The sequence below is a fragment of the Paracoccus sp. (in: a-proteobacteria) genome, assembly GCF_030538655.1.
Lineage (GTDB): Bacteria > Pseudomonadota > Alphaproteobacteria > Rhodobacterales > Rhodobacteraceae > Paracoccus.
Genome location: NZ_JAUNTO010000014.1, coordinates 1 through 54725, shown reverse-complemented (window position 1 = coordinate 54725; position 54725 = coordinate 1). Strand labels below are relative to the sequence as shown.

Annotated in this window: 60 protein-coding genes and 1 tRNA gene (1 of these 61 running past the window's edge); 18 read left to right on the top strand and 43 right to left on the bottom strand. The window is 63.7% G+C overall.

Annotated elements, in window-relative coordinates; translation table 11 throughout:
* Together hisN and Q4G22_RS10700 are read right to left on the bottom strand one after the other, a co-directional pair.
* On the bottom strand, window positions 1-442 hold the 5' portion of the coding sequence (gene hisN / locus Q4G22_RS10705; protein ID WP_303385894.1) for a histidinol-phosphatase. The gene continues 353 nt to the left of window position 1, outside the view; 442 of the gene's 795 nt are visible here — the first part of the coding sequence; the start codon lies at window positions 440-442; its stop codon lies beyond the left edge, outside the window.
* Between the two features lie 209 nt (window positions 443-651).
* On the bottom strand, window positions 652-1011 hold the full coding sequence (locus Q4G22_RS10700) for a helix-turn-helix domain-containing protein (protein ID WP_303361113.1): 360 nt from the start codon (window positions 1009-1011) through the stop codon (window positions 652-654).
* Window positions 1012-1193: 182 nt separating this feature from the next.
* Here Q4G22_RS10700 and Q4G22_RS10695 point away from each other — a divergent pair, with 182 nt between their 5' ends.
* Together Q4G22_RS10695 and Q4G22_RS10690 are read left to right on the top strand one after the other, a co-directional pair.
* Window positions 1194-2153 carry an NADPH:quinone oxidoreductase family protein gene (locus Q4G22_RS10695; RefSeq protein WP_368661473.1) on the top strand — a complete coding sequence of 320 codons (960 nt, stop codon included), beginning with the start codon at window positions 1194-1196 and terminating at the stop codon, window positions 2151-2153.
* Between the two features lie 115 nt (window positions 2154-2268).
* The gene (locus Q4G22_RS10690) at window positions 2269-3015 is read left to right on the top strand and encodes a Bax inhibitor-1/YccA family protein (RefSeq protein WP_303385893.1); all 747 of its coding nucleotides are present in this window, start codon (window positions 2269-2271) and stop codon (window positions 3013-3015) included.
* Window positions 3016-3120: 105 nt separating this feature from the next.
* Here Q4G22_RS10690 and Q4G22_RS10685 read toward each other — a convergent pair.
* The 4 genes from Q4G22_RS10685 to Q4G22_RS10670 form a co-directional block, all read right to left on the bottom strand.
* Window positions 3121-3197: transfer RNA gene (locus Q4G22_RS10685), tRNA-Arg, on the bottom strand.
* A 34-nt stretch (window positions 3198-3231) separates the two neighbouring features.
* The gene (locus tag Q4G22_RS10680; RefSeq protein WP_303385892.1) at window positions 3232-3603 is read right to left on the bottom strand and encodes an MliC family protein; all 372 of its coding nucleotides are present in this window, start codon (window positions 3601-3603) and stop codon (window positions 3232-3234) included.
* A gap of 32 nt (window positions 3604-3635) precedes the next feature.
* Window positions 3636-4067 carry a GNAT family N-acetyltransferase gene (locus Q4G22_RS10675; protein WP_303385919.1) on the bottom strand — a complete coding sequence of 144 codons (432 nt, stop codon included), beginning with the start codon at window positions 4065-4067 and terminating at the stop codon, window positions 3636-3638.
* A gap of 20 nt (window positions 4068-4087) precedes the next feature.
* Window positions 4088-4399 (bottom strand): ETC complex I subunit, encoded by a 312-nt coding sequence (locus Q4G22_RS10670; RefSeq protein WP_303385891.1) that lies wholly within the window; start codon window positions 4397-4399, stop codon window positions 4088-4090.
* A gap of 139 nt (window positions 4400-4538) precedes the next feature.
* On the opposite strand from Q4G22_RS10670, the gene Q4G22_RS10665 reads away from it, so the two are divergent.
* The 3 genes from Q4G22_RS10665 to Q4G22_RS10655 all read left to right on the top strand — a co-directional run bounded on the left by Q4G22_RS10665 (window position 4539) and on the right by Q4G22_RS10655 (window position 5752).
* On the top strand, window positions 4539-5054 hold the full coding sequence (locus tag Q4G22_RS10665) for a superoxide dismutase family protein (RefSeq protein ID WP_303385890.1): 516 nt from the start codon (window positions 4539-4541) through the stop codon (window positions 5052-5054).
* Window positions 5055-5112: 58 nt separating this feature from the next.
* Window positions 5113-5412: an I78 family peptidase inhibitor gene (locus tag Q4G22_RS10660; protein WP_303385889.1), complete on the top strand. Its 300-nt coding sequence runs from the start codon at window positions 5113-5115 to the stop codon at window positions 5410-5412.
* Between the two features lie 61 nt (window positions 5413-5473).
* The gene (locus Q4G22_RS10655) at window positions 5474-5752 is read left to right on the top strand and encodes a hypothetical protein (RefSeq protein WP_303385888.1); all 279 of its coding nucleotides are present in this window, start codon (window positions 5474-5476) and stop codon (window positions 5750-5752) included.
* An 82-nt stretch (window positions 5753-5834) separates the two neighbouring features.
* Here the strand turns inward: Q4G22_RS10655 and uvrB are convergent, their stop codons facing one another.
* From uvrB to Q4G22_RS10630, 5 genes are all read right to left on the bottom strand, one after another.
* Window positions 5835-8021, bottom strand: coding sequence for an excinuclease ABC subunit UvrB (gene uvrB / locus Q4G22_RS10650; RefSeq protein WP_303385887.1), 2187 nt, complete (start codon window positions 8019-8021; stop codon window positions 5835-5837).
* Window positions 8022-8142: 121 nt separating this feature from the next.
* Complete coding sequence (locus Q4G22_RS10645; RefSeq protein ID WP_303385886.1) at window positions 8143-8796, bottom strand: alpha/beta hydrolase; 654 nt, start codon at window positions 8794-8796, stop codon at window positions 8143-8145.
* Entirely contained in the window at window positions 8793-9416 is a 624-nt protein-coding gene (locus Q4G22_RS10640; protein ID WP_303385885.1) for a DNA-3-methyladenine glycosylase, read from the bottom strand. Before Q4G22_RS10640 ends, Q4G22_RS10645 begins: the two co-directional genes overlap by 4 nt.
* Complete coding sequence (locus Q4G22_RS10635) at window positions 9413-9709, bottom strand: hypothetical protein (RefSeq protein WP_303385884.1); 297 nt, start codon at window positions 9707-9709, stop codon at window positions 9413-9415. The genes Q4G22_RS10640 and Q4G22_RS10635 overlap by 4 nt, the downstream gene beginning before the upstream one ends.
* Entirely contained in the window at window positions 9702-10328 is a 627-nt protein-coding gene (locus Q4G22_RS10630; protein WP_303385883.1) for a GntR family transcriptional regulator, read from the bottom strand. Before Q4G22_RS10630 ends, Q4G22_RS10635 begins: the two co-directional genes overlap by 8 nt.
* Before the next feature lie 64 nt (window positions 10329-10392).
* Here Q4G22_RS10630 and Q4G22_RS10625 point away from each other — a divergent pair, with 64 nt between their 5' ends.
* From Q4G22_RS10625 to Q4G22_RS10615, 3 genes are read left to right on the top strand one after another with little or no spacing between them, the layout of a single operon-like run.
* Window positions 10393-11115 (top strand): pyrimidine 5'-nucleotidase, encoded by a 723-nt coding sequence (locus Q4G22_RS10625; RefSeq protein ID WP_303385882.1) that lies wholly within the window; start codon window positions 10393-10395, stop codon window positions 11113-11115.
* Window positions 11112-11330: a hypothetical protein gene (locus Q4G22_RS10620; protein ID WP_303385881.1), complete on the top strand. Its 219-nt coding sequence runs from the start codon at window positions 11112-11114 to the stop codon at window positions 11328-11330. The genes Q4G22_RS10625 and Q4G22_RS10620 overlap by 4 nt, the downstream gene beginning before the upstream one ends.
* A gap of 53 nt (window positions 11331-11383) precedes the next feature.
* A complete protein-coding gene (locus tag Q4G22_RS10615) occupies window positions 11384-12577 on the top strand; it encodes a UbiH/UbiF family hydroxylase (RefSeq protein ID WP_303385880.1) in 1194 nt (397 codons plus the stop codon).
* A gap of 175 nt (window positions 12578-12752) precedes the next feature.
* Here Q4G22_RS10615 and Q4G22_RS10610 read toward each other — a convergent pair whose 3' ends face one another.
* From Q4G22_RS10610 to Q4G22_RS10595, 4 genes are read right to left on the bottom strand one after another with little or no spacing between them, the layout of a single operon-like run.
* Entirely contained in the window at window positions 12753-14225 is a 1473-nt protein-coding gene (locus tag Q4G22_RS10610; RefSeq protein WP_303385879.1) for an ABC transporter substrate-binding protein, read from the bottom strand.
* Window positions 14226-14273: 48 nt separating this feature from the next.
* A complete protein-coding gene (locus Q4G22_RS10605) occupies window positions 14274-14966 on the bottom strand; it encodes a phosphatidylcholine/phosphatidylserine synthase (RefSeq protein WP_303385878.1) in 693 nt (230 codons plus the stop codon).
* A 35-nt stretch (window positions 14967-15001) separates the two neighbouring features.
* Window positions 15002-15724, bottom strand: coding sequence for a hypothetical protein (locus tag Q4G22_RS10600; RefSeq protein ID WP_303385877.1), 723 nt, complete (start codon window positions 15722-15724; stop codon window positions 15002-15004).
* Window positions 15721-16299: a uracil-DNA glycosylase family protein gene (locus Q4G22_RS10595; RefSeq protein ID WP_303385876.1), complete on the bottom strand. Its 579-nt coding sequence runs from the start codon at window positions 16297-16299 to the stop codon at window positions 15721-15723. Before Q4G22_RS10595 ends, Q4G22_RS10600 begins: the two co-directional genes overlap by 4 nt.
* Window positions 16300-16408: 109 nt before the next feature.
* Here Q4G22_RS10595 and Q4G22_RS10590 point away from each other — a divergent pair, with 109 nt between their 5' ends.
* Genes Q4G22_RS10590 through kdsA form a run of 3 tightly spaced genes read left to right on the top strand, consistent with a single transcriptional unit; the run spans window position 16409 to window position 19672 of the window.
* Window positions 16409-17062 carry an ABC transporter ATP-binding protein gene (locus Q4G22_RS10590; RefSeq protein ID WP_303385875.1) on the top strand — a complete coding sequence of 218 codons (654 nt, stop codon included), beginning with the start codon at window positions 16409-16411 and terminating at the stop codon, window positions 17060-17062.
* A complete protein-coding gene (locus tag Q4G22_RS10585; RefSeq protein ID WP_303385874.1) occupies window positions 17046-18830 on the top strand; it encodes a capsule biosynthesis protein in 1785 nt (594 codons plus the stop codon). The genes Q4G22_RS10590 and Q4G22_RS10585 overlap by 17 nt, the downstream gene beginning before the upstream one ends.
* On the top strand, window positions 18827-19672 hold the full coding sequence (kdsA, locus tag Q4G22_RS10580; RefSeq protein WP_303385873.1) for a 3-deoxy-8-phosphooctulonate synthase: 846 nt from the start codon (window positions 18827-18829) through the stop codon (window positions 19670-19672). Before Q4G22_RS10585 ends, kdsA begins: the two co-directional genes overlap by 4 nt.
* 782 nt (window positions 19673-20454) lie before the next feature.
* Here kdsA and purD read toward each other — a convergent pair.
* Window positions 20455-21717: a phosphoribosylamine--glycine ligase gene (gene purD / locus Q4G22_RS10575; protein ID WP_303385872.1), complete on the bottom strand. Its 1263-nt coding sequence runs from the start codon at window positions 21715-21717 to the stop codon at window positions 20455-20457.
* 270 nt (window positions 21718-21987) lie between these two features.
* Between purD and Q4G22_RS10570 the strand changes: the two genes are divergently transcribed.
* Both Q4G22_RS10570 and xseA read left to right on the top strand, forming a co-directional pair.
* Window positions 21988-22551 (top strand): VPLPA-CTERM sorting domain-containing protein, encoded by a 564-nt coding sequence (locus Q4G22_RS10570; protein WP_303385871.1) that lies wholly within the window; start codon window positions 21988-21990, stop codon window positions 22549-22551.
* 31 nt (window positions 22552-22582) lie between these two features.
* Window positions 22583-24142 (top strand): exodeoxyribonuclease VII large subunit, encoded by a 1560-nt coding sequence (gene xseA, locus Q4G22_RS10565; protein WP_303385870.1) that lies wholly within the window; start codon window positions 22583-22585, stop codon window positions 24140-24142.
* Between the two features lie 9 nt (window positions 24143-24151).
* On the opposite strand, the gene Q4G22_RS10560 is transcribed toward xseA, so the two are convergent.
* The gene (locus Q4G22_RS10560; protein ID WP_303385869.1) at window positions 24152-25171 is read right to left on the bottom strand and encodes a ribose-phosphate pyrophosphokinase; all 1020 of its coding nucleotides are present in this window, start codon (window positions 25169-25171) and stop codon (window positions 24152-24154) included.
* Window positions 25172-25254: 83 nt separating this feature from the next.
* On the opposite strand from Q4G22_RS10560, the gene Q4G22_RS10555 reads away from it, so the two are divergent.
* Window positions 25255-25851 carry a 2-hydroxychromene-2-carboxylate isomerase gene (locus Q4G22_RS10555; RefSeq protein WP_303385868.1) on the top strand — a complete coding sequence of 199 codons (597 nt, stop codon included), beginning with the start codon at window positions 25255-25257 and terminating at the stop codon, window positions 25849-25851.
* Complete coding sequence (locus Q4G22_RS10550; RefSeq protein ID WP_303385867.1) at window positions 25848-26600, top strand: alpha/beta fold hydrolase; 753 nt, start codon at window positions 25848-25850, stop codon at window positions 26598-26600. Before Q4G22_RS10555 ends, Q4G22_RS10550 begins: the two co-directional genes overlap by 4 nt.
* Window positions 26601-26667: 67 nt before the next feature.
* On the opposite strand, the gene Q4G22_RS10545 is transcribed toward Q4G22_RS10550, so the two are convergent.
* The 21 genes from Q4G22_RS10545 to Q4G22_RS10445 all read right to left on the bottom strand — a co-directional run bounded on the left by Q4G22_RS10545 (window position 26668) and on the right by Q4G22_RS10445 (window position 47614).
* The gene (locus tag Q4G22_RS10545; protein WP_303385866.1) at window positions 26668-27015 is read right to left on the bottom strand and encodes an H-type lectin domain-containing protein; all 348 of its coding nucleotides are present in this window, start codon (window positions 27013-27015) and stop codon (window positions 26668-26670) included.
* A 101-nt stretch (window positions 27016-27116) separates the two neighbouring features.
* Window positions 27117-27566, bottom strand: coding sequence for an ATP synthase F1 subunit epsilon (atpC, locus tag Q4G22_RS10540; protein ID WP_303385865.1), 450 nt, complete (start codon window positions 27564-27566; stop codon window positions 27117-27119).
* Window positions 27567-27575: 9 nt separating this feature from the next.
* Complete coding sequence (atpD, locus tag Q4G22_RS10535; protein ID WP_303385864.1) at window positions 27576-29000, bottom strand: F0F1 ATP synthase subunit beta; 1425 nt, start codon at window positions 28998-29000, stop codon at window positions 27576-27578.
* Window positions 29001-29023: 23 nt separating this feature from the next.
* Entirely contained in the window at window positions 29024-29899 is an 876-nt protein-coding gene (locus Q4G22_RS10530) for a F0F1 ATP synthase subunit gamma (protein WP_303385863.1), read from the bottom strand.
* A 72-nt stretch (window positions 29900-29971) separates the two neighbouring features.
* On the bottom strand, window positions 29972-31507 hold the full coding sequence (atpA, locus tag Q4G22_RS10525) for a F0F1 ATP synthase subunit alpha (RefSeq protein WP_303385862.1): 1536 nt from the start codon (window positions 31505-31507) through the stop codon (window positions 29972-29974).
* Complete coding sequence (locus Q4G22_RS10520; protein WP_303361077.1) at window positions 31507-32073, bottom strand: F0F1 ATP synthase subunit delta; 567 nt, start codon at window positions 32071-32073, stop codon at window positions 31507-31509. Before Q4G22_RS10520 ends, atpA begins: the two co-directional genes overlap by 1 nt.
* A gap of 255 nt (window positions 32074-32328) precedes the next feature.
* Window positions 32329-33267: a UDP-N-acetylmuramate dehydrogenase gene (murB, locus tag Q4G22_RS10515; RefSeq protein ID WP_303385861.1), complete on the bottom strand. Its 939-nt coding sequence runs from the start codon at window positions 33265-33267 to the stop codon at window positions 32329-32331.
* A 168-nt stretch (window positions 33268-33435) separates the two neighbouring features.
* Window positions 33436-33885: a hypothetical protein gene (locus Q4G22_RS10510; protein WP_303385860.1), complete on the bottom strand. Its 450-nt coding sequence runs from the start codon at window positions 33883-33885 to the stop codon at window positions 33436-33438.
* Window positions 33878-34108 carry a DUF2484 family protein gene (locus tag Q4G22_RS10505; protein WP_303385859.1) on the bottom strand — a complete coding sequence of 77 codons (231 nt, stop codon included), beginning with the start codon at window positions 34106-34108 and terminating at the stop codon, window positions 33878-33880. The genes Q4G22_RS10510 and Q4G22_RS10505 overlap by 8 nt, the downstream gene beginning before the upstream one ends.
* Window positions 34108-35541, bottom strand: coding sequence for a UDP-N-acetylmuramate--L-alanine ligase (murC, locus tag Q4G22_RS10500; protein ID WP_303385858.1), 1434 nt, complete (start codon window positions 35539-35541; stop codon window positions 34108-34110). The genes Q4G22_RS10505 and murC overlap by 1 nt, the downstream gene beginning before the upstream one ends.
* Window positions 35538-36623, bottom strand: coding sequence for a UDP-N-acetylglucosamine--N-acetylmuramyl-(pentapeptide) pyrophosphoryl-undecaprenol N-acetylglucosamine transferase (locus Q4G22_RS10495; RefSeq protein ID WP_303385857.1), 1086 nt, complete (start codon window positions 36621-36623; stop codon window positions 35538-35540). Before Q4G22_RS10495 ends, murC begins: the two co-directional genes overlap by 4 nt.
* Window positions 36623-37783, bottom strand: coding sequence for a putative peptidoglycan glycosyltransferase FtsW (locus tag Q4G22_RS10490; protein ID WP_303385856.1), 1161 nt, complete (start codon window positions 37781-37783; stop codon window positions 36623-36625). Before Q4G22_RS10490 ends, Q4G22_RS10495 begins: the two co-directional genes overlap by 1 nt.
* Window positions 37784-37979: 196 nt before the next feature.
* Window positions 37980-39377 (bottom strand): UDP-N-acetylmuramoyl-L-alanine--D-glutamate ligase, encoded by a 1398-nt coding sequence (murD, locus tag Q4G22_RS10485; RefSeq protein WP_303385855.1) that lies wholly within the window; start codon window positions 39375-39377, stop codon window positions 37980-37982.
* Between the two features lie 4 nt (window positions 39378-39381).
* Window positions 39382-39792 (bottom strand): hypothetical protein, encoded by a 411-nt coding sequence (locus Q4G22_RS10480; RefSeq protein WP_303385854.1) that lies wholly within the window; start codon window positions 39790-39792, stop codon window positions 39382-39384.
* A gap of 6 nt (window positions 39793-39798) precedes the next feature.
* Complete coding sequence (mraY, locus tag Q4G22_RS10475; RefSeq protein WP_303385853.1) at window positions 39799-40881, bottom strand: phospho-N-acetylmuramoyl-pentapeptide-transferase; 1083 nt, start codon at window positions 40879-40881, stop codon at window positions 39799-39801.
* Window positions 40882-40883: 2 nt separating this feature from the next.
* Window positions 40884-42266: a UDP-N-acetylmuramoyl-tripeptide--D-alanyl-D-alanine ligase gene (gene murF, locus Q4G22_RS10470; RefSeq protein ID WP_303385852.1), complete on the bottom strand. Its 1383-nt coding sequence runs from the start codon at window positions 42264-42266 to the stop codon at window positions 40884-40886.
* On the bottom strand, window positions 42263-43747 hold the full coding sequence (locus tag Q4G22_RS10465; RefSeq protein ID WP_303385851.1) for a UDP-N-acetylmuramoyl-L-alanyl-D-glutamate--2,6-diaminopimelate ligase: 1485 nt from the start codon (window positions 43745-43747) through the stop codon (window positions 42263-42265). The genes murF and Q4G22_RS10465 overlap by 4 nt, the downstream gene beginning before the upstream one ends.
* 12 nt (window positions 43748-43759) lie before the next feature.
* Window positions 43760-45589 carry a penicillin-binding protein 2 gene (locus Q4G22_RS10460; RefSeq protein ID WP_303385850.1) on the bottom strand — a complete coding sequence of 610 codons (1830 nt, stop codon included), beginning with the start codon at window positions 45587-45589 and terminating at the stop codon, window positions 43760-43762.
* A 10-nt stretch (window positions 45590-45599) separates the two neighbouring features.
* A complete protein-coding gene (locus tag Q4G22_RS10455; protein ID WP_303385849.1) occupies window positions 45600-45974 on the bottom strand; it encodes a cell division protein FtsL in 375 nt (124 codons plus the stop codon).
* Window positions 45971-46939 (bottom strand): 16S rRNA (cytosine(1402)-N(4))-methyltransferase RsmH, encoded by a 969-nt coding sequence (gene rsmH, locus Q4G22_RS10450; RefSeq protein WP_303385848.1) that lies wholly within the window; start codon window positions 46937-46939, stop codon window positions 45971-45973. Before rsmH ends, Q4G22_RS10455 begins: the two co-directional genes overlap by 4 nt.
* 3 nt (window positions 46940-46942) lie before the next feature.
* A complete protein-coding gene (locus Q4G22_RS10445; protein WP_303385847.1) occupies window positions 46943-47614 on the bottom strand; it encodes a division/cell wall cluster transcriptional repressor MraZ in 672 nt (223 codons plus the stop codon).
* A 486-nt stretch (window positions 47615-48100) separates the two neighbouring features.
* On the opposite strand from Q4G22_RS10445, the gene Q4G22_RS10440 reads away from it, so the two are divergent.
* Window positions 48101-48790 (top strand): ceramidase domain-containing protein, encoded by a 690-nt coding sequence (locus tag Q4G22_RS10440; RefSeq protein WP_303385846.1) that lies wholly within the window; start codon window positions 48101-48103, stop codon window positions 48788-48790.
* A 51-nt stretch (window positions 48791-48841) separates the two neighbouring features.
* On the opposite strand, the gene Q4G22_RS10435 is transcribed toward Q4G22_RS10440, so the two are convergent.
* Complete coding sequence (locus Q4G22_RS10435) at window positions 48842-49936, bottom strand: Mrp/NBP35 family ATP-binding protein (RefSeq protein WP_303385845.1); 1095 nt, start codon at window positions 49934-49936, stop codon at window positions 48842-48844.
* Between the two features lie 366 nt (window positions 49937-50302).
* On the opposite strand from Q4G22_RS10435, the gene Q4G22_RS10430 reads away from it, so the two are divergent.
* A complete protein-coding gene (locus Q4G22_RS10430) occupies window positions 50303-50530 on the top strand; it encodes a DUF1127 domain-containing protein (RefSeq protein ID WP_303385844.1) in 228 nt (75 codons plus the stop codon).
* 596 nt (window positions 50531-51126) lie between these two features.
* Window positions 51127-51918, top strand: coding sequence for a 23S rRNA (adenine(2030)-N(6))-methyltransferase RlmJ (gene rlmJ / locus Q4G22_RS10425; RefSeq protein WP_303385843.1), 792 nt, complete (start codon window positions 51127-51129; stop codon window positions 51916-51918).
* Window positions 51919-52115: 197 nt separating this feature from the next.
* On the opposite strand, the gene ccoP is transcribed toward rlmJ, so the two are convergent.
* The 4 genes from ccoP to Q4G22_RS10405 form a co-directional block, all read right to left on the bottom strand.
* Window positions 52116-53156 (bottom strand): cytochrome-c oxidase, cbb3-type subunit III, encoded by a 1041-nt coding sequence (ccoP, locus tag Q4G22_RS10420; protein WP_303385842.1) that lies wholly within the window; start codon window positions 53154-53156, stop codon window positions 52116-52118.
* A complete protein-coding gene (locus tag Q4G22_RS10415) occupies window positions 53156-53344 on the bottom strand; it encodes a cbb3-type cytochrome c oxidase subunit 3 (RefSeq protein ID WP_303385841.1) in 189 nt (62 codons plus the stop codon). The genes ccoP and Q4G22_RS10415 overlap by 1 nt, the downstream gene beginning before the upstream one ends.
* Before the next feature lie 9 nt (window positions 53345-53353).
* Window positions 53354-54079: a cytochrome-c oxidase, cbb3-type subunit II gene (gene ccoO / locus Q4G22_RS10410; RefSeq protein WP_303361054.1), complete on the bottom strand. Its 726-nt coding sequence runs from the start codon at window positions 54077-54079 to the stop codon at window positions 53354-53356.
* A 17-nt stretch (window positions 54080-54096) separates the two neighbouring features.
* A partial coding sequence (locus Q4G22_RS10405) for a cbb3-type cytochrome c oxidase subunit I (RefSeq protein WP_303385840.1) occupies window positions 54097-54725 on the bottom strand: 629 nt, incomplete at its 5' end.

Here is a 54725-nt window from a genome sequence, read left to right as displayed (position 1 = left end):
GCAGCGCCGTTTCGCCATGCGGCCCCGTCAGCCGCGCCAGACCCAGCCCGCCCTCGAACCGTTCGCCGGTATAGGGCTGGTCGATCAGCCCATAGATCGGGCCAGTGTCGTCACGCACCCCGATCAGCACGCCCCATGTCGGCGCGCCGCAGATAAAGGCACGGGTGCCGTCGATGGGGTCCAGCACCCATGTCAGCCCCGATTGACCGGGTTGCGCACCGAATTCTTCGCCCAGAATCGCGTCATCAGGGCGGCGTTCGACCAGAATCGCCCGCATCGCCTGTTCCGATGCACGATCCGCCGCTGTTACCGGGTCAAAACCGTCGGCCAGCTTGTTTTCCGCCGCCAGCGGGCTGCGAAACAAGGGCAGGATGGCCTGCCCCGCCTGATCGGCCAGCGCGTGGGCCGTGTCGATAATGGCGCGGTGATCGTGCTGTGGCATGGCTGTGTCCCGGTATCTGCGCCGGGCACCGGGGCGCCCGCGTGAGTTTGGCAACCTTGTGCCAGCATGATGGACAAAGGGAAAGGGGCGCGGTTCGATCCGCGCCCCTCCTCCCCGTGTGTTTTTTGACAGGTGGATCTGCCGCCCACTCTGCATTATGTGCATTTACTCGCTTAAGGAGAGTAAAGCGGTATTTGATTAACGCCCCCTCAGGCGGCGTCAGACAGCACCCGCGCCAGTTCGAAAATCTGCCGACGCTGCGCGGCGGGCATGGCGTAATAGGCCCGGACCAGTTGCAGCGCCTCTTTGTCGGCGATGATGTCGCCTTCGATCTGCTCCATGATCTGGCCTTCGTTCAGGCCGTCGAAGAAAAAGCTGACCGGCACGTCAACCGCCCGAGAAATATCCCACAAACGCGAGGCAGAAACGCGGTTCATCCCGGTTTCATACTTTTGAATCTGCTGGAACTTGATGCCAACCTTTTCGGCCAGCTGTTGTTGTGTCATCCCGATCATCCACCGACGATGACGGATACGCTTACCAACATGAACATCGACACCGTGTTTCATGACAACCTCTTATGCAATCTATGATGGGCCTACCCCAGCAAATTGCAATTTTCGAGCACCAATATGGTTAATAAGCCGTATCCTACCTAAAAAGACAGGTTATGCACTGCACATAGTGCAAATTTGTTGCCGCACGCGAAGGCAGCTACTATCCATCTGGAAACAAAGGCAGGAAATAAACCATGATGAAAGCAGCCAAGATAGAATCACAGGGCGAGACTCCACGCCTGATTGAGATCGCCGCGCCGCTTCCCGGTCCCGGCGACGTTCTGGTGCAGATGAAAGCCGCCGCGCTCAACTTTGCCGATCTTCTCAAGGCGCAGGGCCGCTATCAAGAGGCCGAGCCGTTCCCCTTCACGCCGGGGCTGGAGGGCGCGGGCGTGGTCATCAGCGCGCCGGACGACAGCGGGCTGACGCCTGGGATGCGGGTCGCGGTGAACTATCCCGGCACGCTGGCGGGGCAGATCGTCGTGCCGCCGGGTGCCTGTGTGCCAATCCCTGACGGGATCAGTGACGAACAGGCCGCAGGGTTCCAGATCGCCTATGGCACCAGCCATCTGGCCCTGACCTTGCGCGGCGATCTGCGTGCGGGTGAAACGCTGGCGGTTTTAGGGGCTGCCGGAGGCGTGGGCCTGACGGCGGTGCAGATCGGCGCGGTCATGGGCGCGCGGGTCATCGGTATCGCCCGCGGGGACGACAGATTAGCGGCCGTGCGTCAGGCCGGCGCGCACGAGGTTATCGACAGTGCCACCACCGGGGATCTGAAGCAGGCACTGCGCGATCTGGGCGGGGTTGATGTCGTCTATGATCCGGTCGGCGATGCGCCGGGGCTGGAGGCCTTTGGCGCGCTGCGACCGGGTGGACGGCATCTGGTCATCGGGTTTGCCGGGGGCAAGCCGCCAGCCCTGCCGCTGAACCACGCGCTGGTCAAGAACATCGCCATCCACGGCTTTTACTGGGGCGGCTATCGCAAGCTGGATGGCGCCGCGCTGCGCACCAGCCTGACAGACCTGTTCGCAATGGCCGCCGACGGACGCCTGCCACCGCTGGCGCAGGAAACCCTGCCGCTTGACCGCGTGGCCGAAGGCTTTGCCCGGCTGCGGGACCGCGCCTCGACGGGAAAGGTGGTCATCACCCTGTGAGATGCGGCATTTTATACACTTGCGGCATTGAAAAAACGGCCCGGTCAGACAATATAGCCGTGTAACGAACGGGGGCCGTGCCCCCTACGCCGATACGGATTAACGGGAGAGTCAGATGGCAGAATACAACACCTTCCGCACGGCCCAGGGCGGTGTGGCACAGCAGGCCGCAATCGACGAGGGTCTGCGTTCCTACATGAACCGCGTCTATGGGCTGATGTCGGTGGGCATGGGCGTGACCGCAGTGGCCGCCTATGGCATTTCGCAGGCTGCGGTGTCGGCCAACGGCACGCTGTCGCCGCTGGGTGTGGCGCTGTATACCAGCCCGCTGAAATGGCTGGTGATGTTCGCACCGCTGATTATGGTCTTTGCCTTTGGCGCGGCGCTGAACCGGCTGTCGGTGCAGGGCGCGACTGTTCTGTTCTATGCCTTCGCCGCCATCATGGGCGTTTCGATCAGCTCGATCTTTCTGGTGTTCACCGGCACGTCCATCGTGCAAACCTTCCTTGTGACGGCCATCGCCTTTGCCGGGCTGTCGCTGTGGGGTTATACCACCAAGAAAGACATTTCGGGCTGGGGCAGCTTCCTGATTATGGGCGTGATCGGCCTGATCGTCGCCTCGATCGTGAACATCTTCCTGCAATCGTCGGGGATGCAGTTCGCCATCTCGATTTTGGGCGTGCTGATCTTTGCCGGTCTGACCGCCTATGACACCCAGAACATCAAAAACACCTATCTGCAAATGCGCGACAGCGGCGATGAATTCGTAGGCAAGACCGCGATCATGGGTGCGCTGAAACTGTATCTGGATTTCCTGAACCTGTTCATGTTCCTGCTGCAATTCATGGGCAACCGCGAATAATCGCCGCCCCATACAGACCAAAAGGCCGGGCCACATGCCCGGCCTTTTTCGTTGGTTAATGCAGGCTGCAAGCGCCCCGGCAAGCCTTTGATTAATAATGGAATATGGCGATCCCGGAAGGAATCGAACCCTCAACCTGCCGATTAGAAGTCGGCTGCTCTATCCAGTTGAGCTACGGGACCGCTGCGCCGCTTGTGCGCCAAGCAGGCGGCAGGATCAAGTCTCCGATACCCTGCATTCCGTCAGCAGATCGGCGGCATCGCCATCAGGCCCATAAAAGAACATCCCGTCATCGCCTTTGGCGTGCAGCTCATACGGGTGTGCCTCATCGACCGAGCGATAGCGGACGCCCGAGCCAGACACCACCTGAATCATGGCGATCTGCTGTCCATCTATATGGGCAACAGCAAAGGATTCGCCCGTGGGAATAAGGACATAGGCCACCGGCACCTGCGTCCCGCGTTCACAGGTGAACACCACCTGCGAGATGAAAGCCCCGTCCTCGGGGCGGTTGGTCTGCTCCTGCGCCAGCGCCAGCGCGGGCGAGGCCGCCAGCAGAGCAGCGAGTAGAGAAAATCGTGCAGTCATGATGAAACCCTTTGATTGGACGGCAATGACAATCACAGCGCCCGCGCCATGAATACGCTGTTCGGATCGGCCCGGTAATCGCCGAACGGATCACATTCCTGAAATCCGGCCCGCGCATACAAGGCCCGCGCCGCGTCAAAGCTGGGCTGCGACCCGGTTTCCAGTGACAGGCGCGACAGCCCGGCGGCCCGCGCCTCGGCGATCAGATGATCCAGCAGGCGGCGCGACAGCCCGCGTCCGCGCGCCTCGGCCAGAACATGCATGGATTTGATCTCGCCTTGCGCGGGGGCGATTTCTTTCACCGCCCCCATTGCGACCGGCGACCCGCCATCGCGCAGCACGAAAAAGGCAATGCCCGGCGCGTCCAGATCGCCGCGATCCATCATGTGAATTGATTCAGGCGGCGTATCGACGTGGCAGTGGTGATGATGCCGCGCGAACAGGATCGCCAGATCATCCGCCAGCGGGCTTTCCCGTGAGATCGTCAGTGCGTCCACGGTGCACGCCGGTCGGTGGCGAAGTTTTCGCCATAGCCGCGCGGACGGATGTTGGCCGCCCGCGGATGCGGATCGCGCAGCACATACTCCAGCCCGTGTTCGCGGGCGTAATCTTCGGCCTGCTTGCGGGTTTCGAATGTCAGCCGCACCTGGCTTTGGGTATCGTCGCTGCTGGTCCAGCCCATCAGCGGGTCGATGTCGCGCGCATCGGCATGGGGAAATTCCAGCACCCACCCTTTGGTGCGGGCAGTGCCCGATTGCATGGCATTGCGGGCGGGCTGATAGATGCGAACGCGCATGGCGATATTCCCTTGACTGGCGGACGCGTAATTTATCGCCAAAGCGGGCGCGCGGATCAAGCCCCCGGAACGATTTGCCGCGCCAGCCGTTGCCCTGTCACAACCCGACCACAACACACAGCCGAACCCCGAGGACAACATGAAACGCATACTTTTCGCCATCCCCACCGCCCTGATGCTGGCCACCCCTGCCCTTGCCCAGTCAGAACCGCAAGGACTGGTCGCGCAGATCGCCGGGCCAGATGGCGCCGATATGGGCAGCGTCGCCGCCGCGCCCACGCCATCGGGCACCTTGCTGCTGACCATCTTTCTGAAAGGGCTGGAACCGGGCATCCGCGCCATCCACATCCACGAAACCGGCGCCTGCGAAGGGCCTGATTTCACCTCGGCCGGGGGGCATCTGGCCAATGGTCACGATCATGGCGTCATGGCCGATGGTGGCCCGCATCCGGGCGACCTGCCCAATATCCACGTCCCCGACAGCGGCGAAGTGCGGCTGGAACTGTTCGCACCCGGCCTGACCACTGACATGCTGACCGATGCCGACGGGGCCGCCTTTGTCATCCACGCACAGGCCGATGACTACACAGGCCAGCCCACCGGCAATGCTGGCGACCGGATCGGCTGCGGCGTTTTCGCGCCCGCGCAAAATTGAACTCTATCGCTGCTGGCGCGTTAACCCGCCACCAGACATCTTGTCACGGGAGGAAAACATGAAATCCACCAAACTGCTGTCCCTCATCGCCGCCCCGGCCCTGCTGGCCGCCTGCACCGTGGTCCAGCCGGTCGAAACCGTGCCGGTTCCTGTCCCGGTCGTGCCTGCGGGCGATACCTGCAATGCCGCCGCCTATCAGGCCTTCGTGGGCCAACGCTCGCCCGAAATCAGCCTGCCCGCCGGGACCGAGTTCCGCCACTATCGCAGCGGTGATCCGGTGACGATGGATCACGTTCCCACGCGGCTGAATTTTGAATATGATCGCCGCGGCGTCCTGACCGTTGTGAAATGCGGCTGATAACCACAAAAGCGGGGCGGGCAGCAATCGCCCGCCCTGATCCCAAAACAAAGGAGCCCGAATGCCCCCGCTGTTGCGCGCCCTCCCCCTTGTCATGATCGCTGGTGCCTGCGCCGCCCCGTCGTCGGGGCCGCCGCGCATCACCTTGTCAGCCAACACCTGCGACACCGGCGCGCCCCCGGCCATTACCGGCATGAACGTGGGCGAGGTCTTTGCGGGCACCGGCCAGCGCATGGTCATCGTCCCGCCGGGTATAACCCCGCCCGCCGATTATCGGTCGGGTCGTCTGGTGGTGTTCGTTGATGACAAGGGCTGGATTCAGCGCGCCGAATGCCGCTGACACGGCTTTTTGTTTGCCCCAACACCCCGGCCCGAGGCATCTTGAGGCGTGCATCGCCACAGGATCAGCGGCAGATACCGCATCACCCGCGCCGCTTTGACCGCTTGTTTCCACCGCGCTGACCCGCGCGACCGGCGGTGCTGCGGCCACTGGCCTTCCTTGCATCTTCAGCCGCCTCCTCGATCACGGACTGCCGCGCCAGCGGATCATCCGCCACCGCCAGTTCCACCGCCTCAAGCCGCCTGACCTCATCGCGCAGCCGCGCAGCCTCTTCGAACTCCAGGTTCTCGGCGGCCTTGTGCATCTGCGCCCGCAGCGCATCCAGATGCGCGGCAAGGTTGGCGCCAACCATGGGCCGGTCCACCTTGGCCGTCACCCGCGCCTGATCGGTATCACCCTGCCACAGCCCGGCCAGAACATCATCCACGTTCTTACGCACGGTCTGCGGAGTGATGCCATGTTCCTCATTATAGGCGATCTGCTTGACCCGGCGACGCTCGGTCTCGGCCAGGGCGCGTTCCATGCTGCCGGTGATCTTGTCGGCATACATGATAACCCGGCCATCGGCATTCCGCGCCGCCCGGCCAATCGTCTGAATCAACGAGGTTTCCGACCGCAGGAACCCCTCCTTGTCGGCATCCAGAATGGCGACCAGCCCACATTCGGGAATGTCCAGCCCTTCGCGCAAAAGGTTGATCCCGATCAGCACGTCAAAGGCCCCCAGCCGCAGATCGCGCAGAATCTCGATCCGTTCGATGGTGTCGATGTCGCTGTGCATGTAACGCACACGAATGCCCTGCTCGTGCAGATATTCGGTCAGATCCTCGGCCATGCGCTTGGTCAGGGTCGTGACCAGCGTGCGCATCCCGGCGGCACTGACCTTGCGCACCTCGTCCAGCAGATCGTCCACCTGCATGTCAACCGGGCGGATTTCGATCACCGGATCCAGCAGGCCGGTGGGGCGGATGACCTGTTCCGTAAACACGCCGCCGCTCTGATCCAATTCCCACTTCTGCGGCGTTGCCGAAACAAACACCGACTGCGACCGCATCGCGTCCCATTCCTCGAACTTCAGTGGACGGTTATCCATGCAGGACGGCAGGCGGAAACCATGTTCCGCCAGCGTGGCCTTGCGGCGATAGTCACCGCGATACATCCCGCCGATCTGCGGCACAGAGACGTGCGATTCATCGGCAAACACAATGGCATTGTCGGGAATGAACTCGAACAAGGTCGGCGGCGGCTCGCCCGGCGCGCGCCCGGTCAGATAACGGCTGTAGTTCTCGATCCCGTTGCAGACGCCGGTCGCCTCCAGCATCTCAAGGTCGAAATTGGTCCGCTGCTCCAGCCGCTGCGCCTCCAGCAACTTGCCTTCGGCCTGAAACTGTTCCAACCGCTTGACCAGTTCCGCACGAATGCCTTTGATCGCCTGCTGCAAGGTCGGGCGCGGCGTCACATAATGGCTGTTGGCGTAAATCCTGATCTGCCGGAAAGTATCGGTTTTTTGCCCGGTCAGCGGGTCGAACTCGATGATCCCCTCCAACTCATTGCCAAAGAAATCGAACCGCCACGCCCGGTCCTCAAGGTGAGCGGGCCAGACCTCGATCACATCGCCACGCACCCGGAACCCGCCACGCTGAAACGACGCATCCAGCCGCCGATACTGCTGCGCCACCAGCTGGCCGATGAATTCGCGAATGTCATAGGACTGGCCCACAACCATATCCTGCGTCATCGCCGAATAGGTCTCGACCGAGCCGATACCATAGATGCACGATACCGAGGCCACGATGATGACATCATCACGTTCCAGCAAGGCCCGCGTCGCGGAATGGCGCATCCGGTCGATGGCCTCGTTGATCTGCGATTCCTTCTCGATATAGGTGTCCGACCGCGCCACATAGGCTTCGGGCTGATAATAGTCGTAATAGGATACGAAATATTCCACAGCGTTATCGGGGAAGAACCCCTTGAATTCGCCATATAACTGCGCGGCCAATGTCTTGTTCGGGGCCAGAATGATCGCTGGGCGCTGCGTTTCCTCGATCACCTTGGCCATGGTAAAGGTCTTGCCGGTGCCCGTGGCCCCCAGCAGAACCTGATCCCGCTCACCCGCCAGAACCCCCGCGGACAATTCGGCAATCGCCGTGGGCTGATCGCCCGCCGGCTGAAATTCGCTGTGCATGACAAAACGCCGCCCGCCTTCCAGCTTGGGGCGGGTGACTTCGGCGAAGCGGGCGACAGGCGCGTTGGTGTTGTTATGTCCCATAGCGCAAAGGTGTGTGCGCGCCACAAAAAGTCAACGCCCACCCCTGACAAAACCCGTCAGCATCTTCTGTCCGCAAATATCCCGGGGGTGAGCGCCGGAACGGCGCGAGGGGGCTGGCCCCCTATTTGCCCAGCACATCCTTTAAAAACGACAGCGCCACCGACAATCCGTCGGGCGCGATGCCATGGCCGGTGCCCTTCATCACATGGCCGTAAACGGTAAATCCGGCCCCGCTCAGCGCCTCGCCCGCCAACCCCATATCGGCAAAAGGCACCATCGGATCGGCATCGCCATGGACCAGCAGCACCGGCGGTTTCACCCGCACCTCGTTCAGCCGTTCCGGCGCCAGCAACCGCCCGGAAAAGCCGACGATCCCCGCCACCGCCTGATCGCGGCGTGGCAGCACATACAACGCCATCATTGTGCCCTGCGAAAAGCCGATGATCGCCATGCGATCTGCCGTCAGCCCCTCGTCCGTCAGCACCTTATCCAGAAAGTTGTTCAGATCGACAATGGATTGCTCCATCGACGCGCGCGCCTGATCCTCGGACGATCCGTCCAGCCAGGGGATCGGAAACCATTGATAGCCCATCGGATTGTTGGCGCAGGGTTCCGGGGCGTCGGGGGCGTAAAAGGCTACGCCCGGCAGATGCGGCGACAGCGGATCGGCCAGCCCCAGCAAATCAGCGCCATCCGCACCATAGCCATGCAGGAACACCACCACAGCATCGGCATCCGCCGGTCCTTTGCGGGCAAATTTCAGTTCACGGCTCATTTCACACCCTCGCGGCCCTTTGTCATTCGGTAATAGGCCCACAGCCCCCGCGCCGCAACCGCACGCCATGGCCGCCATGGCTCGGCCAGCGCCATCAGCGCCCTGGCGGAAGGCCGCGCGGGCAGATCATACATCAGCCGTGCCGACTCTTGCAGGGCCAGATCGCCCGAGGCCAGCACATCCGCCCGGCCAAGCGCGAATTTCAGGTAAATCTCGGCGGTCCAGTGGCCCACGCCGGGCAAGGCCACCAGCGCCGCCATCGCCTGATCGTCAGGCAGATCGCGCAGCCCCGGCCAATCGACGTCCGCCGCTGCAATGCCTTTCAGGTAACGCACCTTGGGCCGCGACAGCCCTGCCGCGCGCAGATCATCCTCGGACGCCGCCGCAACCGCCGCCTGATCCAACAGCCCCGCCGCCTGCATCCGCGAGGTAATAGCCGCCGCGGCGGCTACCGAAATCTGCTGGCCAATCACCGCATCGCAGATCGCCCCGAACCCGTCGGCCCTGCGGCGCAAGGGCAAAGGCCCAAGCTGCGGCAAAACCCGCGCCCAGACCGGGCAAACCGCTGCCAGATAATCACAGCCTTCATCCAGATCCGCCTGCGCGGCGATGATCCTCACCGGCCCAGTCGACCGGCACGCCCGCCCCGCCGTTGCGGGGGGGCCGCCTTTACTGCCACGCCTTCGGTCAGCACCGCGACCATCGGATGCGCCACACCGGCAGGCAGCGCCTTGGGGGCATAGCTGTCGATGACCAGCCGCATCGCCGCCGCAGCATCGACACCATCGGGCAGCGACAGCGCCCAATCGACAAAGATCGACCGGCATTCGGCGGCGGTGATCCCCTCGATACGAAAACTTTCGCGGATCAGCCCCTTGGGATCGGCGCGCGACAGATCAAGCGGATCAGACATGATATTCCGTCGCCTCCAGCCGCAGCCGCGTTTCCCATGCGTTCGAGATATGCGCTCGGATCGCCGCATCGGCCCCCGCCGCATCCCCCGCCGCAATCGCATCAATCACGGCCTGATGTTCGTCCAGCGCCGCATTCCCGCGCCCCTCTGCGGCCAGCGAGGTGCGCGCCATCAGCGCCATCGAGCGATGCACCAGATCAAGCTGCTGCACCAGATAACGGTTATGCGAGGCCAGATGAATCTGCCGGTGAAACCGCCGGTTGGCCCGCGCCAGCGCCTCGGGGTTATCGACCGCGGCGTGATCTTCGGCCACCATCTGCGCCAGCACCCGGACTTCTTCCGGGGTGGCGTGGCGGGCGGCCAGACGCGCGGCCAGCGCCTCTAATTCGGCGCGGACGGTATAAAGCTCGGCCAATTGGTTGTGATCCAGCGTCGCCACGATCAGGCTACGCCCGTCGCGCACCAGCATCGCCTGCGTTTCCAGCCGTTGCAGCGCCTCGCGCACCGGGGTGCGGGACACGCCGAACCGCTCGGCCAGTTCCGATTCGACCAGCCGGTCGCCGGGCCGGTAATACCCCGCATCAATCGCGGAAAGGATCAGGGTGTAAGCATCTTTCATCCCGGCACCTTCTGTCTGAACCGCCGTGATTGCAACCCGCCGCCCGCGCGCCTAATGACAAGACATGGATTTCGCCCGCGTCGAGTGCTGGATCTTTGATCTGGACAACACCCTGTATCACCCAAAGGTCCGCCTGTTCAGCCAGATCGAACAGCGCATGACGGCCTATGTCATGCGACTGCTGAATCTTCCCGAAGATCAGGCCAGCCAGTTGCGTCAGGATTACTGGCGCCACCACGGCACCACGCTGGCCGGGCTGATGGCCGAACATGGCATCGACCCGCACGCCTATCTGGACGAGGTGCATGACATCGACTTTTCCGGCCTGTCGCCCGATCCCGGCCTTGCCGCCGCCATCGCCGCGCTGCCAGGGCGCAAAATCGTGCATACCAACGCCGATGCCGCCTATGCCGGCCGCGTGCTGGCCCATCGCGACCTGCCGGTGTTCGAGGCGATCTACGGCGTCGTCGAAACCGGCTTTCACCCAAAACCCGACCCGCGCGCTTATGCCGCAGTTCTGGAAACGCACGGTATCGACCCGACTCGCGCCGCCTTTTTCGAAGACGACCCCCGAAATCTGATGATTCCGCATGAATTGGGCATGGCAACCGTGCTGGTCGGCAACGGTCGCCACGGCCCGGACGAGTTGACCCAAGACACGATCCACGGCAAACATGTGCAGCATCAGACACACGACCTGACCGCCTTTTTGCTGGCGATCGCCGCGACGATGCCGGAACAGGAACCGGGCGGCCCCCGCCATACAGACGAAAGGACCAAGGAATGAGCGATCACGAAACCACCATGACCCCCGAAGAGCTGGCCGCACAGAACCGCGCCGAAAACCGCCTTGCCGCAGCCATCTTTGCCTGTATCGCGGGCATCGTGGTGGTGCTGGCATTTCTGGTGATTGTCGTCGGCCCACAGATGCTGGGCTTTATCGGCCTGGCTGGCACGGTGCTGTTCTTTGTCATCATGCTGGCCTTTACCGCCGGGAAATAGGCGGACCACCGGGGCTGCCCAGCCATGGGCAGGTCTCACGAACAAGGTGCGCGATGCAGGCAGATCACCACGTTGACATTCTGGTTTCCGGCGGCGGCCCCGCAGGGCTGATCGCCGCGGCCGCCTTTGGGGCCGAAGGCTTTTCGGTGCTTTGCGTCGATCCCGCCCCGCCGATCACCGACGAAGATACCCAAGGATCGGACCTGCGCACCACCGCCTTTCTGACGCCCTCGGTCGATCTGCTGAACCGTATCGGGCTGTGGCCACGCCTTGCCCCCCACGCCATGCCGCTGCAAGTGATGCGGATCGTCGATGCGGGCGGCACGCATCCCGATCCCCGCCTGACCCGCGATTTCAACGCCGCCGAACTGGGTGACGCGCCGTTCGGCTGGAACCTGCCCAACTGGCTGATCCGGCGGGAAATCGTCGCACGGTTGGATCAGTTGCAAAACACCCGTTTTCTGCCCGGCACCGGCACCGCCGCGCTGACCGTTCGCGACGAAGCGGCCTTTGCCACCCTGACCGACGGCAGCCGCGTCCGCGCGCGTCTGGTCGTTGCCGCCGATGGTCGTAACTCACCCGTGCGTCAGGCCATGGGGATCGGCGTGCGCACAATCCGCTATGGCCAAAAGGCACTGGCCTTTGCCGTCACCCACGACATTCCGCACAACAACGTTTCGACCGAAATCCACCGCTGGGGCGGCCCCTTTACGCTGGTGCCCCTACCCGACCGCGACGACAAGCCCTGTTCCGCCGTGGTCTGGATGGAGCGTGGCACCGAAACCGCCCGCCTGCGCGCCCTGCCAACAGCCGATTTCGAGGCCGAACTGAACGCCCGTTCGGCCGGTGTGCTGGGCCATTTGCGTCAGGCCACGCGGCTGACCGAATGGCCGATCATCAGCCAGATCGCCGACCGCTTCAGCGCCCCACGCACCGCCCTGATCGCCGAAGCTGCGCATGTCGTGCCGCCCATCGGCGCACAGGGCCTGAACATGAGCCTGGCCGATCTGTCAGCCCTGATCGAGCTGTCACGTAACGACCCCGGCAGCCACGACAGCCTGACCCGCTATCACCGCAGCCGCCGACCCGAGGCACTGGCCCGGCTGGTCGGCATCGACGCGCTGAACCGCGCCAGCATGGTCAACCTGCGCCCGCTGCGCGACCTGCGGGCGGCGGCTTTGGGCGGGCTATATGGCATCGCCCCGGTGCGGCGGATGATGATGCGGGCCGGTCTGGGCGTGCGCTGACACGCCCTCTGCTGAAACCCGCGCAGCCCCGAATGCACGACGGCATGGCTTTCTGTTTGTCCCAATACGCGCCTTTGGGCAAAACATAAGCCGCCCCCACAACGCCGCCCGCACCGCAAAAAGCCCGGCGCGAACCGGGCTTTCCACACAGCGTCATATCCGGCAAAATCGCCGCTCACTCAGTCCAGCGCACCGCCGTCAGGTCGTTCGACTGGTTCGGGCTGTTCGCCCACAGCCCTTCGATCCGGGCATCGGCAACAGCGGTCTTGCCAAGCTGGAACAGGAACGCGTTGACATAATCATCCGCGATCATTTCCTGCGCCTGCCGCAACAGGGCGCTGCGCTGATCGGCATCCACGGTCTGCGACAACTGATGCATCAGCGCCACGAACTCGGGCCTAGCATAGCGGAAATAGTAATCCTCGCGGGCATAAACATCTATGTCCATCGGCTCGGTATGGGCGACGATGGTCAGGTCAAAGTCGCCGCCTTTGAACACCGTTTCCAGCCATTGCGCCCATTCCATATTGGTGATCTCGGTCTCGATCCCGACCGCACGCAGCTGCGCCGCCAAGATCTCGCCACCGCGGCGGGCATAGGTCGGGGGCGGCAGGGCCAGACGCAGGCGCAGGTTCTCGACGCCCGCCTCGGCCAGCAGCGCGCGCGACTGATCGGGATCATAGGCGGAACGGTCGGTCAGATCGACGTAATCTGGATGGTGCGGCGCAAAATGGCTGCCGATGGGGGTGCCACGGCCAAACATGGCCCCATCAATCAGTTCCTGACGGTTGATGGCATGGGCTATAGCCTTGCGCACCTGCACATTGCCCAGCGGCGCACGGGCGTTGTTCATCGCCAGAATCGTCTCACCCTCGGTGGTGCCGACGATCACCTGAAAACGCGGATCAGCCTCGATCTGCGGCAGAGTTTCCGGCGCGGGATAGTTGGGGAAGGCGTCCACATCCCCTGCCATCAGCGCCGCATAGGCCGCCGTCGGGTCGCTGATAAAGCGAAAGGTCGCCTCGCGCAGTGCCGGTTTCTCGCCCCAGTAGCCGTCAAAAGCGGTCAGAACCACCCGATCCCCCTGACGCCATTCCGCCAATCTGAACGGCCCGGTGCCCACGGGATTAGTCGCGATCTGATCGACCGAGGCCGGGTCTACCATCACCGCATCGCCCCATGACATCTTGAACGGAAAGTTCCCGTCCGGCTGCGACAAGGTGACGCGCACGGTCAGCGGGTCCACCGCCTCGACGCTCTCGATGCCTTCGAACAGCACTTTTTGCGCATTGGTCGAATCAGCGGCGCGGGCGCGATCCAGCGTGAACACCACGTCGCTGGCGTCAAAATCGGCACCGTCATGGAATTTCACCCCCTCGGCCAGATGAAACACATAGACCCGGCCATCTTCCTGAACATCCCAACGGGTCGCCAGGGCGGGCAGAATCGCGCCATCCGGGCCGACACGGGTCAGACCCTCGAACAGGTTGGCGTAAACCACCTCGTCCACAGCGGCGGCGGCACCGCTGGTCGGGTCAAGGTTTGGCGGCTCAAGCACCATGCCAAGCGTGATTGTATCCTGCGCAGCCAGCGCGCCCCCCACGCTCAGCACCAGCACAAGCGCCGACGACTTTAACAGATCCAGCATGGCTCCCCCTTGTTGCTGCGGGGAACCTTAGCCGCAGCGCAGCGTCGATCAAGCCCTTTCCGGCAGAAATTGCTGCACCGCGCCCGCCAGCACCAGCCAGAGCGAGGTTATCATCAGTCCCCAATGCGCCCAGCTTGCGGCGTGGAAATCAACGATCACCGCCCAGATCGCGAATACGACCCAGCCAATCGCCATCGGCAGCGTGATCGCGCGCCAGCGTTCCGTGCGCACGGGGTGAACGAATTTGACATTGGTGAACATCGTGACGCCCAGCACCACCACCAGCAGCAGGCTGATGATCCAATGCGGATGCAGCGCGAACAGCACCAGCACCACCATATTCCAGCACGCAGGAAACCCCGCAAAGGAGTTATCCCGTGTTTTCATGCGCGTATCGGCGAAATATATGACACTGCCGTAAACGATCACAATGATCGCGACCCAACCCGTCCAACCATCCAGCAGCCCGGATTTGAACAGCGCATAGGCCGGGATGAACACATAGGTCAGATAGTCGATAATCAGGTCCATCAGCACGCCGTCATAGGTCGGCCAGTTCTGCTTGACCTCGTATTTCCGGGCCAAGGGGCCGTCCACGCCATCCACAACCAGCGCCACGACCAGCCACCAGAACATCAGCGACCAGTTTTCCTGAACCGCTGCCAGCATGGCCAACATCGAAAGGACCGCTCCTGTGGCGGTCAGCAGGTGAACGGACAATGCCTTGAAACGCAGTTGCATCCGGCCTTTTCGCAGGTTGCACCCCGCACCGCAAGTCAGCGCAGAATCGGCGGCCCTTTCGGGCGCGGCGGTTTGGGCGCGGGTTCCGGCGGCGTCAGATCAAAGACCAGCGCCCCGGACGGGGTCGCATCGACAAAGCCAATATCCACGCCGCCCGGTTGCGACGGCAGAAAGGCCAGCGTTTCCGACAGCGCCTTGGCGATAGCGGGTTGGCGCGCAGGCTCGGCCCCCGCGATGAGCAACACATGGCCATCGCCTGCCCCGGCCAGCGCCGCACCAGCGATCAACCCGCGCAGATCGGCCAACCGCTCGGCCAGCGGGCCAGCCAGTGCGGCTACCGTATCGGGACGCGGCGGACCTGCCGCCAGTCGCGATTCATCCGCCACGGGCGCACTGGCCAGCGCCGTTTCCAGCCAGCCCAGCGTTTGCGCATCCAGCAGCATTTCCGACGGCGCGCCGGGATTGATCAGCAGCCCAACCCCCTCGGCCCGCAGCATCGCGGCCAGCACCCGCCCCGGCAATGCGGCATAGGCCACCGGGCCACCCAGAAACCCGGCCAGCCGTGATTCTTCGTCCGCGGCCAAGGCAACGCGCGCGCCCGGCAGATCGAAGATGCGCAGATCGACGGTGTCGCCCGCAGGCTCGACCGTCAGGGCCACCGACAATTCGGTATCCGCCAGACGCGACAGAATGCGCGCGCGGGCGGGCGCGTCGGCCTGATGAAACGGGGTCTGGCACAGATCATCCAGCGCGGTCATTGCAGAACCTCCTTGATGGCTTGCCGCAGATCCGGCAGCAGATCGGTGCCGAACCACGGGTTGCGTTTCAGCCAGCCCGTATTGCGCCAGCTTGGGTGAGGCAAGGGGAACATGCCCGCCGGGGCTGCACGCCATGCCGCCACCGTCGCCGTCACATCCCGCGCGCCCATGTGCCAGCGGATCGCCGCCCCGCCCACCAGCAAGGTCAGACGTGGCGACAATTCAGCCATGACCCGCGCCCGCCATGTCGCGGCACAGATCGGCGGCGGCGGCAGGTCAGCCCCGCGCGCATTATAACCTGGAAAGCAAAAGGCCATCGGCACGATGGCAATGCGGTCACGGTCGTAAAAGGTCGCCTCGTCCACCCCCATCCAGTCGCGCAGCCGGTCTCCAGAGCGGTCGGCAAAGGGCCGCCCGGCCAGATGCACCCGCATCCCCGGCGCCTGCCCGACGATCAGCAACCGCGCACCGGGCCGGAACCACACCACCGGACGCGGCTGATGGTGCGTGGCCGTCACGGCAAAGCGGTCTGCGCATAATCGGCAGGCGCTGATCTGCTGGACAAGATCGGTCATGAAACGAGTCTCTGGTAACGAATTCTAAGGGGAATCATGCCAATGTGGACAGGATGACCACTTGGACCTATTTACTGGCAACCCTGAAGAAATGGTAACGCGGCGCAGAATGCTGGAATTTGACAACGTGTCCAAGTCCTTCTGGACCGGCGCACAGCGCAAGGTGATCCTTGATGATGCCTCGTTCCGGGTGGAACTGGGCAATTCGCTGGGGATTCTGGCACCCAATGGCACCGGAAAAACGACGCTTATCAACATGATGTGCGGGCTGGAAAAACCCGACGATGGCGACATCCGCACCACCTGTCGGGTGTCGTTCCCGCTGGGGTTCATGGGCGGGGTGGTCAGCCGGCATTCCGCGCATGAAAACGCCCGTTATATCGCCCGGATCTATGGGCTGGACCCGGATTATGTATCCGCCTTTTGCCGCTGGCTGACTGACATCGGCGAATATTTCGACATGCCGGTGGGCACTTATTCAGCCGGGATGCGGTCGCGGTTCACGCTGTCGCTGCTGCTGGCACTGGAATTCGACATCTACCTGATCGACGAAGGCATGCCGCAAAGCACGGATGCCGAATTCAACCGCAAGGCCGGGGCGGTGCTGTATGACCGACTGCGCAACTCGACCGTGATCGTCGTGTCGCACCAGCCCTCGACGATCGAGAAATTCTGCCGCTCGGCCGCGATCATGCGCGACGGGCGGCTGTATATGTTTGAAACTCTGGACGAGGCCAAGCAATATTATGACTACACCGCCTAAGGCCCGTCGCTTTCATCTGGACCGCAGCGAATCCATGTCCGGCGCGGCCGAGGGGCAGCAAACGCCACCCAATGCCGCCGCACCCGGCATCCGGGTCGAGGTTCACCGCAAAACCGATCAACCGCCGCGCTTTGCGCACCCGCTTTCCGGTGCGGCCGATTCTGCGGCGGGCGATTCAGGCGCGCGCGACCGGATGATGCAGACTGAACAGGTCGAGGATGGGTTTGGCGACATGCGCTTTCCCGGTGCTGAAGCGAAGCCGCCTCAATCAGACGCCCCGGCCCAGGTCACAGGCGATGAGCTTGAGGCCAAACTGAGCGCGATCCGCGCCGAAAAGCTGACCGAACGGCAGCTGCGAATTGCCCGTCGTATCGCGACCATGCACCAAATCAGCGTCTCATCCGACGAAGAAGCCGTGCTGCGGCTGCGTGAACGCGGCATCGACCCCTCGCATCGTGCGGCGGTCGGACGCATCCTTTCGACCGAGGGCAGCAAGGCGCAGGCCGCGCCCGCCGCGAACACGCCGGTGCCTTTGCCGCGCATCCTGGTGCCCGCCCCGGCCCCCGCCGCCCCGACGCCGAAACCGACCCTTCCCTCGCGCGAGGAGATGACCGAGGAACGCCGGGCCGCCGAAATCCACCGTATCCAACAGGAAATCGCCGCCCGCCGCCGCCGCCGCATGGTGATGCTGGTGGCGCGTCTGATGGTGTTCGTTTTTCTGCCAACCGCGGTCATGGGCTGGTATTACTTCCGCGTCGCCACGCCGCTGTATGCGACTTATACCCAGTTCCTGATCCAACAGGCCGAGGGTGGCGGCGGCAGCGGTCTGGGCGGGCTGTTTTCCGGCACGCAACTGGCGATGAACAATGATTCGGTCGCGGTGCAAAGCTACCTGACCTCGCGCGATGCGATGCTGCGGCTGGATCAGGACATGGGCTTTCGCCGCACCTATCAGGATACCGCGATTGATCCGGTCAAACGCCTTGCCCCCGACGCCACGAACGAGGCAACCTATCGCGTCTATAAGGACTCGGTGAAAATCGGCTATGACCCGACCGAGGGCGTCATCAAGATGGAGGTGATCGCCCCCGACCCGCAACTGAGCCAGGATTTTTCGCTGGCGCTGATCGGCTACGCCGAAGGTCAGGTTGATCAGTTGACGGCCCGGTTGCGTGACGACCAGATGCGCGGCTCGATCGAAAACTATCAGGACGCCGAGGCAAAAGTGCTGCTGGCACAGCAGCGAGTGCAGGAACTTCAGCAAAGGCTGGGCGTGCTTGATCCGCAAGCCGAAGGCAGCGTCGTCATGGGCCGCGTCGCCAATCTGGAAGGCCAGTTGGCGCAGCGCGAACTGGAACTTGGGCAGATTCTGGCCAATCCGCGCCCGCAACAAAGCCGTGTCGAAACGATCCGCGGCGACATTGCACGGCTGCAAGCCATGATCGGCGAAACCCGGTTGCAATTGACCCAAGGCAGCGAACAGCGCGCCTCGTTGGCGTCGATCTCGGGCGAGTTGCGGATCGCGGAAAGCGATCTGTCCACGCGGCAGGCCCTGCTGGCCACCGCCGCCGAACAGGTGGAAATCGCGCGGGTCGAGGCGAACAAGCAGGTGCGTTATCTGTCGGTCGTGGTCGAACCCGTCCCCCCGGACGAGGCAACCTATCCCAAGGCGGTGCAGAACACCTTTGTCGCCATGCTGATTTTCGCTGGCATTTATCTGATGTTGTCCTTGACGGCCTCGATCCTGCGTGAACAGGTATCCTCATGACCCAGAATCCACATCACGTCGCCATCGGCCCTCTGACCTGCGGTAATGACCTGCCGCTGACGGTCATTGCCGGTCCCTGCCAGCTGGAAACGCTGGACCATGCCCTGATGATCGCGGAAACCATGGCCGCCGCCTGTCAGGCCGCTGGCGCGGGTTTCGTGTTCAAGGCCAGCTATGACAAGGCGAATCGCACCTCCCTCAAGGGGCGCCGCGGCATCGGCATCGACGAAGGGCTGGAGATGCTGGCCACCGTGCGCAGCCGTATCGGCTGCCCGGTGCTGACCGATGTGCATGACGCCCAGCAGGCGGTGCAGGCGGCGCAGGCGGTTGATGTGATCCAAATCCCGGCGTTCCTGTGCCGTCAGACCGATCTGCTGCTGGCTGCCGGTCAGTCGGGCGCGGTGGTCAACGTCAAAAAGGGGCAGTTTCTGGCCCCGTGGGACATGCCCAATGTGGCCGATAAGGTGGCCTCGACCGGCAACGACAAGATTTTGCTGACAGAACGCGGTGTCAGCTTTGGTTATAACACGCTGGTCGCTGACATGCGGGCGCTGCCGATCATGGTGCGCACCGGCTATCCCGTCATCATGGACGCCACCCATTCGGTGCAGCAGCCCGGCGGCCAGGGCGGCAGTTCCGGCGGTCAGCGCGAATTTGCGCCGGTAATGGCCCGCGCGGCGGTGTCTTTGGGGATTGCGGGGGTGTTCATCGAAACGCACCAAGACCCCGACAACGCCCCTTCGGATGGGCCGAACATGATTCCGCTGGATCAAATGCCCGAACTGATTGCCTCGCTGATGCGCTTTGATGCGCTGGCCAAGTCCGAGCCGCTGCGGGTCTGATCGGGGATTACCCGCTCAACCGGCCGGCGGCCAAAACCACGGGCGCGTCAGCTTCGGTTATAGAACGTCGCGTCAGCGCGATCTGCCCCTGCGGATTCAGCAGCACCTTGTCAAAGGTCCAGTGCGGCACGAAATCCGCAACTATGCCCCTCTACCGTCAGAACGGATGCACATCACCGGACCATGGATGATGTCGGCCATCGACAAGGGGATGCCACACTGGACCGTGCAGAACCCTTGACCGGCTCCCCCCCCCCCTCCAGTTCCTGATCCAAATCGTGCGACGGCCTATCTGGCACGATCAGCCCGCGCGGATTCAGTTGGGGCGCAGCCGGTGCCCTGTGCATGGGCAATGCCGCTAGTGTGGACAACTAAAAAGCCCCTCCGCCCCAGAGGTGTCGGGCGAGGTCACCCCAGGCAGGTGCCTCTGGCACGTCATATCAGCAGGGATTAATGCCTTGCACAGAAACACGCAAAGCGATCACGATGAGAAGCTTTCCGCTATTCGAAAATAGTTTTCCTATTTTTCAATGCGCTTCCCCAAATCACCCCAGCAACGCAACCATATAGCCACCCGATCAGAGGAATTAATGATCCGGCGCAAATCACCATCGATCACGCTGACTGCAAGCTCGGGCGCCATGGAGGCTTGGCAGTTAACCGGGTATGATCCAAAAGTTAATATCCCGAAAATAAAACAAAACCGTTCACATCAAATACGCCGGGATCAACGACCAACACCCACAGGTTGATTGGATGCTGCTTTCGCGCACAACGGTGTCTTAACCGCCAAGTGCGCGCCAACCGATGTCACGGCGACAGAAACCTTGCGGCCAGTCGATACCATTGACCAGCGCATAGGCGCGGGCGTGGGCCTGTTGCAGCGTTTCACCACGCCCGGTGCAGGCCAGAACCCGCCCGCCGGTCGCAATGATCGCATCATCGCGCGTCGCGGTTCCGGCGTGGAAAACCATGTTAAACCCATCCGCAGGCAACCCATCCAAACCATTGATCCGGCTGCCTTTCTGATAATCCCCCGGATAGCCGTCAGCAGCCATGACCACTGTCAGCGCATGGTCGTCAGCCCAGTTAACGGTGATGCCGTCCAGACGATTTTCAGCGCAGGCGTGGATCAGGTCCAGCGCCTGAGCACCCAGGCGCATCATCAGCACCTGACATTCCGGGTCGCCAAAACGGACATTGTATTCAACCAACCGCCCGCGCCCGTTTTCGATCATCAGCCCCACGAACAGCACGCCCTGAAACGGCGTGCCGCGTGCCGCCATTTCGGCCATCGTCGGACGGACGATTTCGGCCATCACCTGTTGCTGAACCGCATCGGTCATCACCGGCGCGGGGCTGTAGGCCCCCATGCCGCCGGTGTTGGGCCCGGTATCGCCCTCGCCTACGCGCTTGTGATCCTGTGCCGTGCCGATGGGCAGACAGGTGTCGCCATCGCACAGAACGAAGAAGCTCGCCTCCTCGCCTGACATGAATTCCTCAATGACAACAGAGGGTTCTCCGAAGGCTCCGTCGAAGATCGCATCAATCGCCGCCAGTGCCTGCGGGACGGTTTCCGCCACCGTCACCCCTTTACCCGCTGCAAGACCATCGGCCTTGACCACGATCGGGGCACCTTGCGCCAGCACATAATCGCGCGCGGCGGCTGCGTCGTCAAACTGTGCCCAGGCAGCGGTCGGCGCATTGCAGGCATCGCAGATTTCCTTGGTAAAGCCCTTGCTCGCCTCAAGCTGAGCGGCAGCCTGAGATGGCCCGAACACCAGAAACCCGGCATCGCGCAGCGCATCGGACACCCCTGCCGCCAGCGGAGCCTCGGGGCCGATGACGACGAAATCGACGGCGTTTTCCTGCGCAAATTCCAACACGGCGGCACGCGACAGAATGTCGATGGCAGCACATTCCGCGATCTCGGCGATCCCGGCATTGCCCGGCGCCACAAACAGTTGATCGCATTTCGGATTCTGCCGAAAGGCCCAGGCCAGCGCATGTTCACGCCCGCCGCCGCCAAGGATCAGGATATTCACGCCACGCCTCCGCTTGTGTTTACGGTCGTTCTAGGCATCAGTGCATCGCCGCGCAACGGCTGTGACAAGAAAAACGCAGTTTATACTTATTGCACAAATTACGCCATTGATCGTGCTTAGATTGAATTGATTGCGTCAGGATCGCGTGCAAGAAGGCGCGCCATGCTGTGCAAGAATTCACAACAGCGTAACGATAATCCTTTTGACGGAGGAATAAGAATGCTACGCCACATCGCCCCTGTAATTGCCCTTTCATTTGCCGCTGCCCCAATGGCTAATGCTGCAACGGTGCAATTCTTTGATCTGCCTGATACAAGAATCATGAACCCGGTCGCCGTCACCACCTCTGGCACGGTGCGCCAGAATGCAACCCGCACCTGGTCATGGTATTCAAACCCATGGCCCACGGCAGGGGTGGACCCGAACAAAGATCCGACCGCATGGTTCACCGGCCTTGGCCCCAACAGCAGCGCCACCTATGCCTTTGACCTGTCGGGCGGTGCTTCGTTCGTCTGGGGCACACCGGATTTCTATAACCGTGTTGAGTTCCTGCTGGGCGATACGGTTGTGGACAGCTTTCAATTGACGGCAAGCGACAATCTGGGACCGGCAAGCCGCCGCCGCGGCGCAGCCTTGGCCGTATTCAGCGACATCGCCGGTGGCGTTTTCGACGGGATGCGGCTTTCGACCCCGCGCATGTCGTTCGAATTCGCCAACCTGACCACCACGGCCCCCATCGCGCCGATCCCGCTGCCTGCGGGTGGTGTGCTGTTGCTGACCGCACTTGGCGGTCTGGCCATCGCGCGCAAGCGCAAGAAAGACGCGCAGGCTTGATCCTGCGCCATGGCCCGGTCATAGCTGGGCCATGGATCTGATCGACGACGGCCCCGAACAGGCCCCCGGCACCAATGCCCATGAATTCACCGTGTCCGAGATTTCGGGCGCGGTGAAACGCACTTTAGAGGATCAGTTTGGCCGCGTCCGTGTGCGCGGAGAAATTGGCCGCGTGTCGCGCCCGTCATCGGGGCATCTGTATTTCGATCTCAAGGATGACCGCGCCGTTCTGGCCGCCGTCACCTGGAAGGGGCAGGCCGCGCGGCTGACCCAACGTCCCGAAGAAGGGCTGGAGGTGATCGCCACCGGTCGCATCACCACCTTTCCCGGCCAGTCGAAATATCAACTGATCGTCGATCAGATCGAGCCGGCGGGGGAAGGCGCGCTGATGGCGATGCTGGAACGACGCCGCAAGGCACTGGCCGCTGAAGGGCTGTTCGACCCCGCCCGCAAGCGTCCCCTGCCCTATCTGCCGCGCGTGATCGGGGTCGTCACCTCGCCATCCGGGGCTGTGATCCGCGACATTCTGCACCGGCTGCGCGACCGCTTTCCTGTGCATGTGCTGATCTGGCCGGTTGCTGTGCAGGGGCAGGATAGCGCGCCGCAGGTCGCGGCGGCGATCCGTGGCTTTAACGCCCTGCCCGCCGATGGCCCGGTGCCGCGCCCCGATCTGCTGATCGTCGCGCGTGGCGGCGGCAGTCTGGAAGACCTGTGGGGCTTTAACGAAGAAATCGTCGTGCGCGCGGCGGCGGCCAGCGACATCCCGCTGATTTCGGCTGTTGGCCACGAAACCGACACGACGCTGATCGACCATGCCGCCGATATGCGCGCGCCCACCCCGACCGCCGCCGCCGAACTGGCCGTGCCGGTGCGGGCCGATCTGGCCGCGCGGCTGGCCGAGGCCGGGGCGCGCATGACCCGCGCCAGCACCGCGCGGATTGACCGCCCGCGTCAACGCCTGCGTGATCTGGCCCGCGCTATGGGCCGCCCCGGCACGCTGACCGAAACCGCGCGCCAGCGGCTGGACCTGACCGGCGCGCGACTGGCCCCTGCCCTGCGCGGACATATCGCGGCCGCGCGCCAACGGCTGACCGCCGCGCCGGTGCCGAATCTGCGCGATTTTCTGGCCGTCAAACGTCATCGGATGGAGACAGCCGGGGCCAAGCTGCACCCCGCCCTGATCCGCCGGATCGAGCGGCGCGCGGATCGCATCACTGGCATGGGCGAACGGCTGAGTGCCTCTTTGGCGCGGATGCTGGCCACCACCCGCCGCGCCATCACGCAGCAGACCGGACGGTTGGATGACCTGACCCGCCGCCTGAGCGCCGCGCCCGCGCGCCTGATCGCGAAACAGGCCGAAGCCTTGGCCCGGCTGGACAGGACGCGGCAGACCTTGGGCTATATGGAAACGCTGAAACGCGGCTTTGCCGTGGTGCGCGGACCGAACGGGGTGATTACCACCGCAGCCGAGGCCGCGCGCACGCCGGAAATGCAGGTGCAGTTCGCGGATGCCGCGATCCCGATGCGCCCGGCCAGCGCACCAAAACCGACGCGCAAGCCGAAAAAGCCGGATCAGCCCACACTGCTGTAAAATGGCAGATCAACCGCCGTTATACAGACCTTCATAGATCGGCCCCAGCACATCCACTTCGAACAGCGACGAAACGGACGTGCCGTTCCAGATGTTCAGGATCGCCTGCGCAAACATCGGCGCGGTGGGAACGATGCGGATGTTGGCGGCGTTTTTGACTTCTTCGGTGGGCTGGATCGAATCGGTGATGACCAGCGACTTCATCACCGATTTGGTGATCCGGCTGACAGCCGGGCCGGACAGAACGCCATGGGTGATGTAGGCGTGCACCTCGGTCGCGCCGCTGTCGATCAGGGTTTGCGCCGCCTTGACCAGCGTTCCGGCGGTGTCACAGATGTCATCGACGATGATGCAGGTCTTGCCAGTCACGTCGCCGATCACGGTCATTTCCGCAACCTCACCCGCCTTTTCCCGCCGCTTGTCCACGATGGACAGGGGGGCGCCGATCCGCTGCGCCAGTTCGCGCGCACGGGCCACACCACCCACGTCGGGCGACACCACCATCAGATCATTCATGCGCCCCCGAAAATGGTGCAGCACGTCCAGCGCAAAAACCGGCGCGGCATAAAGGTTATCGACCGGCACGTCGAAAAAGCCCTGAATCTGGGTCGCGTGCAGATCCAGTGTCAGCACCCGGTCAATGCCCGCCTCGGTCAGCAGGTTGGCGACCAGCTTGGCGCTGATCGGCGTGCGCGCCTTGGCCCGCCGGTCCTGCCGGGCATAGCCGAAATAGGGGATGACCGCCGTGATCCGCGCCGCCGAGCTGCGTTTCAGCGCGTCGGTCATAATCAGCAGTTCCATCAGGTTATCATTGGCCGGGTTCGAGGTCGGCTGAATGATATACATATCCTCGCCGCGCACGTTCTCGAACACTTCGACAAAGATTTCCTGATCGTTGAACCGCTCGACCCGCGCATCAACCGGGGCGACGTTCATGCCGCGGTGCATGGACATGCGGCGGGCGATGGCCATGGCCAGCGGTTTGTTGGCGTTACCGGCGATCAGCTTGGGTTCGGTCATGGCGGGCATGGGAGCGGCCTTGTCAGATTCGTGTGATTGCGAAGGGCTTAGCACCGCGATAGCCTGCCCGCAAACATCTGATGAGGCGGCGCATGGCGCATATCGACTATTATCTGGGGATGATCAGCCCCTGGGCTTATCTGGCAGGCGACCGGCTGGAACAGATCGCGGCCCGGCACGGGGCCAGCATCACCTATCGCCCGCTGGACCCGGCGCAGTTGTTCGCCCGCAGCGGCGGGCTGTCGCTGGCCGACAGGCCGCAGGCGCGCAAGGATTACCGCTTGCAGGAACTGGCCCGTTGGGCGGCGCATCTGGATATGCCGCTGAACCTGCATCCGACCTATTTCCCCGCCAATACCGCGCCGTCCAGCTATGCGATTATCGCGGCGCAAGAATCGGGCGCGGATGTGGGGGCGCTGGTTCGGGCCTTTCTGCGCGCTGTCTGGGTGGAAAACCGTGACATCGCCGATGACGCGGTGATCCGCGAGGTGCTGGCCGCCCAAGGGTTCGACCCGGCGCTGGCCGACAAGGGCCTGTTCACCGGGGCCGAGATCTATGGCCGCAATCTGGAACGCGCCGTCGATGCCGGTGTGTTCGGCCTGCCCTTCTATATCGTGCAGGAAACGGGGCAGCGATTCTGGGGGCAGGATCGGCTGGACTTCCTCGACCGCCATCTGGCCGCGTTATGAGCCTGCCGGACGTTCACTGGCGGCACTGGCCGGGCAATACAGACCGCCCGGCACTGGCGCTGCATTGCATGATGGCCAGTGCCTCGTATTGGGGGGCGATTGCCGCGCGGCTGGAGGGGGGCGTCGATCTACGCGCGTTCGACATGCCCGGCCATGGCCGCAGTGCGGACTGGCGACCGGGCGGCCCAGATTTTCACACCACCGTTACCCGCATCGCCGCCGCCGCGATTGACCGCCCGCTGGACCTGATCGGCCATTCCATCGGCGCGACCGTCGCCCTGCGCATCGCCGTCGCCGCCCCCGAGGCCGTGCGCAGCTTGACCCTGATCGAGCCGGTTCTGTTCGCCGCAGCAGGAGGATGGGCGCGCGACATTAACCCGGCGCAGGGCGAAGCAGCCGCCGCCCGCATTTTTCTGGGCGAATGGGGGGCGCAGTCTTATGACGACCTGCCTGTCGCGGCACAGGCTGCGGTGCGGCGGCAAATCTGGCTGGTGGCCGATACCGCGCCGGTTCTGAACGACGATACGGCCCACATCCTGCGCCCCGGCGGGCTAGAGGCGATCGACGCGCCGGTGATGCTGATCTCGGGGCAGGATTCCCCGCCCATTATACACGACATTGCACAAAATCTGGCGGCGCGGTTGCCCGATGTTGGCGTGGCGACGGTGCCGGGTGCCGGGCATATGGGGCCAATCACACATCCCGATCAGGTCGCCGGTCTGATCGCCGTCAATCTGGGCCGGGGCTAAGCCATACCCAAAGGTCAGGATTTCACCCCGGACCCGGAGTATTGCCATCAGCAAGACGTAGCGGAGATCAGATCTCCCAATCGTCTTCGTGCAGCACCTGCCCGATGGCCAGCCAATCCGCGCGGATACGGGCAACGCGGGTATCGCCCCAGGTGCGGAATACAATGTCAAACCCCTCGGGGGTGATCTGATCGGCGGAAATATCGGCACGCTGATTGGTGCCGCCTTCGATGTCCCACATCGCAATAACGACCTGCACCACTGGCGGCGTCAGGAAGGGTTCGTCAAAGCTGACCCGCTGCCGTTCCATGCGTGGGCCTTCGCCCGTCCACATCAGGCCGCCGTCCTCATATGCCGAAAACAGCACGGCAGAGCCGCGCGTGACGCCAACCGCGTGATGAGAAATCCTGAGCATCCCCTCTCCTGCTGATCCGGTGCGCGACATTCATCCCTCCGCGATGCGCAAAGCCCCGGCGAACCGGGGCTTTGTGTTGGCCTGCCAGCGCGGCGGCCCGATCAGTCAGGGAAATTTGCCTGATTCGGGTCCAGCCCGATATGCGTGCCAAGCGCCTGCATATCCGCCAGCATTTTGGTTGCTGCGGTCACGAATTCTTCGCCCGCAGAGCTAGCCTTTTGTTCAGCGGCCCGGCGCTTGCGATGAGCGTCGCGCAGCATATCATTGTAGATCTCTTGCGTCAGATCGGCGCGCGGATGGCCACGTTCGGCCAGCAGCGAGACAGATTCGTTGTTCACCTCGGCAAAGCCGCCGGTGACCGCGAATTCCACCGAATTGCCCTGCGCATCGACCAGAGTGACCATGCCGGGGCGCAGGCTGACCATGCAGGCCGCATGTCCCGGCATGATGGTCAGATCGCCCTCGGTTCCGGGCATACGGACCTCGCGCACCGGAACGGAGACAAGGCTCCGTTCGGGCGAGACGAGATCGAACTGCATCGTGTCAGCCATACCGCCCCCTTACGCGGCTTCTGCCGCGAGACGCTGAGCCTTGGCCTTCACGTCCTCGATGCCGCCAACCATATAGAAGGCCGCTTCGGGCAGGTGGTCATATTCGCCAGCCACAACCGCCTTGAACGAGGCGATGGTGTCTTCCAGCGGCACCTGCACACCGTCCGAGCCGGTGAACACTTTCGCCACGTCGAAGGGCTGCGACAGGAAACGCTGGATTTTCCGGGCGCGGGCAACGGTCAGTTTGTCTTCTTCCGACAGTTCGTCCATGCCCAGAATGGCGATGATGTCTTGCAGCGATTTGTATTTCTGCAAGATGCCCTGCACGTCGCGAGCGACGTTGTAGTGTTCCTCGCCGACAATGGCCGGGTCAAGGATACGGCTGTTGGAATCCAGCGGGTCCACGGCCGGGTAGATGCCCAGTTCCGAAATCGCACGGCTCAGAACCGTGGTCGCGTCGAGGTGGGCAAAGGTCGTGGCCGGTGCCGGGTCGGTCAAGTCGTCGGCCGGAACATAGACGGCCTGAATGGACGTGATCGAGCCATTCTTGGTCGAGGTGATGCGTTCCTGCATCGCGCCCATGTCAGTGGCCAGCGTCGGCTGATACCCCACGGCGGACGGAATACGACCCAGCAGTGCCGACACCTCGGAACCCGCCTGCGTAAAGCGGAAGATGTTGTCCACAAAGAACAGAACGTCGGTGCCGGTCGCGTCGCGGAACTGTTCGGCCAGCGTCAGTCCGGTCAGCGCCACGCGCATCCGCGCGCCGGGCGGTTCGTTCATCTGGCCATAGACCAGCGCCACCTGGCTTTCTTCCAGATTGTCGGGCTTGATAACGCCGGATTCGACCATTTCGTGATACAGGTCGTTGCCCTCACGGGTCCGTTCACCAACACCGGCGAACACGGAATAACCGCTGTGCACCTTGGCGATGTTGTTAATCAGTTCCATGATGAGAACGGTCTTGCCCACACCGGCACCGCCGAACAGGCCGATCTTACCGCCCTTGGAATAAGGCGCCAGCAGGTCGATCACCTTGATGCCCGTCACCAGAATTTCCGAGCTGGTCGCCTGCGCCGCAAAATCGGGGGCGGGCTGGTGGATGGCGCGGGTTTCGGTTGCCGCGACCGGGCCGCCTTCGTCAACCGGCTCGCCCACGACGTTCAGAATGCGGCCCAGCGTGGAATCGCCCACCGGCACCATGATCGGGCCGCCCGTGTCGCGCACCGGCTCGCCCCGGACCAGACCTTCGGTCGAGTCCATCGCGATGGCGCGCACGGTGTTTTCACCCAGATGCTGCGCGACTTCCAGAATCAGCTTCTTGCCGTTGTTTTCGGTTTCCAGCGCGTTCAGGATCGCCGGCAACTGGCCATCAAACTGCACGTCCACGACGGCACCGATGACCTGGGTAATCTTTCCTTTGGCCTCTGCCATGTTGTCACCTCTGATTTTTACGGTCAGAGCGCCTCTGCGCCCGAAATGATTTCGATAAGTTCTTTGGTGATCGCAGCCTGACGCGAACGGTTATATTCGGTTGTCAGCTTGTCGATCATGTCGCCGGCGTTGCGTGTGGCATTGTCCATGGCAGTCATCCGCGCGCCCTGTTCCGAGGCAGCGTTTTCCAGTAGTGCCGCAAAGATCTGCGTCGCGACCGAACGCGGCAGCAGATCGGTGAGGATCGCCTCCTCGCCCGGCTCATAGTCGTATTGCGCGGCGGCCCCGCCCGCTTCGGTTTCCGGCGCGACGGCAGGAATGACCTGAAGCGCGGTCGGCACCTGACTGATGACCGACTCAAAGCGGTTATAGAACAGCGTCGCCACGTCGAACTGACCGGCATCGAAACGGTCCAGCACCTCGTCGGCGACGGTCAGCGCGTTGTCATAACCGATGCGCTTGACTTCGGACAGATCGACGTGATGCACGAAACGGTCCGAATAGTCCCGTTTCAGCTGTTCACGGCCCTTCTTGCCGACGGTCAGGATCTCGGCCTGCTTGCCCTCGGCCCGCAGACGTTCCAGATGCTGGCGCGCCAGCTTGACGATCGAGCTGTTGAACCCGCCCGCCAGACCGCGTTCCGAGGTCAGCACAACCAGCAGGTGACGCTGATCGCTGCCGGTCCCGGCCAGCAGACGCGGCGCCGATTCAGAGCCTTTGGCCCCGGCGGTCAGCCCGGCCATCACCGCAGACATGCGGTCGGCATAGGGACGCGCCGCCTCGGCCGCCTCTTGCGCGCGGCGCAGTTTGGCCGCGGCGACCATCTGCATGGCCTTGGTGATCTTCCGCGTGTTCTTGACGCTTCCGATCCGGTTTTTCAAATCCTTAAGGCTTGGCATGTTCCCTCACCCGATAATTCATCTGTCGCGCTGCCTGCACCCCAGCAAGGGCACAGGCACCGGCGGTCATATTCAGGCGCGGGTCTTGTTGTATTCGTCCAGCGCAGCCTTGATCGCGTCTTCCAGATCACCCGAAACCTTGCGGTCATTGGTGGTCATGTCGTCCAGCAGCGCCTTTTTCTGGCCACGCAGGAACTGGATCAGACCCTGTTCCCATGCCACGACATCGCGAACCGGCACATCATCGATATAGCCTTTGGTGCCGGCATAGATGACGATGACGATTTCCGCGTTGGTCAGCGGCTGATACTGCGGCTGTTTCATCAGTTCGGTCAGGCGGGCACCGCGGTTCAGCAGCTTTTGCGTGGCGGCATCCAGATCGGAACCGAACTGCGCAAAGGCGGCCATTTCACGATACTGGGCCAGTTCCAGCTTGACCGGACCGGCGACCGATTTCATCGCCTTGGTCTGGGCTGCCGAACCCACGCGCGACACCGACAGACCCGTGTTCACAGCCGGACGGATACCCTGGAAGAACAGTTCCGTTTCCAGGAAGATCTGGCCGTCGGTGATCGAGATCACGTTGGTCGGAATATAGGCCGACACGTCGCCTGCCTGCGTTTCGATGATCGGCAGCGCGGTCAGCGAACCGGCACCGTTGTCCTCGTTCAGCTTGGCCGAACGCTCCAGCAGACGCGAGTGCAGATAGAACACGTCACCCGGATAGGCTTCACGTCCCGGCGGACGACGCAGCAACAGCGACATCTGGCGATAGGCGACGGCCTGTTTCGACAGGTCATCATAGATAATCAGCGCGTCCATGCCGTTGTCGCGGAAATATTCGCCCATCGCGGTGGCCGAATAGGGCGCAAGGAACTGCATCGGCGCAGGGTCGGATGCGGTCGCGGCCACAACGGTGGTATAGGCCATTGCACCGGTTTCTTCCAGTTTCTTCACCAACTGCGCCACGGTCGAGCGTTTCTGACCCACGGCGACATAGATGCAGTGCAGGGTTTTCATGCCCTCGGCCTCGCGGCCGTTATAGTTCGCCTGGTTCAGAATGGTGTCCAGCGCCACAGCGGTTTTGCCGGTCTGACGGTCGCCGATGACAAGTTCGCGCTGACCACGGCCAATCGGGATCATGGCGTCCACGGCCTTAAGGCCGGTGGCCATCGGTTCGTGAACCGATTTGCGCGGCATGATACCCGGCGCCTTGACGTCAGCGATCCGACGCTCGGTCGCGTTCAGCGGGCCTTTGCCGTCGATGGGGTTGCCCAGCGCATCCACGACGCGGCCCAGCAGTTCGCGACCGACCGGAACGTCCACGATGGCGCGGGTGCGTTTAACGGTGTCGCCTTCCTTGATGTCGCGGTCGTCGCCGAAAATAACGATACCCACGTTGTCGGTTTCCAGGTTCAGCACCATGCCGCGGATGCCGCCGGGGAATTCCACCATCTCGCCGGCCTGAACCTTGTCCAGACCATAGACGCGGGCAATCCCGTCGCCGACGGACAGCACCTGACCGACCTCGGCCACCTCGGCGTCCTGACCGAAATTCTTGATCTGATCCTTGAGGATCGCCGAAATCTCGGCAGCTTGGATTCCCATTATCCGACCTCTTTCATAGCATTCTGGAGGGAAGCGAGCTTGGAGCGGACCGAAGAATCGATCATCTGCGAGCCCAGCCTGACAATCATACCGCCGATGAGCGTTTCATCGACGCGCGTATTCAATTTGACCTTCTTGCCCGATTTCTCGGCCAGCGTGTCGGTCAGACGCTGTTTCTGTTCATCGGTCAGCGCCACGGCACTGGTGACATCCGCCGTCACTTCGCCGCGCGCGTCGGCGATCATGTCGCGCAGGCGGGCAGCCAGTTGCGGCAGCACGAACAGGCGGCGGTTCTGCGCCATCAGTTGCAGCGTGTTCGACAGCGTAGCGCCCAGACCCATCTTTTGCGCAATCGCGCCGATGGCCCGGCCCTGCTGGTCGCGCGAATACATCGGCGAGGCGATCAGATCACGCAATTCGCCGCTGTCTTTCAGCGCGGTGCTGAGATCGTCGATTTCCGACGCCAGCTTGTCCAGATCGCCACCTTCACGGGCGATGTCAAAAACGGCTTGGGCATAGCGCCCGGCAATACCTTGGGAAATCGAAGCGGAATGTGCCACGGTCATCCTTTTTTCGTTGCGCCGGTCCGGTCCGTAACCTGCGGTTCTGGCAGGGGGGACACGGGCAAGCGGGTCGCGGGCGGGGCCTCTTAACCGGATGCCCCCCTTCGGTCTCGAAGGGTCATTAGCAGCGAAATTCAGCCCTCGCAACCGCCCAGAACACGCTTGCGCGAGGGATTAAATCCTGATTGCGCTAAAGATAGGGTATCAGGCGGCACAACATGGCGTGACGCCCCGTAAAATTCAGGCATAAGGGGTGAATCACTCTGGCTGATGCCCCGGCAGGGGATCGCCGATGCGGATCACCTCCCATTGCAGGTCGTGGCCGCTGTGTTCCAGCACCCGGCGACGGACCAGTTCGCCAAGTGATTCCAGATCCTCGGCACTGGCCCCGCCGGTGTTGACCAGAAAGTTCGGGTGCTTTTCCGACATCTGCGCCCCGCCCCAGCTGTGCCCACGCAGGCCCGCCGCGTCGATCAGCGCCCACGCCTTCAGGTCATGCGTGTCATCCGCCTGCCCGGTCGAGCTGAACCCGGCGGGGTTGCGAAAGGTCGAACCGGCGCTGCGATCCCGCGTTGGCTGGCTGGCATCGCGGCGGGCAATCTGATCGGCCATTTTTTCGTGCAGCGCGTCGCTGTCACCCCGTGGTGCGTGGAAAACCGCCTCGGTCAGCACGCAACCTTCGGGCAGGCTGGACTGGCGATAGGCCAGATGCAGATCGGCGGCGGGAATCGTCAGCACCCGCCCGTCGCGCGCCACCGCCCGCACCTCGACCAGATAATCCGCGACATAAGCGCCATAGCAGCCCGCATTCATGCGCACCGCGCCGCCGATGCTGCCGGGAATCGTGCGCAGAAAGGTCAGATCCAGTCCCGCCTCGGCCGCGCGGCGTGCGACATGAGAATCCAGCGCCGCCGCCCCGGCGGTGACGGTATCCCCCTCGATCTCGATACCGTTAAAGGCGCGGCCCAGCCGGATCACCACGCCACGAATGCCGCCGTCGCGCACGATCAGATTGCTGCCGACGCCCATCGGAAACACCGGAACGGCAGGGTCCAGCGCAGTCAGAAACGCGGCCAGATCGTCGCCATCGGCGGGCTGAAACAGCCAGTCGGCCGGGCCGCCGACGCGCAGCCATGTCAGGCCGTCAAGCGGACGATTGGGCGTCAGGGTGCCGCGCGGCTGGGGCATCGGGGTCATGATCCGGTCCTTTCTCGACCCGCAGTGATACCCCGCCAAGGGCATGGGCGCAACGCCACCGGGCAAAGCGGCCGGACTCGGCGCGCGCCGCACAACAAAAACGGAGGGCGATCCGGCGCATGGCGGGCAGCACTGGCGCCACGGCCAGCCGTCGCCGCACCGCTGCCCTCAGATCGCGCGGCGTTTCTGCCACCAGCCGATCAGCCCGCCCGCCATCAGCCCGAACAGCGTCGGCGCGCAGCCCATCCACAGACCAAGCCACCAGCCAAGATTCGGCAAAAACCCGTATGAGGGCGCGATGAACGGCCCGAGCAATCCGGCCAGCAACAGCGCCACGGTCACGGTCATCAACGCCCCGAACCACCCAAAATAGCCTGCGCGCACCAGCCACCAGCCGCCGAACCCAGTCGCCGCCACCACCGCCAGCATCCAGCCAATCCAGGCGGACAGCCCGTCTTGCGCGCGGTCGGACAACAGGATGCCGACCGGCAGCGGAAGCACGATGAACCCGACGATCAGCCAGTGGCGGCCGGCAATGGCCCCCAGCAGCGCCATCAGCGCCCCGGCCCCCAGCAGGACCGCAAGGCAGATTCCATAGATGCTTTCCGGATCAGGCATCGCGCCGCCGCCGTGGTGGCAGATACAGCGCCAGCAGCCCCAGTACAAAACCCGCGATACCCGGCCCCGGCCCCCAATGCAGCGTCAGCCAGCCAAGGATCGGCACACCGGCCAGCACCATTCCCCAGACCACCGCCGCGCGCCAGCGCAGCGACACGAATGGGATCAGCAAGGCGACCAGCAGCCAGACACCGCTTGCCAGCAAAGCCACGACAGGTGGCATTACGCAGCCTTTTCGGACAGCCGCTCGGGCAAGGCGTTGGCCCATGCGCTGATGGTGCCCGCGCCAAGGCAGACAACCATGTCACCGGGGCGCGCCTGTTCGCGGACCAGCCGTTCCAGATCCTCTTCGGACAAGATGGCGCGGGCATGGCGGTGGCCGTGGGCGATCAGTCCGGCGACCAGATCGTCGCGGCTGGCACCGGGGATCGGGTCTTCGCCCGCCGAATAAACCTCCGCGATGGCAACGACATCGGCCTCGTTAAAGCAGGTGCAGAAATCGTCGAACAGGCTGGACAGGCGCGAATAGCGGTGCGGCTGATGCACGGCGATGACGCGGCCCTCGGTGGCCTGACGCGCAGCTTTCAGCACCGCTGCGATTTCGACCGGGTGATGACCGTAATCGTCGATGATCGTCACCCCGTTCACCTCGCCCACGCGGGTAAAGCGCCGGCCCACACCACCGAATTTCGCCAGCGCCTCGCGGATTTCGGCGCGTTTCATGCCAAGGTGGCGTGCGACGGCGACGGCGGCCAGCGCGTTAGAGACGTTGTGATCGCCGGGCATGGGCAGGGTGCAGCCCTCGATCAACGGGACCTCGCCGTCGTTCAGCACGGCTTCGCCCTGCAAGGCGATGTCGAAATGCGCCACGCCCTTTTCATAGCGCAGGTTCAGCGCGCGCACATCGGCCTGCGCGTTAAAGCCAAAAGTGGTCACGCGACGGTCGGTCAGCTTGCCGACCAGCGCCTGCACCTCGGCATGGTCGGTGCAAAGCACGGCCAGACCGTAGAAGGGGATGCCCGAAGTGAAATCGTAGAACCCCTTGCGCAGCGCGTCAAAGCTGCCCCAATGCTCCATATGCTCGGGGTCGATATTGGTGACGATGGCGATGGTCGCGGGCAGCCGGTTGAAACTGCCGTCGGATTCGTCGGCCTCGACCACCATCCATTCCCCTGCCCCGGCCCGCGCGTTGGACCCATAGGCATGGATAACGCCGCCGTTAATCACTGTCGGATCGATGCCGCCCGCATCCAGCAGCGTCGCCACCATGGTGGTGGTGGTGGTCTTGCCATGCGTCCCGGCGATGGCGACGTTGGATTTCAGCCGCATCAGTTCGGCCAGCATCTCGGCCCGGCGGACGACGGGTAGGCCACGGCGGCGTGCCTCGACCAGTTCGGGGTTGTCCTTCTTGATCGCGGTCGAGATGACCACGACGCCCGCGTCACCAATGTTTTCGGCCCGCTGCCCTTCAAAGATGCGCGCCCCCAGCGTTTCCAGCCGGTCGGTGATCTTGGATTTCTTCGCGTCCGACCCCTGCACATCATAGCCAAGCGTCATCAGCACCTCGGCGATGCCCGACATGCCGATGCCGCCGATGCCGACAAAATGGATCGGCCCAAGTTCACCGGGAAGTTTCGTGGCTGCGGCAGCGTTCATTGGCTCAGTTCCGTGACAAGATCGAAAAGACGGCGGGCGGCGTCAGGGCGGCCCAGCGACAAGGCGGCACCGGCCATATGCCGGGCGCGGGTGGGGTCGGTCAGGATGGCGTGGATGTCGCGCGCAAGGCTGGCTGCGTCAAGCACCGATTCGGGCAGAACCTCGGCCCCGCCTGCATCGGCCAAAGACCGCGCATTGGCGGACTGATGATCGCCAGCGGCGGCAGCATAGGGGATCAGGATAGCCGGGCGCCCGACAGCAGTAATGTCGGCGATCGAGGATGCCCCCGACCGGCTGACGACCAGCTGCGCATCGGCCAGACGGCGCGGCACATCATCGAAAAACGGCTGCACCTCGGCGGTAATGCCTGCCTCGGCATAGGCGGCTGTGACGCGCTTGCCATCTTCGGGGCGGGCCTGATGGGCAACACGCAGCCGGGCGCGCAGATCATCCGGCAGGCCGGCAATCGCGGCAGGCACCACGTCAGACAAAACGCGCGCGCCTTGGCTGCCGCCAATAATCAGGATGTTCAGCAGGCCGTCGCCGGGCGCGGCATAGGGCGCGCCCGCGAAATCCAGCACGGTGCGGCGCACCGGGTTGCCGGTGTGGATGCCGGTAACACCCGCGGGCAGCGCCGTCGGCCAGATACCGCAGGCCACCCGGTTCACACGCGGCGCAAAACGGCGGTTGACGCGGCCCATGACGCCGTTCTGTTCATGGATCATGCGCGGGATGCGCAGGGCAATCGCCGCAGACAGCGCCGGAATCGTCGGATAGCCGCCAAAGCCGACCACCACATCGGGCCGGTCACGCCGGAACTGCGCGATGGCCGAGGCCACGCCGCCCGCAATGACAAAGGGCGCGCTCAGCTTGCCGATCAGCCCGCCGCGCGCCGTGGTGGCAGACGCCACCACCTGCCGCGCCACCGCATCCGGAAAAGCCCCGGCATAGCGCGCGCCGCGATCATCGGTGGACAGGATCACCCGCCAGCCATGATCCAGCAGCACCTCGGCCAAGGACTGGGCGGGAAACATATGCCCGCCGGTGCCCCCGGCAGCGATCAAAGCCAGCCCGCCAGTCATCAGCGATGCCTCAGAATATCGGTGATGCCGCCCTGCGGGCGCGATCGGGTCAACGCCAGCAGCATCCCCATGGCGATGCCGGATGCGATCACCGACGACCCGCCATAGCTGACAAAAGGCAGCGTCATCCCCTTGGCCGGCAACAGCCGCACGGCCACACCCATATTCACCAGCGCCTGCACGCCAAAGGCACAGGCCAGCCCGGTTCCGGCAATGCGGGTAAAGGGATCACGCTCTTTCATCAGCCGCAGCAGCGACCGCGACACGATCACCCCATACAGCGCAATAATCGCCAGCACCATGATAAGGCCATATTCCTCGGCGGCGACCGCGATGATGAAATCAGTATGCGCATCCGGCAGCGACCACTTGACGGTGCCCTCGCCCACGCCGACGCCAAAGAAACCGCCTTCCTGAATCGCATTGGTGGCATAGCCAAGCTGCGTGCGCGGATCGACCTCGGCCGTCAGGAAACCGTCAATACGACGGGCAAAATGTTCCGATGCGCCATAGGCGAACATACCGCCCAAACCCGCCAGCCCGGCCACGATCAGCAGCACCGTCATCGGCGCACCAGCGACGAAATACATCACGCCCCAAGCGAACAGAACCAGCGTAGCCTGCCCAAAGTCGGGCTGGAACGCCAGCATCAATACGATAACCACCGTCAGAAAAAAGGAATACAGCCGCCCCGGCGGCCCGCCCACCTCTTGCGCCGAGGCCATGAACCAGGCCGCAATCGCCACAAAGCCGGGCTTCAGAAATTCGGACGGCTGCACCGAAACCCCGGCGAAGGACAGCCAGCGCACGGCCCCCTTGCCGAAATCGGTGCCGATCATCGGCAAGGCCAGAACCGCCAGAAAGGCCGCCACAAAGCCCAGCACACCAATCCGCCGCACCTGCCTGGGGTTCAGCATCGAAATAACGATCATCACCATCAGGGCGACACCGCCAAAAAACGCCTGTCGGCTGACGTAATAGAATCGCGGCAGATTGTTCTTTTCCGCCAAGGGAACCGAGGCCGCCAGCCCCAGCAACAAGCCGATGGCGAACAGGCCCAGCACACAGGCCAACGCCCAGCGGTCCACTGTGCGCCACCAACGCGGAAGAATAGGGTCGCCCGCCCGCACGGGCGCAGCACCAAAGACCATCTCGGTCATGGGAATACCGCCGTCACTGCCTCTGCCTCGCCCGGTTTTCCGGGTCTCGTGCCGGGCAGCATAGCGCGAAAGAACCCGCCGCGCTACTACCCAATCTGCATTTTTCAGACGCGCCCGCCGGACGGGCTGTCTTTCGTTTGCAAATATCCTCGGGGGGAATCGCCGGAACGGCGATGGGGGGCAGACAGCCCCCCGGCTAGCTCAACGCCGCGACCAGCGCCGCAAAATGCTCGCCACGCTTTTCAAAATTCGGATATTGGTCAAAACTCGCCGCTGCCGGGGCCAGCAGCACGACATCGCCCGGCTCTGCCTCGGCCGCCGCATGGGCGACAGCGGTGTCCATCGTCTCGGCGATCTCATAGGGGGTCTGGCCCAGTTCCAACGCGAAATCGCGGGCGGAATGGCCGATCAGATAGGCTTTGACCACATGGCCAAGATGCGGGGCCAGCGCGCTGATACCGCCATCTTTGCCAAGCCCCCCCGCAATCCAGCGGATGCGCGGAAAGGCACCCAAAGCCTTGGCGGCGGCATCCACATTCGTCGCCTTGGAATCGTTGACCCAGCGCACGCCGCCGATCTCGGCCACGGTCTGGCTGCGGTGCGGCAGCCCGGCAAAGCTGCGCATCGCCGCCTCAATCTCGCGCGGGGCGAGGCCCACGGCGCGGCAGGCGGCCCATGCGGCGCAGGCGTTCTGGTGGTTATGCGCGCCGGGCAGGCCGGGAATGCTGCGCAGATCGACCGAGGCCACCTGCCGCCCCTTGCGATATTCGGCCAGAAATCCCTTGCGCGCGAAGACCGACCAGCCCGGCCCGTCCAGCTTTTGCCCCGCCGACACGCGGATCACCCGGTCATCGCCGGGCGCCATCGCCATCTGGTTCGCCAGATAGCGCCCCTCGACCTCATCGACGCCAATCACCGCCCGGTCCGGCCCGCCCTCTGCGAACAGCCGCCGCTTGGCCGCGAAATAACCGCCCTGCCCGCCATGCCGGTCCAGATGGTCGGGCGAGAGGTTGGTGAACACCGCCACATCCGGGGTCAGCGCGCGGGCCAGATCGGTTTGATAGCTGCTGAGTTCCAGCACGACGACTTCGCCATCATGCGCCGGGTCCAGCGACAGAACCCCGGTGCCGATATTGCCGCCCATCTGCGTCGGGCGGCCACATTCGTGCAGGATATGGTGGATCAGCGCGGTGGTGGTGGATTTGCCGTTGCTGCCGGTCACGGCGATCACCTGCGGCGTCCGGTCGAAATCATGCCAGTCGGTCGTGGCAAAGCTGCGGAAGAACAGCCCGATGTCGTTATCGACCGGGATGCCAAGCTCCAGCGCCTTGGCAATGACGGGATGCGGGCGCGGGTAAAGATGCGGGATGCCGGGGGAGACGATCAGGGCGGTGACGCCTTCCCAAGCGTCGTCTCGGGTCAGATCGCGGATGGTGAGGCCGTCTGCCTCGGCCTGCGCGCGGGTGTCATTGCCGTCATCCCAAGCGATGACCTGCGCACCGCCAGCGGCAAGGGCGGCAGCGGTGGCTTTGCCCGAGCGGCCGAGGCCCAGGACGGCGATGGTCTGGTTTGTGACGTGTTGGACGGGGATCATCGCGTCACTCAGCAATGAGGGAATAGATCACAGAAAAAACGAGAGCATTACCAATGATGACAAGAAATGCCGCGACTGGATAGGCAATTCTTGCAACTAGATTTTTCTTTGGTTTCATCTCACGGAGCCGCTGGCCTAAAAGCGCAGTAACACTGTAGGCTTGCATAAGTGTAAGTGTGATCATTGAAAGCGTGGCAACGCTGGCAAGCGTTCCTGCCAAGCCCGGAACGTCTATCGATAAGGTGGCAAGAAGCTGTTCAAAATTTTTTCGACCGTGTTCCAGCACCAATGCTGCAATCGCGGCTACGCCAGCGAGGCGCGTTACTCTGGCTGCTAATTCGTCAATCTGGGCCCCACGTCGAATGGCTCGATCTTCACGCGTTTCTACCATTTCCATGGCATCAGTGTTTGCCATCCCCCCTCACCTCAACTTCAACGTAGCCAACCCGATCAACGCCAGCACCAGCGAAATAATCCAGAACCGAATAACGATCTGCGGCTCGGCCCAGCCTTTTTTCTCGAAATGGTGGTGGATCGGGGCCATCAGGAACACGCGCTTGCCGGTGCGTTTGAAATACAGCACCTGGATGATGACCGACAGCGCCTCGACGACGAACAACCCGCCGACGATGGCGAGGACGATTTCGTGTTTGGTGACGACGGCGATGGCGCCCAGCGCGCCGCCCAAGGCCAGTGATCCGGTGTCGCCCATGAACACGGCGGCGGGGGGGGCATTATACCACAGAAAGCCCAGCCCGCCGCCGATCAGGGCAGACACAAAAATCAGAATCTCGCCCGTCCCCGGCACATGGTGGACGCCCAGATAATTGGTAAAGTCCACGCGGCCCACGGTATAGGCGATCACGCCCAGCGTTCCGGCGGCGATCATCACCGGCATGATCGCCAGACCGTCCAGCCCATCGGTCAGGTTCACCGCATTGGCGGACCCGACAATCACCAGCATTCCGAACACCGGGAAGAACCACGACAGGTTAATCAGCGCGTCCTTGAACACCGGCATAGCCAGTTGTCCGGTCAGCCCGGCGGGATGCAGCATCATCGCCGCGACCGATGCCGCCAGCCCGATCAGAACGCCCAGACCCAGCCGCACCTTGCCCGACAGGCCGGCGTGGTGTTGTTTCGTCACCTTGGCGTAATCATCCGCAAAGCCGATCAGCGCATAGGCCAGCGTCACCAGCAAGACGATCCAGACATAGCCGTTATCCAGCCGCGCCCACAGCAGGGTCGAGGTGAACAGCGCCGACAGGATCAGCAGCCCGCCCATGGTCGGCGTGCCGACCTTGACGAAATGGCCCTCGGGGCCGTCGTCGCGGATCGGCTGACCCTTTTTCTGCACCCGGCGCAGATAGTTAATCAGCGGTTTACCAAAGATGAACCCGAACAGCAGCGCCGTGAAAAACGCCGCCCCCGCGCGAAAGGTGATATAGCGAAACAGGTTGAACAGATCGCCGCCTTCGGACAGCCCGCTGAGCCAATAGAGCATCGTTAATCCTTTGTGTCAGGCGCGGGCCTGTGCCAAGTTTTACGCAAGGCGTCAACGACCGCCGCCACGCGCGAGGATTTGGACCCTTTGACGAACACCACGTCTTTGGGTTGGGTCAGCTCGCTGACGCGGGCAATCAGCCCGTCGGCAGTCTCGGTGCAGATGCCTTGCTTTTCAACAGGTAGCGCACCAAACATCGCGCGCATTCGAGGGCCGCAGGCATGGACCAGCGAGATTTCGCCCATGACCGGCCAAGTGGCGATATCGCGGTGGATGGCAATCTCGTCGGGGCCAAGTTCCAGCATGTCGCCAAGGATCACGACGCGGCGACCGGGCGGCAGACGCTCCAGCGTCGCCAGACCAGCGGCAAGGCTGGCGGGGTTGGCGTTATAGCTGTCGTCCAGCAGGGTGATGTCGCCAAACTGTTCCACCGCGCCGCGACCCTTGTAGGGTTGCCAGCGTGCCAGACCCTGAGAGGATGCGGTCAGATCGGCGCCAAGTTGCACAAGCGCGGTCAGGACGCCGACCGCGTTCATCACGAAATGCGCGCCCATGCTGGCGAGGCGGAAATCGGTGGTCTCGCCAAGGATGCGCGCGCGGACCTGCGTGCCATCGCCATCGGGCGTCACGGTCAGGGGGCGGGCCGCGCCAGATGCGCCAAAGCCGGTGACGACCGCGCCCACGGCATCCGCGCCGTCGCGCAGGATCGGGGTTACGTCCAGATCCTCTGGGATGATGGCGCTGCCCATCGGTTCCAGCCCGGCAAAGATCGAGGCTTTCTCGCGGGCGATGTCGCTGACGCTGGAAAAGGCTTCCAGATGGGCGGCGGCGACGGTGGTGATCATCGCCACATGCGGGCGGGCGATGCGGGCCAAGGGGGCGATCTCGCCGGGGTGGTTCATGCCGATCTCGATGATGGCGAAATCCGTGTCGGCGGGCATCCGGGCCAGCGTCAGGGGGACGCCCCAGTGGTTGTTCAGCGACGCCTCGGCGGCGTGGATGCGGCCCTGCCCGGCCAGCGCGGCGGCGGCCATGTCCTTGGTCGAGGTCTTGCCGACGGACCCGGTGATCGCCAGCACCCGCCCTTGCAGCCGCGCCCGGCCCGCGATGCCCAGCCGTTCCAGCGCGGCGGTGACGTCATCGACGATCAGCAGCGGCGCGCCATCCGGCACCCCGTCCGGCACGCGGCTGACCAGCGCGGCGGCGGCCCCCCGCGCCAAGGCGGCGGCGACGAAATCATGGCCGTCACGGGCGGCGGAAAGGGCGACGAACAGATCGCCGGGGCGAATGGTGCGGGTGTCGATGCTGATGCCGCTGGCGGCCCAGTCGGTGGTGGCGCGCCCGCCGGTGGCGGCGGCGGCATCGGTTGCGGTCCACAGGGTCATATCTTGCCATCCAGCGCGGCGACGGCCACGCTGGCCTGCTCTGCGTCGTCAAAGGGGTAAACGTCACTGCCGATGATCTGGCCGGTCTCGTGCCCCTTGCCCGCGATCAGCAGCGCATCGCCCGGTTGCAGCGCATCGACGCCGCGCAGGATTGCCTCGGCACGATCAGGGACTTCGGTTGCCTCAGGACCAGCACCGGCCAGCACCTCGGCGCGGATGGCGGCGGGGTCTTCGGTGCGGGGGTTGTCGTCGGTGATGATGACCACATCGGCAAATTCGCGCGCCGCCTCGCCCATCAAGGGGCGCTTGCTACGGTCGCGGTCGCCGCCCGCGCCCAGAACGACAATGATGCGGCCCATGACATGCGGGCGCAGCGATTGCAGCGCCGCCACCACCGCGCCGGGCTTGTGTGCGTAATCGACAAACACCGCCGCGCCGTTTTCGCGCAGAGCGGCCAGTTCCATCCGGCCGCGCACGGTGCTGATGGCGGGCAGATGCGGGATCACATCATCCGAGGCCGTGCCAGACGCCATCACCAGGCCAAGCGCCGCCAGCACGTTTTCCGCCTGAAAACCGCCGATCAGCGGCAGGCGGACCAGATGCGCCTGACCATCGACGGAAAAGCGCAGATCCTGCCCGGTGGCGTCGAACCGCTGGCCCAGAATGCGCAGGTCGGCCCCCTCTGCCCGGCCCACGGTGGTCAGGCGCAAGCCGCGTTCCAATGCAATGGCGGCCATCTGCTGGCCGCGCGGGTCGTCGATATTGATGACCGCGCCCGCGCCTTCGTCCAGAATGCGGGTGAACAGCAGCGCCTTGGCGGCGAAATAGTCCTCGAAATCAGCGTGATAATCCAGATGATCTTGGCTGAAGTTCGTGAATGCCCCCGCCACCAGCCGCACCCCGTCCAGCCGATGCTGATCAAGACCGTGGCTGGATGCCTCCATCGCGGCATGGGTGACGCCTGCGGCTGCGGCCTCGGCCAATATCCGGTGCAGGGTCAGCGGGTCGGGGGTGGTGTGGGCCAGTTTCGCCTGAAAATCGCCCTGAACGCCCATCGTGCCAAGGCTGATCGCGGGGATGCCCATCGCCTGCCACAGCTGCCGGGTGAAGTTCACGACCGAGGTTTTCCCCGATGTCCCCGTCACGCCGACCATCACATCCGGCTGCGCGCCGAACCACAGCGCCGCCGCCCCGGCCAGCGCAGCGCGGGGGTCTTCGGCGATGATCAGCGCGCCGTCCCAGCCCGCCAGCACGCCCGAGGCCAGATCGGCGCCCTTGCGGTCGGTCAGCACCGCCGCCGCACCCTGACGCAGCGCATATTGGATGAACTCGCCACCGTGGACCGCCGAACCGGGCAGCGCGGCAAACAGGAACCCGTCCCGCACGGCGCGGCTGTCCAGCGCCAGCCCGGCGATAACCGGCTCGCGCCCGCCCGAGGCGCGCAGCCCCAGTTCCGACAGTTTACGTCCCATCTGCGCCATGTCGCGCCCCCGTCAGTTGCTTGCCACGCGCTGTAGCCCGCCTGCGGGGTCAGGTTCAACATGCACCTGCCGACGCGGCTCGATGGTGCGCAGCTTGTCGCCCGTCACCGGGGCCAGCCCGACCAAGGGGGCCAGCCGCCGCACCATTTCCGCAGCCACCGGCACCGCCGTCGCGCCCGCCGTGCGGCTTTCACCGCCAAGCCGCCCGACCGAGGGTTCGTCCAGCGTCACCACCAGCACATATTTCGGCGCCGAGGCCGGAAAGACGGATGCAAAAGTCGCCACCACCTTGTCGCTGTAATAACCGCCACCGGGGCGCGGTTTGTCGGCGGTGCCGGTCTTGCCTGCAATTTCATACCCGGCCACTTCGGCCTGACGGGCAGTGCCGCGCGTGACCACCTGACGCAGCATCGACACGGCCATCTTGGCGGCGCGCGGGGACATGACCTGTTCACCCTCGGGCCTGGCGCGGCCATGCACCAGCGTCGGGGTGACGCGCTTGCCGTCATTGGCAATCGTCGCATAGGCGGCGGCCAGATGCAGCGGGCTGGCAGCAAGGCCGTGACCAAAGGAAACCGTCGCCGCCGTCACCGCAGGCCAGCGAGTCGGGACCAGCGGGCGCCCCGTGGGCGCCTCGACCATTTCGATCGGGGTGGCCTCGAACAGCCCCAGCTTTTGCAGGAAATCGCGCTGCCGCTCAGCCCCCAGAATCTGCGCGATCCTGACCGTGCCGACGTTCGAGGATTTCACGATCACATCGGTCGCCGACAATTCGCGGCCATAATTGTGGAAATCGCGGATGCGGTATTTACCGATCTGCATCGGGCTGGTGGTGTTGATGCCCGAATTTGGGTTGATCAGTTGCAGATCCAGCGCCTGCGCCACCGGGAAAATCTTGAAGGTGGACCCCAGCTCATACTGCCCCTGCACCGCGCGGTTAAAGATCGGGCTGTCCGAGGGATCGCCCGTCAGCAAGGGGCGCGGGCGGTCGTTCGGGTCAAAGTCGGGCAGGCTGGCCATGGCAACGATCTCGCCGGTCTGAACCTCCATCAGAACGGCGGTGGCCCCCTTGGCGTTCATCACCTTCATGCCGGATGCCAGCACCTCCTCCATCGCCTGCTGCGCGGTCAGGTCGATGGACAGTTGCAGCGGCGCGCCGTCGCGGGCCGGATCGCGCAGCCAGCCGTCGAACGCCTTTTCCACGCCCGCCACACCCAGAACCTCGGCACTGGCAACGCCTTCCTGACCAAAGCCGGAACCGCCAAGGATATGGCTGGCCAGATGCCCGTTCGGGTAAAGCCGCATCTCGCGCGGGCCAAACAGCAGGCCGGGTTCGCCGATGTCATGGACGGCCTGCATCTGTTCCGGCGACAGACGCTTGCGAATCCACAGGAATTTACGCTCGCCGGTGAAATCGTCACGCAGTTTGTCGCGGTCCAGATCGGGGAAAATGCGGGCCAGCCCGTCGGCGGCACGGATCGGGTCGATCATCTGCTGCGGATGGGCATACAGCGCATGGGTCAGCAGATTCGTCGCCAGAATTCGCCCCTTGCGGTCGGTAATATCGGCGCGCTGCGAAATGATGTCTGTGCCCGTGACCGCTGAAACCGGCTCGGTCGGCTGCGAGGCGGCCAGCATCCCCATCCGCACCCCGACGGTGCCAAACGCGATCACAAAGCAGGCCGCCATCACCACCAGCCGCCCTTCGGCCCGGCGGCGCGCGCCATCCTGAATCTCGGCATGACGGCGCGCGCGGTTTTCGGCCTCGATCGCATCGGGGTTTTCGCCCTTTTCACGGGCGTTCAGGATACGGGCCAAGGGGCGAAGGGGCGTGCGGATCATGGCGGCCTCTTTAACGGTTAGGGCGCAGCGGCGGGCGGCCGGTGCGGTCGGCAGTCGGGTCCAGCGCATCGGCACCAGAAGGATCGACGGGCGGCGGGGCAGTGGGATAGTCGATCTGGTTCAGGTCCAGAAACTGCCCCGATTGCAGCGGCACCAACCCAAGCTGATCGAAATTCAGCGCCACCAGTTCACGCAACCGCTCGGGCCGGTTCAAAAACGCCCATTCGGCGCGCAGAACGCCCAGATCCTCGCGCAGTTGCGCAATCTCGCGTTCGGTGCGGTTCTTTTCCGAAATGGCGGATTGCGTGCGATAATTCTCGCGATAGGCCCAGAACGCCAGTGCCATCACCAGCGCCAGACAGACAACATATAACAGCGTTCTCATCGCGCGCCCCCCTGCGGCAGCGACGGCATCGCCAGATCGCGCGGATCAGCCGCCCCCGCCGGAGCATCGGTGCGAATACCCACCCGCAAAAACGCCGAGCGCGCGCGCGGATTGGCGGCCAGTTCAGCATCATCAGCCCCGATGGCACGCCGGAACGGCAGGGTAAAGGCAGGCGCGGCCTGCACCACCTCGGGCGCATAACGGCTGCCGCCCTGTCCGCCCGCGCGGGATTGCAGGAACCGCTTGACGATCCGGTCTTCCAGCGAATGAAAGCTGACCACGGCCAGCCGCCCGCCGGGACGCAGCGCGCGTTCCGCCGCCGACAATCCGGCGACAAGCTGGCCGAATTCGTCATTCACCCAGATACGGATCGCCTGAAAGGCGCGGGTGGCTGGATGGCTCTGCCCCGGTTTCGGGCGCGGCAGGCAGGATGCCACCACCTCGGCCAGTTGTGCGGTGCGGGTCAGCGGGCGCGCGGCAACGATGGCGCGGGCGATCCGACGCGAGGCACGCTCCTCGCCGTAATGATACAGCACATCGGCAATCCGGCCTTCGGGCACCGAATTCAGCAAATCGGCGGCGCTGTCGCCCTGCCCGCTCATCCGCATGTCCAGCGGGCCATCACGCAGAAAGGAAAAGCCGCGATCCGCCTGATCCAGTTGCATCGAAGACACGCCCAGATCCAGAACCACGCCATCCACCGCCTGACCGGCCAGCACGTCCATATCGGAAAACGTCCCCTGAACCAGCCGCAGCCGGTCGCCATAGGCCCCGGCCCAGGCCGCCGCCATGTCGAACACGGACGGATCACGGTCGATTCCGATCACCTGATCCGCCCCGGCCTCTAACAAACCGCGGGCATAGCCGCCCGCGCCAAAGGTGCCGTCGATCCAGACGCCCCGCACCGGCTGAACCGCGCGCAGCAGCGGGTCCAGCAGCACGGGGATATGAGGTGCCTCCGCCACGGCCTAGCCCTCGCCCGCCCGCGCAAGAAAGGCGCGCGGATCAAAGCCCGATCCATGCTGGTGGGTGAATTCCTCCAGCGCCTGCGAATCGTGCGGACGGGAATCGGGGTGATAGACCTGAACGTAATCCCCCCGGCTTTCAAAAATGGTTTCGGTGTTTTCGGTCAGACCCAGCTTTTCCCGCAGCTTTTGCGGCAGGACCAGACGGCCTTCCTTGTCGATTTCCAGATCGGTGGACTGACCGTTCATCAGCGTTTCCAGCCAGCGCCGTTCAGGGCTGCCGCGCACCAGACGGTCGATCTGGCTGTCGATTTCGTCAATGGCCTCGATGGTGTAAAGCTCGATCCAGTTCCAGTCGTCAGGGCCATACACGGCAACGATCTGGGTGCGTCCGGCAGTATTGGCGGCGAACTGTGGATCGCCCGCGTCAAACACGCGGCGCAGCCGGGCGGGGACGGACATCCGCCCCTTTCCATCGACCCTGACGGTCTCTGTGCCCCTGAACTTTCGCGCCACGCGGCCCGCCCTCACTGTCCCGTCTCTTCCGGCCCGCCCGAAAGAGAAAGGGCGGATCGGGCCGCTGCCACGCCCGATCCGCCGCCCTCGTTCCCATTCCTGGGTCGTCCGGCTCTGGCGCCACCCGGGGAAGGTGCTGCCCGCGCCGCGCCGGATCATTGTTTGAAAACGGGTGCCTGTATGAAGCCTGCTTCGCCTTCGTCGGGGTCTTGGCGCCCCTGTCACTGCCCGTTTCCGTGATCCGGTTGTGACATGGGAAAACACGGGAAGCAACGGAAATATTCGGGTCAAACTGGGCTCAGGCGTCTTCCCGCCAGCGACCACAGCCGGAACAGGCGCAGAACAGCGACCACAGGAAATCCTATATGGTAGTTAATGCGTTACGAGCCACTGAATGTAGGGCGAAAAGGTCTGTGGCAAAAAATCCCCATATCTTTGCAATTCCTCCGGTGACGCCAGGATCGACGCAAAAAATCAACTGATGAACACACTGATTCTTTCTTGGATCACAGCGAATCACACCGCCGTCATCGCCTTTCCCGGAAAATCCCGAACGCCGTTCCCGTGCATTCCCATGCCGCCCACTCTTTCCCGGCGGCAGCCCTGCGCCTAACCTTCCCCCAGCCGCAGCCCGGAGACCGCGCGATGGATTGGACCACCCCTGTCGATATTTACTGCGAACGCCTTGGCCCGCATTTCTGGGCCGAGCCGCTGAACGCGATTACCAACCTGTCCTTTATCCTTGCCGCGATCTGGGGCTGGTCCGAGGCCCGCCGCCGCGACGAACCCAACCCGCTGGTCTGGCTGCTGATCGCATTGGCCGCCAGCATCGGTATCGGTTCATTTCTGTTCCACACACTCGCGAACCGCTGGTCCGCACTGGCCGATGTGCTGCCGATCTGGATCTTTGTGGCGCTTTATGTGCTGGTGGCGCTGAATCGGCTGGGCGGCCTGCGTCCGGGACGGATCGTGCTGGGCAGCGCCGCCCTGATCGCCGCCATCGCCATCTGGAACGCCATGGGCGACAGCGCCCCCGCAGTCCCGGCGCAGCCCACGCGCCCCGACCCGTTCAACGGCTCGCTGCAATACCTGCCCGCTGTGATCGCGTTCCTGTTCTTTGTCGTGCTGATGCAGATCCGCCGCCACCCGATGCGCAACTGGGCGCTGACGGGATTTGTCGTATTCCTTATATCCCTGACGGCCCGGACGCTGGACCGCGACATCTGCGCCGCGATCCCGCTTGGCACACATTTCCTGTGGCACGTGCTGAACGGGCTGATGATCGGCATCGTGCTGCAAATCCTGATCCGCAGCCCGCGCCCGAACACCGCATAGGACTTGCTGTTTGCCCCAATACGCAGCTTCGGGCGCGACCGCGCCATAGAATCAGGCCATGCCGCCCGAAACCAGCCGCTGCGCCAGATGCGCATAAGCATCAGCCACCGCGCCTTCGCCCGCCGCAACGGGTCGCCCGGCATCGCCCGCAATACGCACTTCCAGTTCCAGCGGGATTTCACCAAGGAAAGGCAAGCCCAGCTTGTCCGCCTCGGCGCGCACGCCGCCATGGCCGAACAGATGCGCCTGATGCCCGCAGTTGGGGCACACATAAACAGACATGTTCTCGATCAGCCCCAGAACCGGAGTCTTCAGCTTGTCGAACATGTCAATCGCGCGGCGGGCGTCGATCAGCGCCACGTCCTGCGGGGTTGAAACGATGATCGCCCCCGTCACCGGCGCCTTTTGGCACAGCGACAGCTGCACATCCCCCGTGCCCGGCGGCAGGTCGATCAGCAGAACGTCCAACTCGCCCCAGTTCACCTGTTGCAGCATCTGCTGCAATGCACCCATCAGCATCGGACCGCGCCAGATGACGGCCTCGCCATCCTTCATCATCAGTCCCAGCGACATGACCGTAACACCATGCGCCTGCGGCGGGTCGATACGCTGACCGTCGGGACTGGCGGGCCGCCCCGACACACCCAGCATCCGCGGCTGGCTGGGACCATGAATATCGGCATCCAGCACCCCGACCCGCCGCCCGGCCCGCGCCAGCGCCACCGCCAGATTCGAGGTGACGGTCGATTTCCCGACCCCGCCCTTGCCCGAACCAATGGCAATAATGTGTCGCACACCGGGAATCGCCTGCGGCCCGGCCTGAGGCGTGGGGTGGCCACCGATCTTGAGGCTCGGCGGCTGCCCGCCGCCCGAAGATCGCGCCACCTGACCGCCCGACCCGGCCTGCGCCGTCATCACGATCTGAACCGAGGTCACACCGGGCAGGGCCTGCAACCGCTGGCGCGCCTCGGCCTCGGCCGATTTCATCGCCGCAGCCTCGGCCGCATCGGCTACCTCGATGACGAATCGAACCGTTCCGTTTTCGACCGTCAGCGCCCGGATCAGATCGTCAGATACCAGCGTGCCGCCGCGCGGACTCTTGATTTCAGAAAGTTCCCTAAGGGCAACTTCGCGGGACAAACTCATTTTTTCACCTTTGTGATCTGTTTGCCCTCAAGCATAGGAAAACCGTCACAAACGGCAACCGCAGCCGTGATTTGACATAAATCAACTTTTGTGACCCGGCGTCAGACGCATATCCGTTACAAAACTGTTAACGTTAACGGCCCGTGCCTCACTAAATTGTGCGCATTTTCAGTGCTTCTGTCGCAAATAGGTCAGCACTAGTTATGCATCTGGCGCAAGGCAGCGTGACCAAACCCGACATTGTGCAAGCGCAGCATTTCCCCCATCTTTGATCTCGAAGACGGCAACGGACCAAACACAAGGCCCAGCCGGTTTGGAACGGGGCAATACGACCCCTGCCCGCCAAAGAATGTAAGGAATATGACAATGTCTGCAATCGACCACATCCAGAACAGCGCCCGCCAGAACGGCATTGGTGCGCGTCTGATGACTGCGATCGAGCGTATGCAGGAAAGCCGCGCCCGCGCCGCCGTCTATCGGCAGACCCTGCGCGAACTGAATGCGCTGACCAACCGTGATCTGGAAGATCTGGGCATCCACCGCTCGATGATTAAAGCGATCGCGAACGAAGCCGCCTACGGCAAACAAAGTTAAGTTACGCAAGTAAACCGTTAACGAGTGCCGGTTAACCCCGGCGTAGAATACCGGATCGACCTCCTCCCTCTGATCCGGCTCTTGGTGACAGCTCCGTCCTCCTCCCAAGGAGATGTCATCGAAAACGTGTGCGCCCGTCCTCCTCCCTCGGGCAAACGCATCAGCGACGGTCCTCTTCCTCCTCCCTTGGGGACCGTCGCAAGAGATTTCGCCGGAATGCCGGCAACGACATCGGCGGGCCTTCCTCCTCCCCTGGCCCTCCGTTCCTGCGGCGCAGCCCCACCTCCTCCTTGGGCGCGCTGCAACCCGATACACGGCCTCCTCCTCCCGGCCGGTATCACCCGCGGCGGTCCCCGCTCCTCCTCCCAGGGGACCGCCGCCCGGAATTCTGCCGGGGAACCGGCAAACAGTTCGGCGGGCCTCTCCTCCTCCCATGGCCTTCCGTTACCGCGATGCGCCCATCCTCCTCCCTGGGGCATCGCAATTCATACGCGGCCCTTCCTCCTCCCTTCGGGTCAGCGTTTCGCGGCGGCGCCCTCCTCCTCCCTCGGGCGTCGCCGCTTTTATTTTCGGCGCAGCCGCGCTATGCCACGCCAATGCTCAGCTATCAGCACGCCTATCACGCCGGAAACCTTGCCGATCTGCACAAGCACGCGCTGCTGGCGGCGGCGCTGGATTACCTGACCCGCAAGGACAAGCCGCTGACCTATCTGGAAACCCACGCCGGGCGCGGGCTGTATCGGCTGGACAGCGCCGAATCGGTCCGCACGGGCGAAGCGGCGGCAGGCATCACCCGCGCCACCACGCAGGGCTGGCTGGCTGACGGGCACCCGCTGCTGGCAGCGCTAGAGGATGTGCGGGCCAGATATGGTGCCAGTGCCTATCCCGGCAGCCCGCTGATTGCCGCGCATTTTCTGCGTCCCGGTGACCGTGCCCATCTGGCCGAGCTTCACCCCGCCGAACATGCCGCGCTGACTCAAGTGGCCGGTTTCGCAAAAATTCACCATCAGGACGGCTTGGCCATGGTCCGCGCCCTGTGCCCGCCAGAGCCGCGCCGAGGCTTGATGCTGATCGACCCCAGCTATGAGGTCAAATCCGACTACGCTGCCCTGCCCGGCTTTATCGCCGGTATCGCACGTAAATGGAATGTCGGCGTGCTGGCGCTGTGGTATCCGATCCTGACCGATGACCGCCAGCAAGCAATGGCCGACATGCTGACCCAAGCCCACCCACAGGCACTGCGGTCCGAGGTTCGCTTTGCGCCGGCACGCGCCGGGCATGGCATGGTCGGATCAGGCATGTTTATCGTGAACCCGCCCTTCGGCCTGTCAGACGAAGCGTCACGGTTACGGGCGATCTTTGACAAACGCGCACAAATGCGGCAATAACGCAGGTCTTGGCACGGAAATCCGGCAGATGATCCCCAATAAGGGATAGCTGATGCGCGTTTTCTTGTGCTGGTATCTGCCGCGCCTGCGCGGCAAGATCAGATCACCGGCCCCCCATGGAAACGCGCGAACAGGACGGGGGGCCGGTGCCATCCCGCGCCAGCTGACCGGCGCGGAATTTGGATTAAGACAGCAGTTTATTCGCCGCCGCCAAGACCGTGAACATAGGTGGCAACCGCACGAATGTCCGCTTCGCTCAGGCGTGCGTTCCACGACGGCATTACGCCGAACGGGCCATCATGGGTAATGCGACGGATCGTAGCGGCATCGCCGCCATACAGCCAGATCTGGTCATTCAGCGCCGGAGCACCCTGCATCTGATCGCCCGAACCGTCTTCCTGGTGGCAGGCCACACAGTTATCGACATAGATCTGCTGACCGGCCTCAGCCAGTTGAGCATCATGTTCGGCCCCCGACAGCGACAGCACATATTGCACCACGTTATCGATTTCCTCGTTGCTCAGCAGACCATCAGCACCGAACCGGGGCATTTCCGAATAGCGGGTGTCGGGGTCTTGCGGGTCACGGATGCCGTGCTGGATGGTGGTGTGAATATCGTCCAGCGTGCCCCCCCACAGCCAGCTGTCGTCGATCAGGCTGGGATAGCCCGGTGAACCAGCCGCACCCGAACCGTGACACTGTGCGCACCAGGTGCGGAACACCGCTGCGCCCGCATTGGTGGCATAGGCCAGCATTTCCGGGTTCTGGGGAATGGTCAGCAGATCGACGCTGGCCAGTTCCTGCTGGATCGCCGCATTGTTCTGGTTAAAGCGTTCGATTTCATCCGCGACTTCCTGACGCGCCGACCAGCCCAGCAAGCCCTGCGTGCTGCCCGTCACCAGCGGGATCGCCGGATACATAATCATGTAGCCAATCGCCCAGATGATGGTGACATAAAAGGTCCACAGCCACCAGCGCGGCATCGGGTTGTCGTATTCGGTGATCCCGTCCCACGAATGCCCGGTCGAGGGCGTTTCCTGCCGCGCGACGCCCGCCCCGCCGGGGGCGCGTCGCTGATGCCGCGCCTTTTCAGGGGCAACGGGGTGATCAGGGGCCGGACGCGGCGGCAGTTCGCCGGTAATCTTGTCGGCGTGATCCGCATCAGCCGCCTGACGCTCCAGCGAGATCTGGTTGTCCGGGTTCGCCGGGCTGTCGTGATCGTCTTTTTCGCCGGCCATCAGTTGACCTCCTTGCTATCCGCCGAGGCGGGTCTTTGCTCATTACGGAAAATGCTTTCCGCCGCGTCGCGTTGCAGCCGCCGCGAATCAGGGCGGAATACGAACAGGATCACGCCAATGAAAAACAGCGTCAGTGCCAGCAGCACCCAACTGTCCGCCAACTGACGTAGAAAGGTATAGCGTTCCATGACGCCCCCTTACCGCGTCGGGTCCGGTTCGAAGGTCGAGAAATCGACCATCGTGCCCAGCACCTGCAAATAGGCGATCAGCGCGTCCATTTCCGTCAGTTCCGGCTGACGGTCAAAGTTGCGCTGCTGCGCCCCCGGATAGCGTTCCTGCAAACCGCTGGCGTCCTGATCCGGGTCTGCCTGCGCCCGGAAATCCATCGCGGCCGAGGCGATCATTTCCTCGGTATAGGGGACACCGACGCGGGAATCTGCGGTCAGACGCTGCGCGACATGTTCCGGGCCGATCACGCGATTGGCCAGAAAGCCATAGGCCGGCATGATCGATTCCGGCACCACCGACTGCGGGTTAACTAGGTGGTCATAGTGCCATTCGTCCGAATAGCGGCCACCGACGCGGGCCAGATCCGGCCCGGTCCGCTTTGACCCCCACTGGAACGGGTGGTCATACATAGATTCCGCCGCCAGCGAATAGTGGCCGTAGCGTTCTACCTCGTCGCGCATCGGGCGGATCATCTGACTATGGCAGACATAGCAGCCCTCGCGCACATAGATGTCGCGCCCGGTCAGTTCCAGCGGCGTATAGGGGCGCACGCCGTCAACCTGTTCGATGGTGTTTTGCAGGTAAAACAGCGGCGCGATTTCAACGATACCGCCGATGGTCACCACCAGAAACGACCCGACCAACAGCAGGGTCGCGTTCTTTTCGATGATCTTGTGCTTGTCAAGGATACCCATTTTTCAATCCCCCCGCATCATTCGGCCGGAACGGCAACGGCCGTCGGGTTGACCTTGGGCTGCCTGGCGACAGTGGCCCACAGGTTATAGCACATGATGACGCCGCCGATCAGATACAGCACACCACCCAGCGCACGCACCACATACATCGGATGTTTCGCGGCCACGGTGTCAGCGAATGCGTTGACCAGGAAGCCCTGCGAGTCCACCTCGCGCCACATCAGCCCTTCCATGATGCCCGTCACCCACATGGACGAGGCGTAAAGGACGATCCCGATGGTCGCCAGCCAGAAGTGCCACGACACCAGTGACAGCGAATACAGCCGGTCACGGCCCCACAGGCGCGGCGTCAGATAATACAGCGCACCAAAGGTAATCATCCCGTTCCAGCCCAGAGCGCCAGAGTGGACGTGCCCGATGGTCCAGTCGGTATAATGCGACAGGCTGTTCACCGCCTTGATCGACATCATCGGCCCTTCGAACGTCGCCATCCCGTAGAAGCCGACGGCCACCACCATCATGCGGATGATGGGGTCGGTGCGCAGCTTGTCCCATGCGCCCGAAAGCGTCATCAGGCCGTTAATCATGCCACCCCAGGACGGCATCCACAGCATGATCGAGAACACCATGCCCAGCGTCGCGGCCC

Bases quoted from the DNA above. Each gene is read 5' to 3' on its own strand.
- Q4G22_RS10700 (WP_303361113.1), bottom strand. From the start codon at position 1,011: ATGAAACACGGTGTCGATGTTCATGTTGGTAAGCGTATCCGTCATCGT.
- Q4G22_RS10695 (WP_368661473.1), top strand. From the start codon at position 1,194: ATGATGAAAGCAGCCAAGATAGAATCACAGGGCGAGACTCCACGCCTG.
- Q4G22_RS10690 (WP_303385893.1), top strand. From the start codon at position 2,269: ATGGCAGAATACAACACCTTCCGCACGGCCCAGGGCGGTGTGGCACAG.
- Q4G22_RS10680 (WP_303385892.1), bottom strand. From the start codon at position 3,603: ATGACTGCACGATTTTCTCTACTCGCTGCTCTGCTGGCGGCCTCGCCC.
- Q4G22_RS10670 (WP_303385891.1), bottom strand. From the start codon at position 4,399: ATGCGCGTTCGCATCTATCAGCCCGCCCGCAATGCCATGCAATCGGGC.
- Q4G22_RS10665 (WP_303385890.1), top strand. From the start codon at position 4,539: ATGAAACGCATACTTTTCGCCATCCCCACCGCCCTGATGCTGGCCACC.
- Q4G22_RS10660 (WP_303385889.1), top strand. From the start codon at position 5,113: ATGAAATCCACCAAACTGCTGTCCCTCATCGCCGCCCCGGCCCTGCTG.
- Q4G22_RS10655 (WP_303385888.1), top strand. From the start codon at position 5,474: ATGCCCCCGCTGTTGCGCGCCCTCCCCCTTGTCATGATCGCTGGTGCC.
- uvrB (WP_303385887.1), bottom strand. From the start codon at position 8,021: ATGGGACATAACAACACCAACGCGCCTGTCGCCCGCTTCGCCGAAGTC.
- Q4G22_RS10645 (WP_303385886.1), bottom strand. From the start codon at position 8,796: ATGAGCCGTGAACTGAAATTTGCCCGCAAAGGACCGGCGGATGCCGAT.
- Q4G22_RS10635 (WP_303385884.1), bottom strand. From the start codon at position 9,709: ATGTCTGATCCGCTTGATCTGTCGCGCGCCGATCCCAAGGGGCTGATC.
- Q4G22_RS10630 (WP_303385883.1), bottom strand. From the start codon at position 10,328: ATGAAAGATGCTTACACCCTGATCCTTTCCGCGATTGATGCGGGGTAT.
- Q4G22_RS10625 (WP_303385882.1), top strand. From the start codon at position 10,393: ATGGATTTCGCCCGCGTCGAGTGCTGGATCTTTGATCTGGACAACACC.
- Q4G22_RS10620 (WP_303385881.1), top strand. From the start codon at position 11,112: ATGAGCGATCACGAAACCACCATGACCCCCGAAGAGCTGGCCGCACAG.
- Q4G22_RS10615 (WP_303385880.1), top strand. From the start codon at position 11,384: ATGCAGGCAGATCACCACGTTGACATTCTGGTTTCCGGCGGCGGCCCC.
- Q4G22_RS10610 (WP_303385879.1), bottom strand. From the start codon at position 14,225: ATGCTGGATCTGTTAAAGTCGTCGGCGCTTGTGCTGGTGCTGAGCGTG.
- Q4G22_RS10605 (WP_303385878.1), bottom strand. From the start codon at position 14,966: ATGCAACTGCGTTTCAAGGCATTGTCCGTTCACCTGCTGACCGCCACA.
- Q4G22_RS10600 (WP_303385877.1), bottom strand. From the start codon at position 15,724: ATGACCGCGCTGGATGATCTGTGCCAGACCCCGTTTCATCAGGCCGAC.
- Q4G22_RS10595 (WP_303385876.1), bottom strand. From the start codon at position 16,299: ATGACCGATCTTGTCCAGCAGATCAGCGCCTGCCGATTATGCGCAGAC.
- Q4G22_RS10590 (WP_303385875.1), top strand. From the start codon at position 16,409: ATGCTGGAATTTGACAACGTGTCCAAGTCCTTCTGGACCGGCGCACAG.
- Q4G22_RS10585 (WP_303385874.1), top strand. From the start codon at position 17,046: ATGACTACACCGCCTAAGGCCCGTCGCTTTCATCTGGACCGCAGCGAA.
- kdsA (WP_303385873.1), top strand. From the start codon at position 18,827: ATGACCCAGAATCCACATCACGTCGCCATCGGCCCTCTGACCTGCGGT.
- Q4G22_RS10570 (WP_303385871.1), top strand. From the start codon at position 21,988: ATGGCTAATGCTGCAACGGTGCAATTCTTTGATCTGCCTGATACAAGA.
- xseA (WP_303385870.1), top strand. From the start codon at position 22,583: ATGGATCTGATCGACGACGGCCCCGAACAGGCCCCCGGCACCAATGCC.
- Q4G22_RS10560 (WP_303385869.1), bottom strand. From the start codon at position 25,171: ATGCCCGCCATGACCGAACCCAAGCTGATCGCCGGTAACGCCAACAAA.
- Q4G22_RS10555 (WP_303385868.1), top strand. From the start codon at position 25,255: ATGGCGCATATCGACTATTATCTGGGGATGATCAGCCCCTGGGCTTAT.
- Q4G22_RS10550 (WP_303385867.1), top strand. From the start codon at position 25,848: ATGAGCCTGCCGGACGTTCACTGGCGGCACTGGCCGGGCAATACAGAC.
- Q4G22_RS10545 (WP_303385866.1), bottom strand. From the start codon at position 27,015: ATGCTCAGGATTTCTCATCACGCGGTTGGCGTCACGCGCGGCTCTGCC.
- atpC (WP_303385865.1), bottom strand. From the start codon at position 27,566: ATGGCTGACACGATGCAGTTCGATCTCGTCTCGCCCGAACGGAGCCTT.
- atpD (WP_303385864.1), bottom strand. From the start codon at position 29,000: ATGGCAGAGGCCAAAGGAAAGATTACCCAGGTCATCGGTGCCGTCGTG.
- Q4G22_RS10530 (WP_303385863.1), bottom strand. From the start codon at position 29,899: ATGCCAAGCCTTAAGGATTTGAAAAACCGGATCGGAAGCGTCAAGAAC.
- atpA (WP_303385862.1), bottom strand. From the start codon at position 31,507: ATGGGAATCCAAGCTGCCGAGATTTCGGCGATCCTCAAGGATCAGATC.
- Q4G22_RS10520 (WP_303361077.1), bottom strand. From the start codon at position 32,073: ATGACCGTGGCACATTCCGCTTCGATTTCCCAAGGTATTGCCGGGCGC.
- murB (WP_303385861.1), bottom strand. From the start codon at position 33,267: ATGACCCCGATGCCCCAGCCGCGCGGCACCCTGACGCCCAATCGTCCG.
- Q4G22_RS10510 (WP_303385860.1), bottom strand. From the start codon at position 33,885: ATGCCTGATCCGGAAAGCATCTATGGAATCTGCCTTGCGGTCCTGCTG.
- Q4G22_RS10505 (WP_303385859.1), bottom strand. From the start codon at position 34,108: ATGCCACCTGTCGTGGCTTTGCTGGCAAGCGGTGTCTGGCTGCTGGTC.
- murC (WP_303385858.1), bottom strand. From the start codon at position 35,541: ATGAACGCTGCCGCAGCCACGAAACTTCCCGGTGAACTTGGGCCGATC.
- Q4G22_RS10495 (WP_303385857.1), bottom strand. From the start codon at position 36,623: ATGACTGGCGGGCTGGCTTTGATCGCTGCCGGGGGCACCGGCGGGCAT.
- Q4G22_RS10490 (WP_303385856.1), bottom strand. From the start codon at position 37,783: ATGACCGAGATGGTCTTTGGTGCTGCGCCCGTGCGGGCGGGCGACCCT.
- murD (WP_303385855.1), bottom strand. From the start codon at position 39,377: ATGATCCCCGTCCAACACGTCACAAACCAGACCATCGCCGTCCTGGGC.
- Q4G22_RS10480 (WP_303385854.1), bottom strand. From the start codon at position 39,792: ATGGCAAACACTGATGCCATGGAAATGGTAGAAACGCGTGAAGATCGA.
- mraY (WP_303385853.1), bottom strand. From the start codon at position 40,881: ATGCTCTATTGGCTCAGCGGGCTGTCCGAAGGCGGCGATCTGTTCAAC.
- murF (WP_303385852.1), bottom strand. From the start codon at position 42,266: ATGACCCTGTGGACCGCAACCGATGCCGCCGCCGCCACCGGCGGGCGC.
- Q4G22_RS10465 (WP_303385851.1), bottom strand. From the start codon at position 43,747: ATGGCGCAGATGGGACGTAAACTGTCGGAACTGGGGCTGCGCGCCTCG.
- Q4G22_RS10460 (WP_303385850.1), bottom strand. From the start codon at position 45,589: ATGATCCGCACGCCCCTTCGCCCCTTGGCCCGTATCCTGAACGCCCGT.
- Q4G22_RS10455 (WP_303385849.1), bottom strand. From the start codon at position 45,974: ATGAGAACGCTGTTATATGTTGTCTGTCTGGCGCTGGTGATGGCACTG.
- Q4G22_RS10445 (WP_303385847.1), bottom strand. From the start codon at position 47,614: ATGATCCGGCGCGGCGCGGGCAGCACCTTCCCCGGGTGGCGCCAGAGC.
- Q4G22_RS10440 (WP_303385846.1), top strand. From the start codon at position 48,101: ATGGATTGGACCACCCCTGTCGATATTTACTGCGAACGCCTTGGCCCG.
- Q4G22_RS10435 (WP_303385845.1), bottom strand. From the start codon at position 49,936: ATGAGTTTGTCCCGCGAAGTTGCCCTTAGGGAACTTTCTGAAATCAAG.
- Q4G22_RS10430 (WP_303385844.1), top strand. From the start codon at position 50,303: ATGTCTGCAATCGACCACATCCAGAACAGCGCCCGCCAGAACGGCATT.
- rlmJ (WP_303385843.1), top strand. From the start codon at position 51,127: ATGCTCAGCTATCAGCACGCCTATCACGCCGGAAACCTTGCCGATCTG.
- ccoP (WP_303385842.1), bottom strand. From the start codon at position 53,156: ATGGCCGGCGAAAAAGACGATCACGACAGCCCGGCGAACCCGGACAAC.
- Q4G22_RS10415 (WP_303385841.1), bottom strand. From the start codon at position 53,344: ATGGAACGCTATACCTTTCTACGTCAGTTGGCGGACAGTTGGGTGCTG.
- ccoO (WP_303361054.1), bottom strand. From the start codon at position 54,079: ATGGGTATCCTTGACAAGCACAAGATCATCGAAAAGAACGCGACCCTG.